The sequence below is a fragment of the Duganella sp. 1411 genome, from assembly GCF_017833525.1.
In the GTDB taxonomy this organism is placed as follows: domain Bacteria; phylum Pseudomonadota; class Gammaproteobacteria; order Burkholderiales; family Burkholderiaceae_D; genus Rugamonas.
The window spans coordinates 114,816-171,475 of the sequence record NZ_JAFICD010000006.1; the positions used below are offsets into that span (position 1 = coordinate 114,816).

Consider the following 56,660-nt stretch of genomic DNA (forward strand, 5'->3'; position numbering starts at 1 on the left):
GCGACCTGAAACCCAAGCCGCTGGAAGATGATGTACCATTCGAGCTCACACTCTGTAACTTCTAAAGAAACATCATGGCCACCGTAGTTAACTGTCCTACCTGCTCCGCCAAAGTGGAGTGGAGGGAAGAGAATAAGTATCGCCCGTTCTGTTCGGAACGCTGCAAGCAGATCGACCTTGGCGCCTGGGCCGAGGAAAAATACGCCATCCCCGCCGCGCCGCCCAAAGATCCGCTCGAGGAAGAATAAACTCCGGGGTCAGGTCCACCATTTCTACACGGGCTTAACCGTAACTCCAGGGTCAGGTCCACCAATTCTACACAGGCTTAACCGTCGCCGTGCTCCGGGCGGACGGTTCCCCCCTTCCACGGTCGAGGTCGTGTAGAAATGGTGGACCTGACCCCGGAGTATTAGGCGTGCTCGGCGCGGACGACGTCCAGCCATTCGAGCAGCGGTATCGTGGCCGGTAGCAGCGGTTCGACGCCGACCGTGCCCTGCCACGCGAACGCCTGGCCTTCGAGGCTTTGCGGCTCGCCTTCCCAATCCCTGCTGATGTAGAAGTGCAGCCGCACGTGCGCGTGCGGATACACGTATTCGACGCCGCACCATTCCTCGGCGCTGTTGATCGTCAGCCCCAGTTCCTCGACAAACTCGCGCTTGAGCGCTTGCAGGATCGTTTCGCCGGGATCGACTTTGCCGCCCGGGAACTCCCAGTAGCCGTCGTAGGGCTTGCCGGCCGGACGCTGGCCCAGCAACACGTCGCCGTTCGGCTTCATCAGAATGCCCACCGCGACATCGACCGGCTTGACCTTCGCTTCGGCCCCGCTCATGCCTGGCCACCCTGCGGCAGCTTGCCGGCGTAGTCCTTGGCGAACTGCCAGGCCACGCGCCCCGAGCGCGAGCCGCGCTGCAACGCCCAGCGCAAGGCGTCGCCGCGCGCCGCTTCGATCTGCGCCTCGGTGCAGCCCAGCGACGACAGCCAGTGGCCGACGATGGCCAGGTAGTCGTCCTGCTTGAACGGGTAGAACGACAGCCACAGGCCGAAGCGCTCCGACAGCGAGATCTTTTCCTCCACCGTTTCGCCGGGATGCAGGTCGCCATCCTCGTCGTGCGTGTAGCTGGTGTTGTCCGACATCCGCTCCGGCATCAGGTGGCGCCGGTTGGAGGTGGCGTAGATCAGCACATTGTCCGATTGCGCCGAGATGCTGCCGTCAAGCGCCACCTTCAGCGCCTTGTAGCCGCTCTCCCCCTCTTCGAACGACAAATCGTCGCAGAAGATGATGAAGCGCTCCGGCCGCCCGGCGACGATGTCGACGATGTCGGGCAGCTCGGCCAGATCGGCCTTGTCGACTTCGATCAGGCGCAGGCCGTCCTTGCCGAACTGGTTCAGGCAGGCCTTGATCAGCGACGATTTGCCGGTGCCGCGCGCGCCCGTCAGCAGCACGTTGTTGGCCGGACGGCCCTGCACGAACTGGCGCGTGTTCTGCTCGATCTGCTCTTTCTGCGGGCCGATATGCTGCAAGTCGTCCAGCGCGATCGGCGACACGTGCGCCACCGCCTGCAGGTAGCTGGCGCCGCCGCCGCTGCGTTTGCGCCAGCGGAAGGCGAAGCCCAGCTTCCAATCGGGTTCGCGCGGCGCCTGCGGCAGCACCGCCTCCACGCGCGCGAGCAGGGCTTCGGCGCGCACCAGGAATTGTTCGAGGGGCGTCGCCATCTCAGGAACGGTAATCGGCGTTGATGCTCACGTAGTCGTGCGACAGGTCGCAGGTGTAGACGGTGGCCGCCGCCGCGCCGCGCGCCAGCTTGACGCGCACCGTGATCTCGCTTTGCTGCATCACGCGCTGGCCGTCCTCCTCCTTGTAGTCCGGATTGCGGCCGCCGTTCTTGGCGACCCAGACGTCGTCCAGGTACAGATTGAGTTTGCTGACGTCGAGGTCCACACCGGCGTAGCCGATCGCGCACAGGATGCGGCCCAGGTTCGGATCGGAGGCGAAGAACGCCGTCTTGACCAGCGGCGAGTGGCCGATCGAGTAGGCGATCTTGCGGCACTCCTCGACGCTCTCGCCCTCTTCCACCGTGATGGTGATGAATTTGGTGGCGCCCTCGCCGTCACGCACGATGGCTTGCGCCAGGAACAGCGACAGCTCGGTGACGGCGGCCGCCAGTTCGGCGTATTCCGGCGAGTCGACCGAGTTCACTTCCAGCGTGCCGGCGCCGGTGGCGATCAGCATGAAGGAGTCGTTGGTCGAGGTGTCGCCGTCGATGGTGATGCAGTTGAAGCTCTTGTCGGCGACTTGCTTGACCAAGACGTCGAGCACCGGTTGCGCGACCTTGGCGTCGAACGCCAGGTAGCCCAGCATGGTGGCCATGTTCGGCTTGATCATGCCGGCGCCCTTGCTGATGCCGCTCATGGTGACCGTGTGGCCGCCGATGGTGACCGTGCGCGAGCCGGCCTTCGGCTGGGTGTCGGTGGTCATGATGGCTTCGGCCGCGTTGTACCAGTTGTCCGCCTTCAGGCCGGCGACCGCCTGCGGCAGGCCGGCGATCACTTTGGCGGACGGCAGCGGTTCGAGGATCACGCCGGTCGAAAACGGCAGGATCTGCGACGCCTCGCAGCCCAGTTGCGCGGCCAGCGCGGCGCAGGTCTGGTTGGCCAGCGACAGACCCAGTTCGCCGGTGCCGGCGTTGGCGTTGCCGGTGTTGATCAGCAGCGCGGCGATCGGCTTGCCGCTCTCGCGGGCGGCGGCCAGGTGGGCCTTGGCGATCTGCACCGGCGCGGCGCAGAAGCGGTTGAGCGTGAACACGCCCGCCACGGTGGCCGTCGGCGCGACCTTCAACACCAGCACGTCCTTGCGGTTCGGCTTTTTGATGCCGGCTTCGGCAAAACCGATTTCGACGCCGGCGACAGGCTTCAGGGCGGAGGCAAGGGGCAGAGGGGAATTGACGGCCATATGAGTGATCTCGTGGGTAGGAAGAGGGAGCCGCTATTGTAATACCTGACAGGCAAAACGGCGCAAGCCATTGCGCCGCCGGCGCGCAACGGCGGCCACGTCCGTTAGCAACTATTGGTTACTTTCCTCCGCACCCTGCGGTAGACGTGGCGAAATTGATAAATATGCTTTAAGAATATCTAACGTTGTCGTACAACCCTATGAATTCATGGGGTTTTTGCACAAAAACCACATCTTTTTAGCACGGTCGTCTATTTTTTTAATTTCGATTTCATGCATTTGAGAAATTAGTTTAACGTGTGCAACAAATGCCCCAACCCCGCATTGTCATGCACAAACCAAGCTAAAAATCGACCACAACCAAGGATGTTAAATACATGAGAAAGCAACTGTTAGTAGCGGCCATGCTGTCCGCCTTCAGCGCCATCGCCGCCCAGGCCGGCACGCTCGACGACGGCAACCTGAGCATCAGCGGCTTCGGCACGCTGGGCGTCGCCAAGAGCAACACCGACGACGCGCAATTCGCCCGCTACAACCAGGCCGAAGGCATCGGCGACAAGGCCCGCATCGGCCTCGATACCAACCTCGGTCTGCAAGCGACGTACAAGATGAACGACTGGCTGTCCGGCACGGTGCAGGTGCTGACCCGCAAGACCACCAGCGACAGCTACTCCACCGACCTGACCTGGGGCTTTTTGAAAGCGCGCGTCAGCGACGAGGTTAGCGTGCGCGTGGGCCGCATCGTCATGCCGATCTTCCTGATCTCCGACTACCAGAACGTCGGCTACGCCAACACGATGATGCGCCCGCCCATCGAGATGTACGGCCAGGAGCCGATGGAGAACGCCGACGGCGCCGACGTCAACTACCAGCGCGCCTTCGGCGACTTCAACTTCACCGGCCAGGCCTTCGTCGGCCGCAGCCGCGGCAAACTGTTCGTGCCGACCGGCGCCGGCTCGGTGGCCAACTACCGCGCCCCGGCCGCCGGCGTCAGCCTGAGTGGCGAATACGGCCCGTTCACGGTGCGCGTCGGCCACGCCCGCGCCGACTTGAAGATCAAGGACCTGGCGCCGATCAACAGCCTGGGCGCCACCTTGCGCCAGGTCGGCTTCGCGCAGCTCGCCAGCGACATCAATCTGACCGACGGCAAAAAGATCGCCTTCACCTCGCTCGGCGCGATCATGGACTGGAACAACATCCTGGTGCAAACCGAATACGCCCAGCGCCGCGCCAAGGACCCGGTCTACATCCCCGACACCAATGCCTGGTACTTCATGACCGGCTACCGCATCGGCAAAGTCCTGCCGTACTACTCGCACGCCGTGACCAAGGACGCCGGCAGCTCGGTGACCCTGCCCGCCAACTTCCCGCGCACCGGCGTGCTGTCGGCGACGGTGCGCAACACGCTGGTATCGGCCGAGCAGAGCGCCGACTTGATCGGCGTGCGCTGGGACTTCGCCAAGTCGCTCGCGCTCAAGGTGCAGGTGGACCGCGTCAAGCCCAAGACCAAATCGGGCATGCTGATCTTCGCCCCGGCGGCCGGCTATCGCAACAGCGTCACCGTCGTTGGCGCCTCGCTCGACTTCGTATTCTGATTCAGGAAAACCGCACATGAAAAAAGTATCTGCTTCACTGGTGCTGGCCGCCCTGGCCTGCGCCACGCTCGCCACGCCGGCGGCCGCCGAAACGGTCGTCATCGTCAGCCAGAAAAATCCGGCCACGCGCATGTTCTCGGAACAGGCGTCGCAATTCTTCCTCGGTAAATCGGCGTTGTTTACGCCGGTCGACCAGGCCGAGGGCTCGGCCATCCGCGCCGACTTCTATCGCAAGGTCGCCGACAAGGACGCGGCGCAAGTCAAGGCGTTGTGGTCCAAGCTGGTGTTTACCGGTAAGGCGACGCCGCCGAAGGAGTATGCTGGCAACGCGGAGGTGAAAAAAGCGGTGGCCGCAGATCCGAAGGCCATCGGTTACATCGACAAATCGGCGGTGGACGACACCGTCAAGGTGATTTTGACGCTGCCTTAAACCCCAGCCCCGCGGCGCCGGGCTCCCTCCGGCGCCGTCCCACGGAGTGATTATGGTGACTCTCTCGCTGCGCGCCAAATTCCTGCTGCTAAGCGCCATGATCCAGGTGCTGGTGGTCGGCCTGCTGATCTGGAACAGCATCCGCCTGATGAACCACGCGGTGAACACCAACGCCGAGCGGGTCGCGCAGGAATACGCCGTCACGCTCAATCTCTCGCTCGGCCCCTATGCCACGCGCGGCCGCCTGTCGGAGCTGGACGGCTATCTGGCCGAGATGCTCAAGGATCCCGACGATAGCCTGATCCGCTATCTGCTGGTGCTCGACGAAAACGAACAACCGATCATCGAAGTGGGCAAGCGCGACGCGCCGCTGCCGGCCGTCCTCAAACAAGGCGGCGGCACCGGCTTCAAGGGCGTCCGCACCATCATCAGCGGCGCCACGCTGCACGCGCGCGCCCCGCTGCTGCTGCGCGATAACCGCGTCGGCAGCATCAACTTCGGCCTCACCACGGAAGATCTCAAACACGCGCGCGACAAGGTCATGCTGCAGGGCGGCGTGATCTCGCTGGCCGGGCTGGCGGTCGGACTGCTGCTGTTCTACGCCTTCACCCACGGTATCGGCCGCCGGCTGCAGGCCTTGATGGGACAGTCCGCGCAAATGGAACTGGGCGATTACAGCAAGGCGCTGGCGGTCGACGGCGACGACGAAATCGCCGCCTTCGCGCGCGCGCTCAACGCCATGAGCGGCGCGCTGCGCGAACGGATCGCGCAGCTGGAGCATTCGGAGCTGCGCTTGTCCGAGGCCAAGCGGGACCTGAAGGACCTCAACGTCTCGCTGGAAAGCCGCGTGCGCGAACGCTCGGCCGCGCTGGAACGCGCCAACGCCGATCTGAGCGCCGCGTTGCAAACCTTGCAGCGCACCCAGGTCGAGCTGCTGGCGTCGGAGAAAATGGCCTCGCTTGGATCGCTGGTGGCGGGCATCGCGCACGAACTCAATACGCCGATCGGCAACAGCCTGCTGGCATCGACCTCGCTGCGCGACCGCGTCGAGGATTTCGAGCGCCACGTCGGCGCCGGCGCGCTGCGCCGCTCGGAATTGATCGTGCATCTGGAGGAGGTGCGCACGGCCAGCGAGTTGATTTCGAACTCGCTGCACAAGGCGGCGGAGCTGATCTCGTCGTTCAAGCAGATTGCCGTCGACCAGACCAACGACCAGCGGCGCGAGTTCGACCTGCAGGAGGCGGTGCGCGACACCATTGCCACGTACACGCCGCGCCTGCGCCGCGCCGGCTGCGAAGTCGTGCTGGAGATCCAGGAAGGGCTGCGCTTCGATTCCTATCCGGGCGGGCTGTATCAAGTCCTCAACAACCTGATGAACAATGCGCTCAACCACGCCTTCGAGGCCGGCGCGGGCGGCGTCATCACCGTGCACGCCGAGGCGGCGGCCGACGGCATGGTGGCGCTGACCTTCAGCGACAACGGCGCCGGCATGACCGACGAAGTGCTGCGCCGGGTGTTCGATCCGTTCTTCACCACGCGCATGGGCCAGGGCGGCACGGGGCTCGGCATGCACATCGTCTACAACACCGTCAGCGCGGTGCTGGGCGGGCGCATCAGCGTCTCGTCGGCGCCGGGCGCGGGGACGTCGGTGCGCATGCTGCTGCCGCGTGCCGCGCCGCAGCGCGACGCCGGCCGGTAACGCCAGAATCAATCTGAAACACGCGCTAACCCGGGGTCAGGTCCACCATTTCTACACGAACGGGACCGTATAGGCCGATGCCCCCGCCGTACAGCAGGGCCCGTGTAGAAATGGTGGACCTGACCCCGGAATGAAAAACCGGAGCGCTGGGCTCCGGTTTCTATTTTTACGCCAGCTTGCCGTGGCAGGCTTTGTACTTCTTGCCGCTGCCGCATGGGCACGGGTCGTTGCGGCCAACCTTGAGGCCCAGCTCCATCAGCTGCTCGCCGCTCAGGCCACGCAGCTCCGGCGGCAACCCGCCCAGGTTCGACGCCGCCTGTGGCGCCAGCAGTTCTTCCGGCGCCGCGTTCGGGTTGAAGTCGGCGTGCTGGTAGCTGACGTTTTCCACGTGCGATTGCTGCATCGCCGCTTCGGCCGCGTCGATCTCTTCGCGCGACTGGATGCGTACCGTCATGATCAACTTGACCACTTCGTTCTTGATCATGTCGAGCATCTGGCCAAACAGTTCGAACGCCTCGCGCTTGTATTCCTGCTTCGGATTCTTTTGCGCGTAGCCGCGCAGGTGGATACCCTGGCGCAGGTGGTCCAGCGCGGCCAGGTGCTCGCGCCAGTGGCTGTCGACGCTTTGCAGCATGACGTTGCGCTCGAAGCCGCCGAACGATTCCTTGCCGACGATATCGATCTTGGCCTGGTACACCGCGTCGGCCGCGGCCAGCACGCGCTCGAGGATGTCGTCGTCGTTGAGGTTCTGCTCGGACTCCAGCATTTTGCTCAGCGGCAGGTCGATATGCCATTCCGCCGCCAGCGCCGCTTCCAGGCCCTTGATGTTCCACTGTTCCTCGACCGATTCGGCCGGCACGTATTCGCGTACCAGGTCGGTGAAGGCGCCGTGGCGCAGCGATTCGATCAGTTCCGAGATGTCGGTCGTTTCCAGCAGCTCGTTACGCTGCTGGTAGATCACCTTGCGCTGGTCGTTGGCGACGTCGTCGTACTCAAGCAGCTGTTTGCGAATGTCGAAGTTGCGCGCCTCGACCTTGCGCTGCGCCGATTCGATCGAGCGCGAAACGATGCCCGCTTCGATTGGTTCGCCTTCCGGCATCTTCAGGCGGTCCATGATGGCGCGCACGCGGTCGCCCGCGAAGATGCGCAGCAGCTGGTCGTCGAGCGACAGGAAGAAGCGCGACATGCCCGGATCGCCCTGGCGCGCGGCGCGGCCACGCAGCTGGTTGTCGACGCGGCGCGATTCGTGGCGCTCGGTGCCGACGATATGCAAACCGCCGGCGGCGACCACTTGCTCGTGCAAGGCCTGCCAGCCGTCGCGCAGCGCCTTGGCTTGCGCCGCCTTGTCGGCGTCGCTGAGCTCCGGATTGGCTTCGATAAACTGGATCTGCTTTTCGACGTTGCCGCCCAAGACGATGTCGGTACCGCGGCCGGCCATGTTGGTGGCGATGGTGATCGCCTTCGGGCTACCCGCCTGGGCGATGATTTCCGCCTCGCGGGCATGCTGCTTGGCGTTCAGGACGTTGTGCGGCAGGCCGCCCTTGGTCAGGATGCCCGACAGCAGTTCCGAGTTTTCGATCGAGGTGGTACCGACCAGCACCGGTTGGCCGCGGTCGTAGCATTCGCGGATTTCCAGCATCATGGCGTTGTACTTCTCGGCCGCCGATTTGTAGACCTGGTCCTGGCGGTCCTTGCGCTGCGAAGGACGGTTCGGCGGAATGACGACCGTTTCGAGGCCGTAGATTTCTTGGAACTCGTACGCCTCGGTGTCGGCGGTGCCGGTCATGCCGGCCAGCTTGGCGTACATGCGGAAGTAGTTCTGGAACGTGATCGAGGCCAAGGTCTGGTTCTCGTTCTGGATCTTGACGCCCTCTTTCGCCTCGACCGCCTGGTGCAGGCCGTCGGACCAGCGGCGCCCCGTCATCAGGCGGCCGGTGAATTCGTCGACGATGACCACTTCGTTGTTCTGCACCACGTAGTGCTGGTCCTTGAAGTACAGCGCGTGCGCGCGCAGCGCCGCGTACAGGTGGTGCACCAAGGTGATGTTGGCCGAGTCGTACAGCGAGGCGCCTTCCGGCAGCAGACCCATTCTGGTCAGGATCGCTTCGGCCTTTTCGTGGCCCGCTTCGGTCAGCAGCACCGTGTGGGCTTTTTCGTCCTTCACGTAGTCGCCGGGGACTTCGACCTTGCCCTTGCCGTCGGGCGTCTCTTCGCCGATCTGCTGCGTGAGCAGCTTCGGCAGCTCGTTGATCTTGTGGTACAGGTCCGTGTGGTTCTCGGCCTGGCCGGAGATGATCAGCGGGGTGCGGGCTTCGTCGATCAGGATCGAGTCGACTTCATCGACGATGCCGAAGTTGAGCGCGCGCTGGACGCGGTCGCCCGCCTCGAACACCATGTTGTCGCGCAGGTAGTCGAAGCCGAATTCGTTGTTGGTGCCGTAGGTGATGTCCGACGCGTACGCCGCCTGCTTGGTGGCGTGCTCCATCTGCGACAGGTTGATGCCGGTCGTCAGGCCGAGCCAGGCGTACAGCTTGCCCATGGTCTCGGCGTCGCGCTGGGCCAGGTAGTCGTTGACGGTGACGATGTGCACGCCCTTGCCCGACAGCGCGTTCAGGTAGGCCGGCAGGGTCGCGGTCAAGGTCTTGCCCTCGCCCGTGCCCATCTCGGCGATCTTACCGAAGTGCAGAACCATACCGCCCAGCAATTGCACGTCGAAGTGGCGCATCTTGAAGACGCGCTTGCTCGCCTCGCGGCAGACGGCAAAGGCCTCGGGCAACAGCGCGTCGAGCGTCTCGCCGTTGGCGATGCGCGCCTTGAAGGCGGGCGTCTTCGCTTGCAGCTCGGCATCCGACAGTTTTTCCATCGCGGGCTCGAGCGCATTGATCTCGCGTACCGTTTTTTGGTATTGCTTGAGCAGTCGCTGGTTGCGGCTGCCGAAAATCTGGGTCAGTAATGACATGCTTGAATTCTTGAAAAAACGCCGTTAAAAAAAGCTCTGTAGGTGGAAAACGCCTTACCGCACGGAGTTCGACTATGGCAAAAGACGGTGATTTTATCATGCGTCCGTCCCAAGGTTGGGTTATTGGCCTATATAACAATAGCCCAGACGTGAACAATGTCACAAAATCAATCTATTTTACCCGCTGGCCGGGTGGCGGGCACGACGGGCGGATGACGGCGAGCGGGCGCTGTGATATGTTTCGCCGCATGCGATTTAATTCCTCCAACGTCTCGATCAACCGCCGCACGCCTGTCGGGGCGACCGACTTCCTGCGCCGCGACGACAAGCTGGCGGCCATGCTGCCGGCCATCGAGCGCATGGCGGCGCTGCAAAAAGATTGTGCGACGGCCCTGCCGGCGATGTTCAAGTATTGCGAGATCCTGGCCTTCGAGGGCGGCCAGCTGGTGTTGTCGTTGCCGAACGCCGCGCTCGCGGCAAAGCTCAAGCAGCAAATCCCGAAGCTGCAGGAAACCTTGGCGCGGCGCGGCTGGCAGGTGCAGGGCGTCAAGCTCAAGGTGCAGATGAGCAAGCCGGCCGAGATCAAGGAGCAGATGCGGGCGCTGTCGCTGCCGGAGGCGGCCGTGACGGCCTTCGACCAGTTGGGCGAGACCCTGGAGGACACGCCGCAGAACGCCACCTTGATCGCGGCGTTGAAAGCGATGGTGGCCCGGCGCCGCCCGGCTTAAACCCGCACCGCGCGCGCCCTGGGGTCGTACGGGGGCGCCGAGTCCCCGTACGGGGTACGCCCCCGTCGTTGCCGGGTTCGATTAAGTTAGCGCCCACTCGCGCGCCATCTGGCGCAGATACGACGGCGGCGCCGCCTCATTGGTCTCGAACGAGACGATCTCATACGCGTCCGGATGCTTGAGCAGCTCCAGCAGCAGCTGGTTGTTCAGCGCATGGCCGGACTTGTGCGCCTCGTAGCTGGCCAGCAGCGGATGGCCGACCAGATACAAATCGCCGATGGCATCCAAAATCTTGTGCCGCACGAACTCGTCGTCATAGCGCAGCCCGTCCGAATTCAGTATCCGGTACTCGTCCATCACGATGGCGTTCTCGAGCGAGCCGCCGCGCGCCAGGCCTATGCCGCGCAGCATCTCCACGTCCTGCATGAAGCCGAACGTGCGGGCGCGCGCCACGTCGTGCACATACGAAACGTCGCCGAAGTCGACGTTGGCGCGCTGCTGCGTGCCGTCGACGGCGGGATGGTTGAACTCGATGAAAAAGTCCAGCTTGAAGCCGTTGTGCGGGGTCAGGCGCGCCCATTTTTCCTTGTCGCCCTTGCCTTCGCGCACCTCGACCGGCTTCAGCACGCGGATGAATTTCTTCGCGGCGGGCTGCTCGAGCACGCCCGCCTGCTGCAGCAGGAACACGAACGACGACGCCGAACCGTCCATGATCGGGATTTCCTCGGCGCTGACCTCGATGTACAGGTTGTCGATGCCTAGGCCGGCGCAGGCCGACATCAGGTGCTCGACGGTCGACACGCGGGCGCCGTCCTTGACCAGCACCGACGCCATGCGGGTGTCGCCGACGGCCATGGCGCTGGCCGGAAATTCGACCATGGGCGACAGGTCGACGCGGCGGAAGACGATGCCGGTATCGGGCTCGGCCGGGCGCAGGGTCAGTTCGACCTTGGTGCCGGAATGCAGGCCCACACCCGTGGTGCGGACCAGTTCTTTGATGGTGCGTTGTTTTAACATGGGACTGATTATAGCGAAGTTGAGATCGCCGCGCTGCGCCCCGCGTTTCCCTCAATCAAGGATGCTCGGCCTCGGCGTGCACCGCCTCGCGCCGCACCAGGTAGACGCCGCTGGCGATGATGATGCCGGCGCCGAGCAGCGTGTAGCCGTCGGGCAGCGCCTGCCACAGCAGCCAGTCGATCGCCACACCCCAGGCCAGCGCCGAGTATTCGAACGGCGCCACCACCGACGCCCTGCCGGTGCTGAAGGCCTTGGTGATGGCCAGTTGGCCGAAAAACCCCGACAACGCCAGCGCCAGCAGCACCCAGCCGTCCTCGGCGCGCACCGGCACCCAGCGCTGGTACGACAAGGCCACGGCGCCGGCCGCCATCATCGTCAGCAGCCAGAACATCATCGACTCGGTGCTGTCGGTGCGCGCCAGCACGCGGGCGGCGATGGCCGACATCGCGTAGCAGGCGGCCGCGGCCAGAATGGCCAGCCCGCCCAGGGTCAGAAAGCCGGTGCCCTCGGGGCGCAGCACCACCAGCACGCCGACCAGGCCGACGACGATGGCCACCCACTGGCCCGGGCCGACCTTTTCCTTCAGCACAAACACCGACAGCGCCGTGATCAGCGACGGCGCGATGAAGAAGATCGAATACGCCTCGGCCAGCGAGAGCGACTTCAAGCCGAAGGCGAAGGTGGTCAGCATGGCGACGCCGAGCACGGCGCGGAAAATCTGCATCGACCACCGCACCTCGAAGATGCCGCGGAAAGCGCCGCGATAAATGATGTAGCCGCACAGCAGCGGCAGCGAGCTCAACGCCCGCAAGGCCGTCACCTGCATGGCCGGATAGTGGGCGGACAGCAGCTTCATGGCCGTGTCCATGAACGAGAACATCATCACGGCGATCAGCATCGCGTAGATGCTGTGCAGGTTTTCCTTGCGGGAGATGGGAGTGGGAACAGAAGACAGAAGAAGCTCCTTGCTACAGGCCGGACGCGGGCCGCTGGGAACGTCATCATGGCGACGTCCGGAGCCAGGATCGCGGGCGGCGCCAGAGGGTCCCGGGCGGCGCGATCGATGCTGATTATAGCAAGTTGATAATTTCCTTGCAGCCGCTAAGCGGCTTCAGCCGGCCGTGACGATTGGTGAATTTTCAAACCGAACAAAATGTTATCCTGAGCTCAAATGATTTCGCATATCAAACACCTCGCCGCGGCTTGTTTGGCCGCCGCCGCGCTAACCTACCTTTCGCTGCTGGTGCCAGGACGCGTCATCGCGGTGTGCGCCAATTTGGGGGCGCCGGAGTATTGTCCGGTGCTCGCCTATGGTTTTCCACTTCCGTTCATCGCCGATAGCCAGGGGATTTCGCCTGTTGGATCGGTGGCGAGGGACCCGCTATCGCTCTTGATCGGCGAAGACGACGTGCTTTGGGCACGGCTCGCAATATCGGCCTTGTTTTGGTTCCTGGTTGTCCTGCTAAGCAAGGCCACGTGGCGATACCGGCGAGGCCAACGCAAACCAAGATTTTTCTAGCCGGGCTGTCGAATTTAGGCGCGCTCGTTCGTCGTCACCATGAATTACCCTTCATTCATCCACTTTTCGACATGGAGACGTCATGAACAAACAGATCATCTTTAGCCTCGCGGTCAAGGACCTCGACCAGTCCAAGGCCTTTTTTTCCGCCCTGGGCTTCGGCTTCAATCCGGAATACAGCAACGAAAAATCGGCCTTCATGGTCATCGTGGACGGCAGCGTCTACGCCATGCTCATGACGGAGCCGTTCTTCCAGTCCTTCATCGACAAGCCACTGGCGCAGGCCAGGGAAGCCAATGAGGTCGTCATCGGCCTGAGTTGCGAGAGCCGGGACGAAGTGGACAGCCTGATCGCCAAAGCCGTCGCCGCCGGCGGCCGCACCCCGCATCCGCCCGAGGACCACGGCTTCATGTACGACCAGGGCTTCGAGGATCTCGACGGCCACCTGTGGAATCTGGTCTGGATGGCGCCCCCGGCCTGAACCGGTCGATCGGACAGTCCCCGTCCTCCCCGGATTTTTCCGAAAAAATGCTGGCGCCCGCGCCTACGCCCACGCGGCGTGCGGGGTGACAGGCGGCGCGCCTCATCCATCATAAGCTGGCCTGACTCAGGGAGCGCGATGATGGCCATCGAAACGATCGACGAAGCATTCCAACCCACCGCCAAAGCCACGCCGGAGGGCTACGTCCACGCCGACGACCCGACGCACGCGCACCCGCACGAACATCCCCACGGCTGGCGCCGCTGGCTGTACGCCACCAACCACAAGGACATCGGCACGCTGTATTTATGGTTCGCGCTGGCGATGCTGATGGCCGGCGGCCTGCTGGCCATGCTGATCCGCGTCGAACTGTTCCAGCCGGGCCTGCAGTTCTTCGAGCCCGAGTTCTACAACCAGATGGTCACCATGCACGGGCTGGTGATGATCTTCGGCGCCATCATGCCGGCCTTCGTCGGCTTCGCCAACTGGATGATCCCGCTGCAGATCGGCGCCTCCGACATGGCGTTCGCGCGCATGAACAACTTCTCGTTCTGGCTGCTGCCGCCGGCCGCGCTGCTGTTGACGGCGTCGTTCTTCAGCGCCGGCGGCGCCGCGGCCACCGGCTGGACCCTGTACCCGCCGCTGTCGGTGCAGATGGGCGTCGGCATGGACCTGGCCATCTTCGCCATCCACCTGATGGGGGTGTCGTCGATCATGGGCGCGCTCAACATCATCACCACCATCCTCAACCTGCGCGCCAAGGGCATGACCCTGATGCGCATGCCGATGTTCTGCTGGACCTGGCTGATCACCGCCTACCTGCTGCTGGCCGTCATGCCGGTGCTGGCCGCCGCCGTCACCATGATCCTGACCGACCGCCACTTCGGCACCACCTTCTTCAACGCCGCCGGTGCCGGCGACCCGGTGATGTACCAGCACATCTTCTGGTTCTTCGGCCACCCGGAGGTCTACATCCTGATCCTGCCGGCGTTCGGCATCATCTCCGAGGTCATCCCGGCGTTCTCGCGCAAGCAGCTGTTCGGCTACGCGTCGATGGTGTACGCGGCCGGCGCCATCGCCATCATCTCCTTCATCGTCTGGGCGCACCACATGTTCACCACCGGCATGCCGGTCACCGGCCAATTGTTCTTCATGTACGCCACCATGCTGGTGGCCGTGCCCACCGGCGTCAAGGTGTTCAACTGGATCGCCACGATGTGGCGCGGCGCCATGACGTTCGAGGCGCCGATGCAGTTCGCCGTCGGCTTTTTGTGGGTATTTACGATCGGCGGCTTCTCCGGGCTGATCCTCGCGGTCGCGCCGATCGACGTTCAGGTGCAGGACACGTATTACGTCGTCGCCCACTTCCATTACGTGCTGGTGGCCGGCTCGCTGTTCGGGCTGTTCGCCGGCTACTACTACTGGGTGCCGAAGTGGACCGGCCACATGTTCGATCAATGGCGGGCCGGCTTCCACTTCTGGAACTCGCTCGTCTGGGTCAACGTCACCTTCTTCCCGATGCACTTCCTCGGGCTGGCCGGCATGCCGCGCCGCTACGCCGACTACTCGACCCAGTTCACCGACTTCAACCAGGTGGCGACGGTGGGCGCCTTGCTGTTCGGGCTGACGCAGGTATACTTCCTGTTCGCCATCGTGCTGCCGACCATCCGCGGCGGCAAGCCTGCCCCGGCCAAGCCGTGGGAGGGCGCCGACGGCCTGGAATGGACGGTGCCCAGTCCGGCGCCGTTCCACACCTTCGAAAAGCCGCCGGTGGTGGTGTGAACGGGAGCGAGCGATGCCGCGCGATGTGCCCTCGGAACGACGCAGTTGGCTGTTGCAACGCCGCGCCGTGCTGCGCCGGCCGCAGTTGCTGCTGCTGTTCGCCACCTTGTGCGGCCCGACCGTGGGGATCAGCATGGTGTTCCTCTACTTCGGCTACTGGCACATGCTGGCGTACGCGCTGCTGGAGATGGCCGCGCTGGGCGCCTGCCTGTCGCACTACGCCCGGCACCTGGACGACTACGACCGCATCGACATTTCGGAGAGCGCGATCGTGGTCGAACAGCGCCGGGGTCGCCGGCGCAACCGTCTCCAGCTCGACCTTTGGACGACGCGCTTGCTGCCGCCGGCAGGCGATGGCGCGCCGATCCGCCTTAACGACCGCCACGATCATACGGTGGTACTGGGGGGCTTCCTCGGCGCCGCCGAACGCCGCCACCTTGCCGCCGAGCTAGGCCAATGTTTGCGCAGCGGACCAAGCTAAACACTATTATTGCCGATAATCAATATTCGACCTTTCCCGCGATGACATGATGAGGACACCCACCCTCTTCGCGGAGCCTCTCATGTCGACCTGCCAGCAATGCGGTATCGGAAATTCACCAACCCGTGCGAACTGCACAACTTGCGGCGCCGCCATTCCCAAAGCGGTGGCGGGCGAAGAGGCCGAACTGTCGGCGTTGTGGCGCATCCGGTTCGACCTGGTCGAAAAAGCGGGCGGCCCCACGCTGCCACCGCTCAAGAAATTGCGGCTGGGCGAGTGCTTCCGACTGGTATGCAATTTTTGGGCTCTGCTATTCGGACCGTTTTATTATCTGGCCAAAGGGATGTGGCGCAAGGCGCTCATCGCGGCGTTCATCGGTCTGCCATTGATGCTCTTAATCAACGTGATAGCACCGCACGGCGAACTGGAGCAGCTGAAGTTCGCCATCAACATGACGATCAACGTTTGGTTCGCCGTCCACGCCAACGTGAACTACTATAAAAAAGTCGTGTTGGGCGACAATGGCTGGTGGTGAGCAACTCCAGGGTCAGGTCCCAACTCCGGGGTCAAGTCTAACATTGCTACACGACCTCGACGCTATGGCCGCCGACGGCTCATCCATGGCGGATTACGCCTTCGGCTAATCCGCCCTACGTGATTCCGTGGTTTTTAAATTCCGTGGTTTTTAAATTCCGCAGTTTTTTAATTCCGCGGTTTTTTAATTCCGTGGTTTTTCGGTTCCGGGGGGCATTCCGTGGTTCCGGAGGCGGTGGTTCGGCGCCACTATGCCGGCAGCAGCATCACCAGCTTCAGGTCGTGCCGTTTGGCCAGATGCAAGGTGACCTGATTGAAGCGGAGCTCCCCGCCCGACGGCGGCTGGAAACGCCGCAGCCCGCCCTCCCTGCCGACCACATCCTGCAGACGCCACAGCTCGCGGAACTCGGCACTGTCGCGCGCCACGTCGGCGATCAGTTGTTGCACGGCCGGATGGTCGGCGTGCTTGCCGATGTCGGCGCGGAACTCGGCCACCAGCCGCCGCGCGCGCTCCGGCCAGTCGACGATCAACCCGCGCGCCGCCGCCGACTGGAACATGAAGCGCAGCAGATTCGGCCCCGGCCCGTCCAGCCAGCCGGCGAACAACGCCGCCGCCGCGCCGTTCCACGCCAGCGCGTCCCAGCGCAGGTCGAGGATGTACGCCGGCGCGCCCACCGCCGCGACGATCGCGTCGAGCGAGTCGTCGGCCTGCGCCTGATCGGCGTCGCCCTGCGGATCGAGCCGCTCGGCCAGACTGAACAAATACACCCGCTCGGCCGCGCTCAGCCGCAACACTTCGGCCAGCCGCGCCAGCATCTTGCCCGACGCCGACACCGGCCGGCCCTGCTCCAGCCACGTCAGCCATGTCGGGCTGACCTCGCACAGCTGCGCCAGCTCTTCGCGCCGCAGCCCCGGCGTGCGCCGCCGTCCGCCGCCCGCCAGCCCGACGCTGGCCGGCGTGGTGCGCTCCCGATGGGCGCGGATGAAATCGCCTAATTTGTTCTGCATGGTGGTTTTTATACCAGGATAAGTAGTTGTCTTGTTACAGGATATAAACCCGCCTATTCTGCCCTGACCCGCCCACTTCAGGAGAAATAAAATGCAACAGCACGCCGTCGTCGCCCAGCAGTTCGGCCCCACCGCCAGCGCCTACCTGACCAGCACCGTCCACGCCCAGGGCGCCGATCTGGCCAGTCTGCGCGAGCTGGCCGCCGGCCTCGGCACGCCGCTGGTGCTCGACCTGGGCTGCGGCGCCGGCCACGCCAGCTTCGCCGTCGCGCCGGTGGCCAGGTCGGTGACCGCGTTCGACCTGTCGGCCGAGATGCTGGCCGTGGTGAGCGGCGCGGCGCGCGAGCGCGGCCTGCACAACATCACCACCGAACAAGGCAACGTCGCCAGCCTGCCGTTCGCCGATGCCTCGTTCTGCATGGTCGTCACGCGCTTCTCGGCGCACCACTGGCTCGACGTGCCTGCCGCGCTGCGCGAGGTCCGGCGCGTGCTCAAGCCCAACGGCCTGCTGGTCGTCATCGACATCACCGCGCCGGAAGCGCCGCTGCACGACACCACCTTGCAGGCGGTCGAACTGCTGCGCGACGGCTCGCACGTGCGCGACTACCGCCCGTCGGAATGGACCGCGATGCTGCAGGCGGCCGGCTTCCAGCCGGAGCGCGCCGGCGACTGGAAGCTGCAAATGGTGTTCGACGAATGGACCGCGCGCATGCGCACGCCGGCCGAGCGGGTGGCCGCGATCCGCAGCCTGTTCGCCAGCGCGCCGCAAGAAACGCGCGACTACTTCGACGTGCGGCCAGACGACTCGTTCACGATCGACTCGACGCTGTTCACCGCCACGCGCAATTTAGGCGAGATTTACTAGGCCCACCCGTCCCGCTTACCCCGTGTGCTTTTAGCGATACGCCGGCGCCGCCGCTTAGGGGACGGACCCGGTGGGGTCCGTCCCCGGCCGGCCGTGCGGGTTAAAAAAAAGGCGCCGTCGCCGGCGCCTTCTCACTGCGTCACAGCTAGCCGGCTTACGCCTGGCCCAGCAGCGTCTCGGCGTTCGACACTTCGAACTTGCCGCCCTGCTCCACGTTCAGCTGCTTGACGACGCCGTCTTCGACCAGCATCGAGTAGCGCTGCGAGCGCGTGCCCATGCCGTGCTTGCTGAAGTCGGCGTCCAGGCCCAGTGCCTTGCTGTAAGCGGCGTTGCCGTCAGCCATCATGCGGACGGTGCCGGTGGCCTTCTGGTCGCGGCCCCACGCGCCCATGACGAACGCGTCGTTGACCGAGATGCACCAGATTTCATCGACGCCCTTGGCCTTCAGGTCGGCGGCGTGCTTGACGTAGCCCGGCACGTGCTGCGCCGAGCAGGTCGGGGTGTAGGCGCCCGGCAGGCCGAAGATCGCGATCTTCTTGCCCTTGACCAGGTCCTGCACGTTGAACGTGTTCGGGCCCAGCGAGCAGCCTTCGGTTTCGGTTTCGATGAATTCGGACAGGGTGCCTTCCGGCAGGGTATCGCCAATCTTGATGGTCATAGTGGACTCCTTTTGTTGGGTAGTGAACGTGAAAAAGCCGCGGCAAGCGCGGCTCTTCCCGGCATAGAAGTCACAGTATGCCTGAAGCCCGGCGTTCCTGCACAACCGTGCCGGAACGCCCAAGCGTCGTCAGGACGGACTTAGTCCGCCTGCTTGCGCAGGAAGGCCGGAATGTCGTAGGTCTCCATGCCGTTCTTCTCCATCGCGCGCACCTGCTCGGAGGCCGACTCGCGACGCCATACCGCCGGCGCCTTCATGCCGTCGAAGGCCGGAGCGCCACCGCCGCCCATGCCGCTGGTCGCACCCATCGACACGCCGGCCGACGCCGCGCCGCCCAGCGCGCCCGAAGGCATCATCGGGCTGTTGTGGGTACCGGTGCGCAGCAACTGCTGCGGCACCAGCTGCACGTGCTTCTTGTTCTTGCCCAGGCCCGTGGCGACGACGGTGACGCGGATCTCGTCGCCCATCGTGTCGTCGTAGGCGATGCCCTGGGCGATCGAGGCGTCCGGCGCGGCGAAGGCGCGCACCGCCGCCATCACTTCCTTGATCTCCTTACCCTTCAGGCCACGGCTGGCGGTCACGTTGACCAGCACACCTCGCGCGCCCGACAGGTCGACGCCGTCCAGCAGCGGCGAGGCCACCGCCTGTTCGGCCGCGATGCGCGCGCGGTCGATGCCGGACGCGGTCGCGGTGCCCATCATGGCCTTGCCCTGCTCGCCCATGATGGTCTTGACGTCGTTGAAGTCGACGTTGATGTGGCCCGGCACGTTGATGATCTCGGCGATACCGGCGACGGCGTTGTTGAGCACATCGTCGGCGTGCTGCAGCCATTCGATCAGCGATTCGTCCTCGTAGATCTCTTCGAGCTTCTCGTTCAGGATCACGATCAGCGAATCGACGTGCTGCGACAGCTGCTCCAGGCCTTCGTCGGCGATGTCCATGCACTTCTGGCCTTCGTGCGAGAACGGCTTCGACACCACGGCCACGGTCAGCGCGCCGAGCGACTTGGCCACTTCGGCCACGATCGGCGCGGCGCCGGTGCCGGTGCCGCCGCCCATGCCGGCGGCGATGAACACCATGTGAGCGCCGCGCAGCGCGTCCTCGATGCGCGAACGCGAGTCCTCGGCCAGCTTGCGGCCGACGTCCGGCTTCATACCCGCACCCAGGCCGGTCTCGCCGATCTGGATGACGTTGTGCGCGCGCGAGGTCGACAGCGCCTGCGCGTCGGTGTTGGCGGCGATGAACTCCACGCCGGACATGCCTTTAACGATCATGTGTTGAACTGCGTTGCCACCTGCTCCGCCGACTCCGACGACCTTGATGACGGTACCCAAAGCTGCGTTATCGACCATATCAAACTCCATGATGTGCTCCCTATCAGAATGCGGTTTTCAAGCGCCAGTCCTCATATTGGTAGAAGAACTGGGGATTGAAAACTGCGGTTTCAATTTAAAAAAAATTTAGTGAAAAAACCACCCGTTTTTGCTTCGTCTTTTACTCGTACCGCTTTAGAAATTACCGAGGAACCATTCCTTCATGCGCTGCCATACCGCCTTCACCGACCCATCCTGGCGCGTGACGATATGCCCGCGCAGGTACTGCTTTTTCGCTTCCAACAACAGGCCAAGCACGGTCGCGTAGCGCGGGCTGCGCACCACGTCGGCCAGCTGGCCGCGGTAGTCCGGCGTGCCAAGGCGCGCCGGCTTGAGGAAGATGTCCTCCGCCATCTCGACCATGCCCGGCATGATCGCCGTGCCGCCGGTCAGCACGATGCCCGACGAGAGCACGCCCTCGTAGCCGGACTCGCGCACCACCTGGTGCACCATCGCGAACAGCTCCTCAACGCGCGGCTCGATCACCGCCGCCAGCGCCTGGCGCGACAGGTTGCGCGGACCGCGATCGCCCAAGCCCGGCACCTCCAGGCTCTCGCCCGGATCGGCCAGCACCTGCTTGGCCACGCCGTAGCGGATCTTGATCTCTTCGGCTTCCGAGGTCGGCGTGCGCAGCGCCATCGCGATGTCGTTGGTGATCTGGTCGCCGGCGATCGGGATCACGGCGGTGTGGCGGATCGCGCCGTCGGAGAACACCGCCACGTCGGTGGTGCCGCCGCCGATGTCGATCAACACCACGCCCAGTTCCTTTTCGTCGGGCGTGAGCACGGCGTCGGCCGATGCCATCGGCTGCAAAATCAGGTCGGACACTTCCAGCCCGCAGCGGCGCACGCACTTGACGATGTTCTGCACCGCCGACACGGCGCCGGTGACGATATGGACCTTCACCTCCAGACGGATGCCGCTCATGCCGATCGGTTCGCGCACATCCTCCTGGCTGTCGACGATGAACTCCTGCGGCACCGTGTGCAGCAGCTGTTGATCCGTCGGGATGTTAACCGCCTTTGCCGTTTCGATGACGCGCGCCACGTCGGTCGCCGTCACTTCCTTTTCCTTGATCGCCACCATGCCGCTCGAATTGAAGCTGCGGATATGGCTGCCCGCGATGCCCGCGTAGACATTGCGGATCTTGCAGTCGGCCATCAGCTCCGCTTCTTCCAGCGCGCGCTGGATCGATTCGACGGTCGCTTCGATGTTGACCACCACGCCCTTCTTCAGGCCTTTCGATTCGTGCTGACCCAGCCCGATCACCTCGTGGCGTCCATCGCCCATCACCTCGGCCACCACGGCCACCACTTTCGAGGTGCCGATGTCGAGACCGACGATCAGGTTTTTAGCGTCTTTTGTCATGTCTGTTGCTACCTAGTGTTGGGGTTTAACGCTTATCGTTTTTTTTGCTGCCGGTTTTGGCTTCACGCCCTCTTTCGGAATCTTCAATCCCGTCGCGCTCAGGGCCAAGCCGTTCTGGTACCGCATATCTATCGTCTCTATATCGGACAGGTGCTCCACCAGTTGCGGATAAATCCCCGTCAGCCGGTCCACCCTTTCCTTCAACGTGGTGCTGGTCTGCTCGCGCCCCAGCGCCACGCTCATGCCGTTGTTGAGCCGTACCGTCCACGCGTAGCGGCTCGACAGCGACAACGCCTCCGGCACCAGCTTGAGCGGCGCGAACCAGCCACGCAGCTCGTCGTACCGCGACAGCACTTCCTTCTCGCTGCCTTCCGGTCCGTCGAACGCCGGCAGGTCGTGATCCTCTTCCGCCTCGGCCAGGTTGGCGGTGAACACGTCGCCCTTGGTCGACAGCAGCCGTCCGTCCTCGCCCCACGTGCCCAGCGCCTCATGCTCCTCCAGCGCCACGATCAACTGATCGGGCCACTCGCGGCGCACCGTTGCGCGGCGTACCCAGGGCACCGATTCGAACGCCTGGCGCACCGCGTCCAGGTTGGTCGTGAAGAAGTTGCCCTTGATGCGGCCCAGCGCGTTGTTGCGCAAGGTCAGATGGTTCACGTGCTGTAACTCGTCATGCCCGATGCTCTCGATACGAATGGTGCGCAGGTTGAACGCCGGGCGCTGCGCCACCCACCACACGCCGGCGGCGATGCATGCCAACAGCACCAGGGCGAAAATGCCGTTGGCGGTTGCATTCAAGGCTTTAGCGTCTTGCCACATCTGCTGCTTATCCCTTCATCTTCAAACAGGCCGTGCGCAGGATTTCCACGCACAGGTCTTCATAGCTGATGCCCGTCGCGCGCGCCGCCATCGGCACCAGCGAGTGGCCGGTCATGCCGGGCGAGGTGTTCACCTCTAGCAGGAAGGGCTTCTGATCGCGCTCGCGCAGCAGCACGTCGACCCGTCCCCAGCCCTGGCAACCGAGCGCGCGGTACGCCGCCACGGCGATGCGCTGCATCTCGGCGCTCAGCGCGTCCGGCAGCACCGCCGGACAAACGTATTTGACGTCGTCGGTGAAGTACTTGTTCTGATAGTCGTAGTTACCGGCCGGCGCGATGATCTCGACGATCGGCAGCGCGCGCGCGTCGGCGCCGCCACCCAGCATCGCGACCGTGAACTCGCGGCCGGTGACGAATTCCTCCGCCAGCACCGAGTGGTCCAGCGCGGCGGCGATATCGTAGGCGGCCTTGAATTCCTCGGTCGCGTTGACCTTGGTGATGCCGATGGTCGAGCCCTCGTGCGGCGGCTTGACGATCAGCGGCAGGCCCAGATCGGCGGCGACCTTGGCCAGGTCCGAGTTCGCGTCCAGCACCGCATAGTTGGGCGTCGGCAGGCCGGCGGCCAGCCACACGATCTTGGTGGTGATCTTGTCCATGCCGACCGAGCTGGCCATCACGCCGCTGCCGGTGTAGGGAATGCCCAGCAGTTCCAGCGCGCCCTGCAGGCTGCCGTCCTCGCCGTAGCGGCCGTGCAGCGCGATGAACACGCGGTCGAATTTTTCCGCCGCCAGTTCGGCCAGCGAACGTTCGGCGGTATCGAAAGGATGGGCGTCCACGCCCTTGCTGCGCAGCGCCGCCAGCACGCCGGTGCCGGACATGAGGGAGACTTCGCGCTCGGCGGAACGGCCGCCGAGCAGCACGCCGACCTTGCCGAAAGCTTTTACATCAACAGGAGTAAGCTGGTTCACGATCAGACCTTTGGATAATTAGTCAGTTTGGCCGGGACGCCGCTGATCGAGCCTGCGCCCATGGTGATGACGACGTCGCCGTCGCGCACCACACCCATGATGGTTTCCGGCATATCGCCGATTGCTTCCACAAAAATCGGTTCCGTCTTGCCGCGCGCGCGCAGGGCGTGCGCCAGCGCGCGGCCGTCGGCCGCCACGATGGGCGCCTCGCCGGCGGCGTAGACTTCGGCCAGCACCAGCACGTCCGGCGTGCCGAGCACCTTGACGAAGTCCTCGAACAGGTCGCGCGTGCGACTGAAGCGGTGCGGCTGGAACGCCAGCACCAGGCGGCGGCCGGGATAGGCGGCGCGCGCGGCGGCGGTGGTCACTTCCATCTCCAGCGGATGGTGGCCGAAATCGTCCACCAGCGTGAAGCTTCCGCCGCCCGGGATCGCGACCTCGCCGTATTTGGTGAAGCGGCGGCCGACGCCGGCGAAACCGGCCAGGCCGGCCTGGGTGGCGCTGTCCTCGATGCCGATCTCGCGGGCGATGGCGATCGCCGAGCAGGCGTTCTGCACGTTGTGCATGCCGGGCTGGTTCAGCACCACGTCCAGGTCCGGATAGCCTTCCTGGATGACGGTGAAGTGCATCTCCACGCCGACCGCGCGCGCGTTCACGGCGCGCACTTCGGCGTCCTCGTGGAAGCCGTAGGTGGTCACCGGCTTGGTCACGTGGGGAATGATCGAGCGCACATTGGCGTCGTCGATGCACAGCATGGCGCGGCCGTAGAACGGCAGGCGGTGCGTGAAGTGCACGAAAGCCTGCTTGAGCTTTTCGAAATCGTGCTCGTAGGTTTCCATGTGGTCGGCGTCGATGTTGGTGATCACCTCGATCATCGGCGTCAGGTTCAGGAACGAGGCGTCCGATTCGTCGGCTTCCGCCACCAGATACTCGCCGCTGCCCAGTTTGGCGTTGGCGCCGGCGGCCGTCAGGCGGCCGCCGATGACGAAGGTCGGGTCCAGGCCGCCCTGCGCCAGCACCGACGCCACCAGGCTGGTGGTGGTGGTCTTACCGTGCGTGCCGGCGATGGCGATGCCGCGCTTCAGGCGCATCAACTCGCCCAGCATCACCGCGCGCGGCACGATGGGGATCTTGCGGCTGCGCGCGGCGACGATTTCAGGATTATCCTGTTGTACAGCGGTCGAGGTCACGACGGCGTCGGCGTCGCCGATGTTTTCGGTCGCGTGGCCCTGGAACACTTTCGCGCCCATGTCCGCCAGGCGCTGGGTGACAGCGTTGCTGCCCAGGTCCGAGCCGGAGACGGTGTAGCCGAGCGTGAGCAGCACTTCGGCGATGCCGCTCATGCCGCTGCCGCCGATGCCGACGAAGTGTATGTTCTGTACTTTATGCTTCACTGCTTAACCTTTAACCTTTGCCAGTTTTTCCAATACCTGCGCGATCGATTCGTTCGCATCGCGTTTTCCCACCTTGTGCGCCGCCGTCGCCATCGTCAGGCAGGCGGTACGCGTCAGCGTTTCGAGCAGCGTCGCCACACTGCGCGCGCTCATTTCCGTCTGCGGCATATGGATCGCCGCGTTTTGCTTGGCCATCCACTGCGCGTTGTCGCGCTGATGGCTGGTGGTCGACGCCACCAGCGGCACCAGCACGCTGGCCACGCCGGCGGCGGTCAGCTCCGACACGGTGATGGCGCCGGCGCGGCAGATCACCACGTCGGCCGCGCTGTAGGCGGCGGCCATGTCGTCGATGAAGTCGACCACGTTGGCGTGCACGCCGGCCTGCGCGTACGACGCGCGCAACGCGTCGATATTCTTCTTGCCCGACTGGTGCGTCACCAGCGGACGCTGTTCGGCCGGGATCAGCGCCAGCGCCGCCGGCAGGTTGTCGTTGAGCGCCTTCGCGCCCAGGCTGCCGCCGACAACCAGTATCCGCAGCGGACCTTCGCGGCCGGCGAAACGCTGCGCCGGCAAGGCCATGTCCAGGATCTCCTTGCGCACCGGATTGCCGGTGACGACGGCCTTGCCGGCGGCCTTGCCGAAATCGGCCGGGAAGCCGAAGCACACTTGGTCCGCGAACGGCACCAGCGTCTTGTTCGACAACAGCAGCGCCGCATCGGCGTTGACCAGCGCCAGCGGCACGCCGCCCATGCGCGCCATCAGGCCGCCCGGCACCGTCACGTAACCGCCCATGCCCAGCACCACGTCCGGCTTGCGCTTGCCGATGTAGCCGCGGCAGGCGATGAAGGCCTTGACCATCTTCAGCGCGCCGCCGAGCGAGTGCTTCAAGCCCTTGCCGCGCATGCCGGTGAAGTCGATGCTGTCCATCGCGATGCCGTGCTTGGGCACCAAGTCCTGTTCCATGCCGGCGGAGGTGCCCAGCCAGGTCACGTCCCAGCCGCGCGCGCGCATCGTCTGCGCGATCGCCAGGCCGGGGAAAATGTGACCGCCGGTGCCGGCCGCCATGATCATCAATCGTTTCATAATCTACCGCCACGCATCAGGACCCGGTTCTCGTAGTCGATCCGGAGCAGGATCGCGAGTCCGACGCAGTTAATCACCACACCCGTGCCGCCATAGCTCATCAGCGGCAAGGTCAGGCCCTTGGTCGGCAGCAGGCCAAGGTTCACACCCATGTTAATAAACGTCTGCACGCCGATCCAGATGCCGATGCCCTTGGCCGTCAGGCCGGCGAAGGTCTGGTCGATGGCGATGGCCTGGCGGCCGATATCGAAGGCGCGCTTGATAATCCAGTAGAACAGCGCGATCACCACCAGCACGCCGACCAGGCCCAGTTCCTCGCCGATCACCGCCAGCAGGAAGTCGGTGTGCGCCTCCGGCAGGTAGTGCAGCTTCTCGACGCTGCCGCCCAGGCCCACGCCGAAGATTTCGCCACGGCCGAACGCGATCAGCGAATGGGTCAGCTGGTAAGCCTTGTTCAGGGCGTTGTCCTCTTCCCACGGATTGAGGTAGGCGAAGTAGCGCTCGCGCCGGAACTTCGACAGCGCGATAATCGAACCGAAGATCACCACCAGCACCGCGCCGATGCCGCCGAACCAGATGGCGTTGATCCCGCCCAGGAACAGGATGCCCATGGCGATGCAGACGATCACGCCGAACGCGCCCAGATCCGGCTCCAGCAGCAGCAACAGGCCGACAAAGCCGACCGCCGCCGCCATCGGCATGAAGCCCTTGGTCAGCTTGTGCATGTACTGCTGCTTGCGCACCGTGTAGTCGGCCGCGTACAGCACCGCCACCACTTTCATCAGCTCCGACGGCTGGACGTTGAACACCTTCAGCGACAGCCAGCGGCGGCCGCCGTTGACGACCACGCCCAGGCCGGGAATGAGCACCATCACCAGCAGCACCAGGGTGCCGATGAACAGATACGGCGCCGCCTTCTGCAAGTCGGAGACGCGCGTGCGGAAGACGAACAGGCCGACCACCAGCGACACGGCGATGAACATCGCCTGGCGCTGCAGGAAGTAGGTGTTCTGCCAGCGGATGTAGTTGGCGAACTTGGGCGAATCGGGCAGCGAGATCGACGCCGAATACACCATCACCATCCCCAGTAGCATCAGCAACAAGGTGACCCAGACCAGCGGCTGGTCGTACTCCATCATCTTCGATTGCCGCGCGCGGCTGTCTATCGACGGTACCGTCGATTTCGCGCCAAAACGGAACGGCAGCTGGAGCGGCATCAGATCTCCTGTCCGTTGTCGAGGGCGATATCGCGCACGGTGTCGATAAACACCTGCGCGCGATGCGCGTAGTTCTTGAACATGTCCATGCTGGCGCAGGCCGGCGACAGCAGCACGGCGTCGCCGCCCTTGGCCAGCTCGCTGGCGCGCTTGACGGCCGCCGGCAGATCGGTGCCGCAGTCCACCAGCTCCACGCCGGACGGCTCCAGCGCGGCGCGCAGCAGCGGCGCGTCGCGGCCGATCAGCAGCACGGCGCGCGCGTAACGCGACACCGGCTCGGCCAGCGGCGCGAAGTCCTGGCCCTTGCCGTCCCCGCCCATGATGACCAGCAGGCGCTGCTCGGCGCCGGTGAAGGCCTTGCCCAAGCCGTTCAACGCGGCCACGGTGGCGCCGACGTTGGTGCCTTTGCTGTCGTCGTAGTATTCGATGTCGTTGATCGCGCCGACCAGTTCCACGCGATGCGGCTGGCCGCGATATTCGCGCAGGCCGTGCAGCAGCGGCGCCAATGGCAGATCGATGGCGCGGCACAGCGCCAGCGCGGCCAGCGCGTTGGCGGCGTTGTGCACGCCGCGAATCTGCAGCGCGTCGGCCGGCATCAGGTTCTTGACCATGCATTCGACCGGCGGCGGCGGCGGATCGTTCTTCTTGCGTTTTTTCGGCTCGGCTTCTTCTTCCGACGGAATCGCGGTCGCCAGCCACAACACGCCGCGCTCGTTATTCAGGCCGAAATCGTCGCGCAAGGTCGGCGCGTCGGTGCCGAAGGTAACGTTCTGGCCGGTGGCGCTGGCCATGCGCATGACGGTGGCGTCGTCGCGATTGAGCACGCGCACGGTGTCCGCCGCGAAGACGCGGTGCTTGGCGGCGGCGTAGGACGGCATGTCGCCGTGCCAGTCCAGATGGTCCTGGGTCACATTCAGCACCGTCGCCGCATCCGGCTCCAGCGTGAAGGTGGTCTGCAGCTGGAAGCTGGACAGCTCAAGCACCCACACCTCCGGCAAGACGTCTTCGTCCAGCACATGGCGCAGCACGTCCAGCGCCGCCGGGCTGATATTGCCGGCCACGCGCACGCTCTTGCCCGCGCGCTCGCACAGCTGTCCGACCAGCGTCGTGACGGTGGTCTTGCCGTTGGTGCCGGTGATGGCGATGATCTTCGGCGTGTAGGCGCGTTCCTTCTCCAGCGATTCCAGCGCTTGCGCGAACAGCTCGATCTCGCCCCAGACGGGAATACCGGCGGCGCTGGCGGCCGGCCCGATCTCGGCCAGCTCGCGGTAAGGCGCCAGACCCGGGCTGACGGCGGCGAAATCGACGCCATCGAGCAGCGCGGCGCCGAAAGGACCGGCGATGAATTCCACATCGGCGATCGCTTCCTTCAGCGCCGGCAAACGCTCCGGCGACTCACGGGTATCGGCAACGCGCACGCGCGCGCCGCTGCGGGCGAGCCACAGCGCCATCGCCAGGCCCGATTCCCCGAGCCCCAATACCAGTGCGTTTTTGCCTTCGTAAATCATCAGCGCAGTTTCAAAGTAGAGAGTCCAACCAGCACCAGCATCATCGTGATAATCCAGAAGCGCACGACGACCTGGGTCTCTTTCCAGCCTTTTTGTTCGAAGTGGTGGTGCAAGGGCGCCATCAGGAACACGCGGCGGCCGACGCCGAAGCGCTTCTTGGTGTACTTGAACCAGCCCACCTGCATGATCACCGACACCGTCTCGGCGACGAAAATACCGCCCATGATGAACAACACGATCTCCTGGCGCACGATGACGGCGATGGTGCCCAGCGCGCCGCCCAGCGCCAGCGCGCCGACGTCGCCCATGAACACTTGCGCCGGGTGCGTGTTAAACCACAGGAAGGCCAAGCCCGCGCCGGCCAATGCGCCGCAGAAGATAATCAGTTCGCCCGCGCCAGGGATGTGCGGAATGAACAGGTACTTCGAATACGTCGCGCTGCCGGTCAGGTACGCGAACAAGCCGAGCGCCGAACCGACCATAATCGTCGGCATGATCGCCAGGCCGTCCAGGCCATCGGTGAAGTTAACGGCGTTGCTGGTGCCGACGATGACACAATATGTCAACGCGATGAAACCCCACACGCCCAGCGGGTAGCTGATGGTCTTGAAGAACGGGACGATCAAGTCGGCCTTGGGCGGCAAATCCATCGAAAAGCCCGACTGCACCCACGCGAAGAACAGTTCGAACACCTTGCCGGCGTTGGGCGCCGACACCGAGAATGCCAGGTACAGCGCGGCGGCCAGGCCGACCAGCGACTGCCAGAAGTACTTTTCCGCCGAACGCATGCCTTCCGGGTCCTGGCGCACCACCTTGCGGTAGTCGTCGACCCAGCCGACGGCGCCGAAGCCCAGCGTGACGACCAGCACCGGCCAGATCAAACGGTTCGACAGGTCGCACCACAGCAGCGTCGACACGCCGATGGCGATCAGGATCAACACGCCGCCCATGGTCGGCGTGCCGTGTTTTTTCAGGTGCGTCTGCGGACCGTCGGTGCGCACGGCCTGGCCGTACTTCATGGCGGTCAGCATGCGGATAACGGCCGGACCGGCGCACAGGCCGATCAGCAACGCGGTGGCGGCGGCGAACACCGCGCGAAAGGTGATGAAGTTAAAGACCCGCAGGGGGCCGATCTCGTCCTGGAAAAACTGTGCGAGCCAGAGCAGCATGATTAGTGACTTTCCTTGTTAGCTTGTTGCGATCCAATCAAATGCTGCACGACCCGTTCCATTTTCATGAAGCGGGAGCCCTTGATTAATACGGTTGCATTCGGTGCGACGGCTGCCTCCACGGCAGCCAGCAAGTCGCCGAACTGTTCGAAATGGCGAATGGCGTCCCCCTTCATGTGGGATGCCAGTTCGCCGACGGTCAGCACCTGTTCGATGCCTTTACTGTGCGCGTAAGCGCCGATTTCTTCGTGAAACTCGCGGCCCTGCGTGCCCACTTCGCCCATGTCGCCCAGCACCAGCACGCGCGGCGCGGCGGCCCTGGACAGCACGTCGATCGCCGCGCGCACCGAATCCGGATTGGCGTTGTAGGTGTCGTCGATGACGACGGCGCCGTTGGCCGCGGCCTTCTTTTGCAGCCGGCCGCTGACGGGCGCGAAGGTGTCGAGTCCCAGCTTGATCTTTTCCAGCGCGATGCCGGCGGCGTAGGTGCACGCCACGGCGGCCAGCGCGTTGCGCACATTGTGCTCGCCCGCCGCCTGCAGGTTGACGAAAAACTGCTCCGGCGCGGCGTCGTCCGAGGAGCGGATAGTGACGAACATCTCGCTGCCGAAGTCGCCGGCGCGGAAGGTGCAACTGACCTCGGCGTCCTTGGTCAGGCCGAAGCGGATCATGCGGCGGCCGGCCGACAGCTCTTCCCAGATCGGCGTGAACTCGTCGCCATGCGGGAATACGGCCACGCCATCGGCGGGCAGGCCGGCCAGCACGGCGCCGTTCTCGCGCGCGACCGCTTCCACCGTGTGCATGAACTCCTGGTGTTCGCGCTGGGCGTTGTTGACCATGGCGATGGTCGGCTCGGCGATGGCGACCAGGCGGCCGATCTCTCCCGGATGGTTCATGCCCATCTCGATGACGGCCGACTCCTGCTTCGCCTCCATGCGGAACAAGGTCAGCGGCACGCCGATTTCGTTATTCAGATTGCCGCGCGTAGCCAGCCGGCCCTCTTCGCCATGGGCGGCGGCCAGGATCGCCGCGATCATTTCTTTGACCGTGGTTTTGCCGTTGCTGCCGGTGACGCCGATGACGGGCATGGCAAACTGCCGGCGCCAGTGGTTGGCGATCCGCCCCAGCGCGGCCAGGGTGTCCGGTACGACGATCGCCGCGATCTTGGTCGACTCGGACCAGCCCTCCGGCAGCTCCTCGACCACGACGGCGGCGACGCCCTTCTCCGCGACCTGCGCGAGGAAGTCGTGGGCGTCGAAAACTTCGCCGCGCAAGGCGACGAACAAAGAACCTGCGAATACATTGCGGCTGTCGGTCGACACGCCGGAAAATACAACTTCACCCGATTCGGCGGAGGCATTCACCAGCCGCGCGCCCGGGAGGGAAGGCAGAATCTGTGCGAGTGCTGCACGCATCAATTCGTCCTCATCATGGTTAAACGTGCCGACAACGCCAGCTGCGCGTGGTCGACATCCGAAAATGGCAGTTTCTTGCCTTTGATTTCCTGGTACGGCTCATGGCCTTTGCCGGCCAGCAGAATGACATCCGGCTTGGCGGCGTGCTTGATCGCCGACAGGATGGCGGCGGCGCGGTCGTCCAGCGTCTGCACCGTCGATGCCGGATTGTTGCGGTCCATACCGGCGACGATCTGCTCGATGATCGAGTGCGGATCCTCGCTGCGCGGATTGTCACTGGTGACCAGCACATGGTCGGCCATCTGCGCGATCTTGCCCATCTGCGGGCGCTTGCCCGGATCGCGGTCGCCGCCGCAGCCGAACACGCACCACAGCTGGCCACCACGGTCGGTGGCCACGGCACGCAGCGCCGCCAGGGTTTTTTCCAGCGCGTCCGGCGTGTGCGCGTAATCGATGACGATCATCGGCGCGTCCTGGCCGCCGACCTGCTGCATGCGGCCCGGCGCCGGCCGCAGCGCCTCGAGCGCCTCGATGGCGGCGCGCAGGCCCAGGCCCTTGGCCAGCATCGCGCCCATCACGCCGAGCGCGTTGCTGATGTTGAAGTGGCCAACCAGCTTGGTCTTGATCAGCGCCACGCCCAATGCCGACTCCAGATGGAACTCGGTGCCGGCGCTGCGGGTGCTGCGGAACTGGCTGGCGCGCAGCATCAGCACGCCGTCGATGTCCGGCTGCGCGGCTTTGTCGCGCAAGGTATAGCCGATCAACGGAATGGCGCCAGCCAACGGCGCCTTCGATTTCAAATGCGCGATCAGGCGCAAGCCCATCGGATCGTCCAGGTTGACCACGGCCGTCTTCAGGCCCGGCCAGTCGAACAGCTTGACCTTGGCCGCCTCGTACGCGGCCATGTCGCCGTGGTAGTCCAGATGGTCGCGCGTCAGGTTGGTGAACAGCGCGACGTCGAAGTGCATGCCCGCCAGGCGGTCCTGCGCCAGGCCGATCGACGATGCCTCGATCGCCAGCGAGGCCGCGCCCTGCTCGCGCAGGCCGGCCAGGGTGCGCGCCAGCAGCACCGCGTCCGGCGTCGTATAGCCGGTGACGTCGTATTCGACCTCGCCGCGCGCGCGGAACACGCCCACGCCCAAGGTGCCGATGACGGCGGCCGGCTCGGCGCCGCGCGACAAGGCCTGGCCCAGCCACACCGCGCTGGAGGTCTTGCCGTTGGTGCCGGTCACGGCGACGGTGAACATCGCCGCATCCGGCTGCTGGTAGAACGCGTGCGCGATCAGGCCGGCCTGCTGCTTAAGATTGTCGACGGCGATGTACGGCACGCTCCAGCTGTCGTTCCAGGTGAAGCCGGCGGGGTCCAGCACGATCAGCGCGGCGCCCTGCTCGATGGCGCCGTCGATGAAGGCGCGGCCGTCGGCGCCGTTGGTGGCATCCGCCGCGAAAGCAAAAAACACATCGCCCAGCTTGATGCGGCGCGAATCGGACGCCAGCTGCGCGTTCGGCGCCAGCTTGCGGATCGCCGCTGCAATGGCTTGGAAATCCGCCATCGGGTCGAAGTTAGAAGTCGTCACATGTTCTCCTGTGCTGCTGACTCAGGAATGATGATATGGGTCAGGTCCGAATCCGGCGCGATGTTCTTCGCGCGCAGGGCCTGGGCGGCCAGCGCCGAGAACACCGGGCCGGCAACGTCGCCGCCGACGTGCACCGGACCACCCGGTTCGTCGATCATGACGGCGATAATGAAGCGCGGGTCCGACATCGGCGCCATGCCGACGAAGTTACCGATGTATTTGGTGTGCGAATAGCGGCCGCCGACGACCTTTTGCGCGGTGCCGGTCTTGCCGCCCACGCGGTAGCCGGGCACCTGCGCCTTGACGGCCGAACCGCCCGGCTGCGTGACCATCTCCAGCATCTCGCGCATCTCGGCCGCCGTCTTGGCGCTGACCACCGGCGTGCCGTGCGGCGCCTCGTGCACCTTCTGGAACGACAGCGGAATGATGTCGCCGTTGCGCGCGTAGACCGTGTAGGCGCGCGCCAGCTGGATCAGCGACACCGAGATGCCCTGGCCGAAGCTCATGTTGGCCTGCTCGATCGGGCGCCACGATTTATACGGACGCACGCGGCCGGCCACGGCGCCGGGGAAGCCCCACTTGGGCTGCTGGCCGAAACCGAGCTTGGTGAACATCTCCCACATGTCCTGCGCCGGCATGCCCAGCGCGATCTTGGAGGTGCCGATGTTGGACGACTTCTGGATGATGCCCTGCACGTCGATCATATAGTGCGGGTGGGTGTCGTGGATGACGCGGTCGGCGATCACCATCGAGCCGTTGCCGGTGTCGAACATGGTGTGCGGCTTGATGCGGCCCTCGTCGAGCGCCAGGCCCACGGTGAACGGCTTGAGCGACGAACCGGGTTCGAAGGTGTCGGTCATCACGCGGTTGCGCAGCTGCTCGCCGGTCAGCTTGGAGCGGTCGTTCGGATTGTAGGTGGGCCAGTTGGCCAGCGCCAGCACCTCGCCGGTGTGCACGTCCAGCACCACGGCGGCGCCGGCCTTGGCGTGGAATTTCTCCACCGCGTCCTTGACCTGCGTGAAGGCGATGTACTGGATCTTGCTGTCGATCGACAGGGTCAGGTCCTTGCCGTCGTGCGGCTCGCGGATCGATTCGATATCCTCGACGATGTGGCCCAGGCGGTCCTTGATCACGCGGCGGCTGCCCGGCTGGCCGACCAGCGTTTTCTGCTGCGCCAGTTCCATCGATTCCTGGCCCACGTCCTCGACGTTGGTGAAACCGACGACGTGGGTCGTCACTTCGCCCTGCGGGTAGAAGCGCTTGTATTCCTTGCGGGTCTGCACGCCCTCGATGCCCAGCTTGAGGATCTGGTCGGCGACGTCCTGCTCGACCTGGCGCTTCAGATAGACGAAGCCGCGGTCGGAGTCGAGTTTTTTCTGCAGCTCGGCGTTGCTCATGTCGAGCAGTTTGGCCAGCTGTTTCAGTTTATCGGCGGGCGCGTTCTGGACGTCGTCCGGGATCGCCCAAATGGCCTTGACGGGCACCGACGACGCCAGCACCTGGCCGTCGCGGTCGGTGATCTTGCCGCGCGTGGCCGGCAGGTCCAGCGTGCGGGCGTAGCGGATCTCGCCCTGCTTTTGCAGGAACTGGGTCGACACGCCCTGCAGCCACACGGCGCGCCCGGCCAGCGCGGCGAAGGCGAAGAACAACACGAACAGCACCACGCGCGAACGCCATACCGGCAGGCGCACCGCCAGCACGGGGTTCTTCGAAAACGGCACGCCCTTGGAGCGTGCCACGCGCGAGGTGCTCGCATTGCTGCCGCGGCTCATTTCGATCCCTCCGGCGTCAGGTACTGCGTGCGCGCCGCCGTCAGCGGCGTCATGCCCAGGTCGCGGCGCGCGATCTCCTCGATGCGCGCGTGCTTGCCCAAGGTCGACTGGTCCAGCTGCAGCTGCGCCCATTCGATGTCGAGCTGGCGCGCCTGCGACTGCGTGCGTTCCAGTTCGATGAACAGGTGGCGCGCCTGGTATTGCGCGTTGACCAGCGACAGGCCGCAGCCGACCAGCAGCGCCGTCAGCACCAGGTTGATCTTGCCGCTCATGCCGCCCCCTCTGGAATCGGGAGGCGCCGCGCCACCCGCATCACCGCCGAGCGGGAACGGGGGTTGGCGTCGATTTCAGCGTCGGACGGCTTCATCTTGGCCAGCAGCTTGAGCTCCGGCTGCGGCAAATCGGCCGCGCGGATCGGCAGGCGCCGGTCCGGCTGTTCGACATTGGCCTTGGACGCGAAGAAGCGCTTGACCATGCGGTCCTCCAGCGAATGGAAGCTGATGATCGCGATGATGCCGCCCGGCGCCAGGCTGGCGTAGGCCTGGTTCAAACCGACTTCGAGGTCTTCAAGCTCCTTATTGATGAAAATCCGGATAGCTTGAAATGTGCGGGTGGCCGGGTCCTTGCCCTTCTCCCGAGTCTTGACCGCGCCTGCCACGATACCGGCAAGCTGTCGTGTGGTTGAAATTGGTTCGACTGCCCTGCGAGCAACAATCGCCTTTGCAATCTGAAAAGCAAACCGTTCTTCCCCATATTCCTTGATCACCTTTTCCAGTGTCTGTTCGGTTTCCGTGGCAAGCCACGCCGCCGCCGACATGCCGCGCGTGGTATCCATGCGCATGTCGAGCGGGCCATCGTTGCGGAAGCTGAAGCCGCGCGCGGCGTCGTCCACCTGCGGCGACGAGATGCCCAGGTCGAGCAAAATGCCGTCGACCTTGCCCACGCCGCGCTCGGCCAGCGCCGCCGTCATCGTGGCGAAGCTGTCGTGGACGATGGTGAAGCGCGGGTCGTCGATTTGTTCGGCGGTGGCGATGGCCTGCGGGTCCTTGTCGAAGGAGATCAGGCGCGCGTTGGCGCCCAGCTTGGACAGGATCAGGCGCGAATGGCCGCCGCGGCCGAAGGTGCCGTCGACGTAGACGCCGTTTGCGCGGGCGCCGTCGAGCGTCAGCGCCAGGGCGTCTACCGCTTCGTCCAGCAGCACCGTGCGATGCTGAAATTCAGGCACCGTTGTGGATGTCATCACGGGACCTTAGAAAGAGAAATTGGCGAGTACATCGGGGGTGCCGGCTTCAATCGCCTGCTGCTCTTTTTCCGCCTGTTTGGCGGCATCCCAGATTTCGAAGTGGGAGCCCATGCCCATCATCATCACCTCGCGTTCGAGGCCGACGGCGGCCCGCAGTTCCGGCGAAATGAGGATGCGGCCGGCCGTGTCCATTTCGACGTCGGTGGCGTAACCGAGGAAGATCCGTTGCCACGCGCGGGCCTGCATCGGCCACTGGGCAATCTGTTGACGGTGCTGTTCCCACACCGGGCGGGGGAACAGCATGACGCAGCCATCGGGGTGGCGGGTCAGGGTGAGGCGGCCTTCGCATTGGATCGAAAGCGCGTCACGATGCTTGGCGGGGATGGACATCCTGCCTTTTGCATCGAGATTGATTGCGGACGCGCCTTGAAACACGGGATTACCTTTTGACCTCAGTATGGTTAGCGGAGCATGAGCGGCGCCTTTCCGGTTTTCATCTCCCCCGCCGCTAAGTCAGAGGAAATTTCCCACAAAAAGACACTTTTTCACACAGATGCCCACTTTAGAGGATGGAAGAATAGCGGTCAAGCGCTTTCAGGCAAACGAAACAGCGATTTTAGTAATGAAATTAAGGACTTAGCGCAATTCCTTGAAGCCAGCTAGAAATAAAATAACTCGACAAATTAAGTACTTATGAAAGACTGTGAATGTGCTACCTCACTTGCACACATGTGTATGCGTGCACTAAAGCGGTGAAAATGAGCAGGCAAAATAATTGAAATATTTACATATAGTTGCAAAGCGCCAACATTGAAGTGCCAAATTGACAACTAGCCAACAGGCGGACAAATGGCGTCGAAAATGGGGTGGTTTAGTCGGGGAATGGTCGAATGGCGCGCCAGCAGCGCGATGACGGGGAATGTGCAACCTTTTAATAACTACAACTTCAAATTTGCTAGTGAGCAATGACGCCCGGGGCGATGCCTTTTCGACAATCGAGTTGTCTATACAAATGTTGCAGTGCGGTACCGCACCAAAAGCGTCATTATACGCCTGCGGGCGGGTCCAATTCCAGCATGAATTGAAGTAAAAACGGTCAACTTCGATGACAGAATAATAATTTATGTTGCCCAGGCTTTAGACCGGCCCACCGCCCGTGCCCAGCCGTCCATCAGCGCGCCGCGCTGGTCGGCGCCCATCGCCGGATCGAAGCGCCGCTCGCAGGTCCACTGCGCGGCGACCTCCTCGCGGGTCTGCCAGAAGCCCACCGCCAGCCCGGCCAGATAGGCCGCGCCCAGCGCCGTGGTCTCGGTCACGTGCGGGCGCAGCACCGGCACGCCCAGCAGATCGGCCTGGAACTGCATCAGCAGGTCGTTGCGGGCAGCGCCGCCGTCGGCCCGCACCTCGGTCAGCGGAATGTCGCGGCTCGACGCCGCCACGTCCTTCTGCATGGCCGCCATCAGCTCCGCGCTCTGGTAGGCGATCGCCTCGAGCGCGGCGCGGGCGATGTGGGCGCGGTTGCTGCCCCGGCTCAGCCCTACCAGCGCGCCGCGCGCGTACGGGTCCCAGTGCGGCGCGCCCAGGCCGACGAAGGCCGGCACCATGTACACGCCGCCGCTGTCGGGCACACTGGCGGCCAGCGGCTCGACGTCGCACGACTTTTCGATGATGCCCAGGCCATCGCGCAGCCACTGCACGGTGGCGCCGCCCATGAACACGCTGCCCTCCATCAGGTACTCGGTGGCGCCGTCGACGCGCCAGCCGACGGTGGTCAGCAGGCGGTTGTGCGACACCACCGGGTGCTCGCCCAGGTGCATCAGCATGAAGCATCCGGTGCCATAGGTGTTCTTGACCATGCCCGGCGTCAGGCAGGCCTGGCCGAAGGTGGCGGCCTGCTGGTCGCCGGCGATGCCGGCCACCGCGATCGGCGCGCCGAACAGCGCGGCCTTGGTCAGGCCGACCTCCTCGCTCGACGACACCACCTGCGGCAGCATCTGCTCGGGGATGTCGAACAGCTGCAGCAAATCCTGGTCCCAGCGCAGCAGGTGGATATTGAACAGCAAGGTGCGCGAGGCGTTGCTGACGTCCGTCACGTGGCGCCCGGTCAGCTTGTAAATCAGCCAGCTGTCGACGGTGCCGAACGCCAGCGCGCCCTGGCGCGCCCGCTCGCGCGCGCCGGGCACGTGGTCGAGCAGCCATTTGAGCTTGGTGGCGGAGAAGTAGGAATCGAGTTCGAGGCCGGTGATGTCGGCGATCAGTTTGGCCTTGCCGTCGGCGCGCAGCGCGTCGCAGGTGTCGGCGGTGCGGCGGTCCTGCCAGACGATGGCCGGCGCGATCGGCTCGCCCGTCTTGCGGTCCCACACCACGGTGGTCTCGCGCTGGTTGGCGATGCCGATGGCGTGGATCTGGCGGCTATCGACATGATTGTCCTGCAAGACTTTGCGGGCCACGGCCAGCTGGCTGTTCCAGATGTCGTTCGGGTCGTGCTCGACCCAGCCGGGCTGCGGGAAGTGCTGCGGATATTCGGCCGCCGCGCTGCCGCAAATGCGGCCCTGGCGGTCGAACAGGATGGCGCGCGAACTGGTGGTGCCTTGGTCCAAGGCCAGTATGTAGGTTTTCATCGGCACGTCCCCGGGTCGACGCGGTATGCGCGTCGGTCCCGCGGCAGCCGCGAATGTGTATGGATTAGATACGTTATATAAGTTGAAGCAAGCCGATAGGCCGGATTTTGTTACGGCGCGGGCGAACCCGCGCTATGACAGCCATTCCTCTAGGCGCTGGATTACTCCAGCGCTCAAGCTTCCTACCCGCACGCTCCGCGAGCAGCATCATCGCGTGCCTATTTGGAATTGCACCAGGTGGAGGTTACCGCGTTTCACCGTAACTTAATACGCTCGTCTCTGTGGCCCTATTCCTCGCCTTATACCTTGGGCTTGCGCTTGCGGCTTTCGGCGGACGGCCGTTAACCGTCACCCCGCTCTATGGAGTCCGGACCTTCCTCCCGCCAGGCATTACGCGCTGGCCAGCGGCTGTCTGGCTTGCTTCAGGCGGTATTGTAACAGCTAGCGCCAGGCCGATATCGGAATTCCGATATTTGGTGTCGCCATTAGAAAAGCCGGGCGCCGCGCCCGGCCGTAGAATGACGCGTACCCTATCCCCTTGAGGCCAGACTATGACGCACCCAACCCGCACCGGCGGCCAGATCCTGGTCGACGCCCTGAAGATCCACGGCGTCGACACCGCTTTCGGCGTACCCGGCGAAAGCTACCTGGACGTGCTCGACGCGCTGCACGACTCCGACATCCGCTTCATCATCAACCGCCAGGAGGGCGGCGCCGCCTTCATGGCCGACGCCTACGGCAAGATGACGGGCAAGCCGGGCATCTGCTTCGTCACCCGCGGCCCCGGCGCGACCAACGCCTCGATCGGCGTGCACACCGCCTACCAGGACTCGACGCCGATGATCCTGTTCATCGGCCAGGTCGGCAACGACTTCATCGACCGCGAAGCCTTCCAGGAGATCGACTACCGCCGCATGTACGGCCAGATGGCCAAGTGGGTGGCGCAGATCGACCGCGCCGAGCGCATTCCCGAATACCTGGCGCGCGCCTTCCAGGTCGCCACCAGCGGCCGGCCCGGCCCGGTGGTGCTGGCGCTGCCCGAGGACATGCTGATCGATACGGCCGAGGTCGCTGACACGCGCCGCTACCAGGCGGTGCAAGCGTCGCCGTCGGCGGCGCAGATCGACGTGCTGCGCGCCATGCTGGCCAGCGCCAAAAAGCCGCTGGTCCTGCTGGGCGGCGGCGGCTGGAACGCGCAGGCGTGCGCCGACCTGCAGCGCTTCGCCGAGGCCAACGAGCTGCCGGTCGGCTGCGCCTTCCGCTTCCAGGATTTGCTCGACAACGCCCACCCGAACTACATCGGCGACGTCGGCATCGGCATCAATCCCAAGCTGGCCGCGCGCGTGCGCGAGGCCGACGTCATCCTGGCCATCGGCCCGCGCCTGGGCGAGATGACCACCGGCGGCTACGCGCTGATCGCCGCGCCGGTGCCGGCGCAGCGGCTGATCCACGTGCACGCGGACGCCGAGGAACTGGGCAGCGTCTATCAGGCGGAATTGATGATCAACAGCGGCATGCCGCAGATCGCGGCCATGCTGGCGGCGATGGCGCCGGTCGACGCCGGCGCGTGGCGCGCCTCGGTGGCCGAGGCCAAGGCCGAGCTGGCGGCGTGGCAGCTGCAGCCGGCGATTTTCCAGGACGGCCAGGCGCCGCTGGACCTGTGGCAAGTGGTGCAGCAGATCGACAAGATCGCCCCGCACGACACCATCATCACCAACGGCGCCGGCAACTACGCCACGTGGGCGCACCGCTTCCACAGCTACGGCGGCATGCGCACGCAGCTGGCGCCGACCAGCGGCGCGATGGGCTACAGCGTGCCGGCCGGCGTCGCCGCCAAGATCATCGACCCGAAACGCACGGTGATCACCTTCGCCGGCGACGGCGAATACATGATGAACGGCCAGGAGCTGGCGACGGCGGTGCAGTACCAGGCGGGGGTGGTCATCATCGTCTTCAACAACGGCATGTTCGGCACCATCCGCATGCACCAGGAGCGCGACTATCCGGGCCGCGTATCGGGGACGGAGCTGCACAATCCGGATTTCGCCGCGCTGGCGGTGGCGTACGGCGCGCACGGCGAGGTGGTCGACAAGACGGAGCAATTCGGCCCGGCGCTCGAGCGCGCGCTGGCGCACGCCAACCGGCACAATCTGCCGGCGCTGATCGAGTTGCGCTACGACGGCAACCTGATCACGCCCGGCGCCACGCTCGAGACGATCCGCAAGAACGCCGAGGCGGCGAAAAAAACCTAGCCGGCGACGTTCCCACCCCGTATGCGGTTGGCGATACGCGCGCCGCGCCGCTTAGGGGTCGTACCCCCGGTTCCGGATAGGGGCTTCGCCCCGCCGGCCCATTGGCCCGGCCCCCGCTTGGGGGCACGGGTTATCGGATCGCCAAACCAATCAGGACGCCGCCTCGGACGCCGGCGCCTCGACTTCCTTCTCCTTGTTCTTCTTCGTCTCCGGGCACGCGCGGCAGGTGCCGGCCTTGCGCCCGAAATCGGTCACCAGCGGCAGCCGCATCGGCACCGCCTCGTCGCCGCAATAGCCGCCGTCGAGCACCAGCGTCTTGCCGCCGTCGGCGATCTTGCCGCTGATGGTGCGCTCCTCCTCGTCGGGCGGACGCACGGTGAAATACATCTGCCGTCCGCGCGGATCGATATTGACGTCGCTGGCCACCACGGGCCAGCTCAAGCCGCCCGCCGTGTACTCATACAGCACCGTGTCGACCTCCGCGAAGCGCTGCAGCGTGATGCGCTGGCCGCCGAATTCGCCGCTGTCGGCGTGGATGCACAAATCGGAAAACACCACCATGCCGTAACGCGGCAGGCCGCCCGTGGCCGCCGGCTTGCGCGCCGCCTTGGGCGCGGCCAGCACGGCGCACGAAGCGAGCAGCATGGCGCCGAAGGCGGCGCGTCGTTTCATCATCATGGTCGTCATCAATTAAAACGCTTTCAGAAAAGAACAACGGCTGCACCAGGCAGCCGTTGTTGATACTAACTCTGAATGAACAGATTAGAAGCTGTGTTTCACGCCAACGTTGAAGGCCTTGTCGCCCGTACCGGCTTCGGTGTTGTTACCAACGGTGTAGCCAGCGCCGTTTTTGTTTTTGATCTTAGCGTAAGCCAGGTAAGCGCTGGTGCGCTTCGACAGGTTGTACGAGTAGCCAACGCCCCACTGATCAGCGTCACGGTTCGCGAACTCTTTGTCGTTCTTTTTGATGTACGAAGCCATCACGGTGCCGTTGCCGACTGGCGCGGACACGCCGATCAGCGCGTCGGTGCTGTCTTGCGAAGCGACTGGAGCGACAACGTAGCCGAACGAGTTAGCGGTGTTGTTCAAAGGCGCGCTGTTCAGGCCCTTGTCTTTGCCGTAGGCTGCGAACACTTTAACGACTTTGAAGTCGTAGTTGGCGGCGATCAGCGCGTTGTGGCCGATGTTGTTGGTCTTGACGGTGCCGGTGTCGTTGTTACGGTTGTTGTAAGCAGCGGACACGTTCAGGCCCCAGTTGCTGTAGCCGATCGATGCACCCAGCTGACGCTGTGCGCTCGAATCGCCAGCGGTTTCGCCCAGGCTGTACGAAGCAGCGCCCGAGAAACCGTACAGCGATGGGGTCTTGTAGACCACGGCGTTGTCGTTGCGGGTCATCGCGCCGGCAACCGGGAACAGGTTTTTAGCGGTGCCAGCGTAGCCCATTGCGAACGGGTCAGCCACGTCGCGCAGGGTTTCGTAGTAAGGCGTGTACTGACGACCGATGGTCAGGGTACCGGCTTGCTTCGAGCTCAGACCGACGTAAGCTTCGCGGTTGAACAGGCGGTTGTTGGTGTTGTCCAGCGAACCGTCGTCGATGCGCACGCCGGCTTCCAGCTTGAAGATGGCGCTCAAACCGCTGCCCAGGTCTTCAGTGCCTTTGAAACCGATACGGGAAGCCGAAGCGACGCCGCTCTGTACTTTGGTGACGTTACCAGCAGCACCGCCGCGCTCGGAGGTCAGGCCGGCATCGACGATACCGTACATAACGACGTTCGATTGCGCCATAGCTACGTTGCTCAGGGCGCCCAGGATGGCGATGGAGATCAGGGATTTTTTCATTACATGTTTCCTTCAGTTGTGTTGCTGTAAAAAGGCATAGCTAGTAGTGCGGCTAAATACGGTGCTTATCGGCGTCACCAGCAGGCGCCGTATGTGCGTGAGGGCAAACTCCCCAGCTGCCACTGTGCGGTCCCATCAGGCGGAACGCGCTCACTTAGTTGCGGCCGATTTAATCGACGCTCGCAATGTCCGCGGTGCGCAAAGGCACCGGAGGCGGCACTATACTGATGCTTATCGACTCCAGCAAGGGTCAAAAACGTTCATGCTGCAACGCGTCGATCCTTGTCAGATTTTTAAAACATCCGTATTTTACCGCATCGCAATATTTCATGCCGAGCAAGCGAACTAGCCCAGATTTCCGCACGATGAACTTCATGCAGCGACCCGTTTTGCGAGCCGCCCTAGTGACAAATGCAAGATCAATGCATGCGTACTACATCGTTGTCGGACCAAGTAAAAATAGCCACTTTGCTATTTCTGGCGCTATTTTATACTGAAGCCCCGGGAAGGACCTCCCCACTCAATGGTAATAAGCTAACAACCCGCGACAATGTTTGGAGTTGAAATACAGCAAAATAGCCATCAAACCAACTTTGATCATAGTGTTACACCACTAAACCAGTGGTAAATTCTGTCCACGGAGCAACTATTGCGGTGCATCAGCAATTTGTAAGAAATTGCTACCTGTTGCGCACACACCACATATTTCGCACCAATCCGACACATTGTTGCCCCAAAGCAGTGAGAGTACGGCCCCGCCGGCGCCCGGCCCGCATGAGCCGCACTCATATCAGGCACGCCGGCGCGCCGGCTCCGGCAGGCGCGCGGCCGGCACCTCGCGGCTGGCCGACGGCACCACGCGCATCGGCGCCCGCTGCGCCGGCGCCGCATCGAGCCGGAACACGGCCACCAGGCCGGCCAACGCGCCGGCCTGTTCCTGCATGCTGTGCGAGGCGGCCGTGGCCTGCTCCACCAGCGCCGCGTTTTGCTGGGTGACGGCGTCCATCTCGGCGATGGCCGCGTTGACCTGCTCGATGCCGGCCCGCTGCTCCTGGCCGGCCGAGGTGATCTCGCCCATGATATCGGTCACGCGGCGCACGCTGACGACCACCTCCTCCATCGTCGCGCCGGCCTGCTCGACCAGCCTGCTGCCCGCCTCGACCTGGTCGACCGAATCGCTGATCAATTCCTTGATCTCCTTGGCCGCCGCCGCCGAGCGCTGGGCCAGGTTGCGCACCTCGGAGGCCACCACGGCGAAGCCGCGCCCTTGCTCGCCGGCGCGCGCCGCCTCGACGGCCGCGTTCAGCGCCAGGATGTTGGTCTGGAAGGCGATGCCGTCGATCACGCCGATGATGTCGACGATCTTGCGCGACGACTGGTTGATGGAACCCATCGTGTCGACCACCCGCGACACCACGGCGCCGCCCTGTTGCGCCACCGCCGACGCGCTCAGCGCCAGCGCGTTGGCTTCGCTGGCGCTGGCCGCGTTCTGCTGCACCGTGCTGGTCAGCTCCTCCATCGAGGCGGCGGTCTCCTCCAGCGAGCTGGCCTGCTGCTCGGTGCGGGCCGACAGGTCGACATTGCCGGCGGCGATCTGGCCGGACGCGGTGGCGATGGTGTCGGTGCCGGCGCGCACCCGGCCGACGATGTCGGCCAGGCTGTCGCGCATCGACTTCATCGCGAACAGCAGGCTGTCGCGGTCGTTCGGGCGGGTGAGCACCTCGACCGCCAGCTGGCCGGCGGCGATCTGGCCGGCGATCTGGACCGCGTAGTCGGGCTCGCCACCGAGGCGCTTGACCAGCCAGTTGGTGATCGTGGCCGCGCCCAGCGCGCCGAGCACGACGCTGCCGGCCAGCAGGCCGATGATCCACAGGCGCGCCGACGCGTAGGTGGCGTCGCCGTGCCGGGCGGCGTCGATGCCGCCGTCGCCGTACAGCTGGACGAGCTTGTCGATCTGGCCGCGCAACGACACGATCAGCTTGTTCGACTCGCCGCGGATCAGCGCCTTGGCGGCGGCGTCGTCGCCGGCGCGCACGGCCGCGCGGATCTTGCCGTCTTCCACCATGTAGCGCTCCCACATCGACAGGAAGCCGTCATACAGTTGTTTTTCCTCCGCCGTGGCGATCAGCTTGACGTAATCGGCCTGCATCCTGCCCAGGTCGACCAGGTCGTTGGCGATCACCTTGTCGTACTTGTCCATGTCCTTGGGGTCGCTGGAGATGATGTACTGGAACTCGCGGGTGCGCACGCGCGCCACCTGCGCCTTGAGGTCCTGCACCACGCGCATCGCCGGCATCCAGCGCGACGACAGCGCCGCCGCGGTGGCGTTGACTTGCGCCAGCTGGGCGATCGAGAACATGCCGACCACGGCGGTCAGCAGCAGCACGGCGGCGAACGCCATGCCCAGCTTGGTGGCCAGTTTGAGGTCTTGTAGCCATTTCATGATTTGATTCCTTAAAAGAGGTCGTCCGGGGGCGGGTGTCGGCGCAGCGGCGACACGGCCCACCGGCATTAACAAGAAGCTAACTATGCTGTAATTTCCACAAGGCAATATCGTACTTCATTGCAACATTTCCTGCTTGGAATGAAAGACCGGGCGGCCCGGCCAGGCCGCCGGTGCGGCCGAGGCCGCATGTTTCCTGGGAAAACCGCGCAAATGCCCGCCAAAACGGCCGCCAAACAATCCCTCAGGTATTGCCAAGACAACCAACATTCGCACGGCGAATACGTAGTTTCCACATGGACATATTTGTTATATCAAGGCACGGCTAAAGATTATTTAGTATGAACGATTGCTTAATATTTCATCAAAAACATCTTCTTTCATAGGAGAACTGGTCAGTGCTGTTATGAAAACTATCATCTTGCAAGGAAACAATTCCAAAAGTTAAGATCCGGGCCCATATTTCCGATCGGAAATTCATTCAAGGAGCCACCGGATGCCCGCCATGCACGCACAACCCCGCAACATCATCGTCGTCCCGCGCGATTTCGCCTGGGCGCAGGACTTGACATCGATCGTCGACATCGTCGCGCGCCATTTCAGCGATTTCAACGGCAACGGTTTTTATCCGCATCCGGACGAGGTGCGGCTGCAGCGCGAACTGCGCGCCGTGCCGGCGCTGGGCCGGCTCGGCGCCCTGCTCGGCCGCGTGAAGGCGCGCGGCGTGGCCATCTCCAACCTCGGCCTGGGCGCGCTCGGCGAAGCCCAACGCAACGCCGTGCTGTACGCGATCGCGCTATGCCGCGGCTTCCCGACGTCGACCGACCAGCGCACCCGGCGGGTGGCCTGGGACGTGCGCGCCCGCGCCGGCAGCGAGCGGCAGTCGCGCTTTGCGACCTTCTCCGAGCGCGTCGGCGGCGCCGACATGCATACCGACTCTTCGTTTTATCCGATGCCTGAGGAGCAGTTTCTTTTGTACGTGGTGGCGGCCGCCCGCTGCAACGGCGGCGAATCGCTGCTGATCGACGTCGAGGACGTCCACGCCGAATTGCTGCGCAGCCGCGAGGGCCGCGCCGCCTACGCGCTGCTGAGCAAGACGGCGCTGCCGTTCCGCGTGCCGTCGGTGTACGCGGCCAACGAGGAGCAGCTCGAATACCACATGGCGACGGTGTTCCACCGGCCGGCCGCGCTCGACGGCGCGCTGGCCATGCGCTGGCGCTACGACGCCATCGTCAAAGGCCTGGCCGCGCGGCCCGAGCTCGACAACGGCGCGCTGCGCGCCGCGGTCGAACTGGTCAACGACATCGTCGAGCGGCGCGCGCCGCGCTTCCATCGGCAGTTGCCGGACGATACACTGTTGTGGGCGGACAACCAGCGCACCCTGCACGGCCGCGCCCCGTACAGCGATCCGGAGCGTCATTTGATCCGCATCCGCATTTCCAACACGCCCAACGCGGACCGTATCGGCCCGTCCGGCATTTCGGCAGATTAAGCATGCTCGCAGCCATCCTTCCCGTCTTCCTGATCATTTTGCTGGGCGTGGCGATCCGCCGCTACGCCTGGCTGCCGGAGGCCTTCTTCCCGTCGATTGAAAAGTTCTCGTACAACATCTGCTTCCCGGCGCTGCTGTTCGCCGGCACCGCCCGCCTGAGCTTCCGCTCGGCCGAGGTCGGCGACCTGGCGCTGGCCACCCTGCTGCCGACGGCGCTGATCGTCGTCGCCGCGGTGCTGGCGCTGCTGGCGGCGCGCGCCCTGCCCGACGCGGCGCGCTCGTCGGTGGTGCAGGGCGCGATGCGGCCCAACACCTACTTCGGCATCGCCGTCTCGAGCTTGTTTTTCGCCCCGCCGACGGCCGCGCTGGTGATGCTGTCATTGGCGCTGTGCCTGCCGGTGGTGAACGTCATCGCGGTCGTCGCGCTGTCGTGGTGGAGCGGCGTGCCGACCGATTTCGCCAGGATCGCCAGGGCGCTGGCGGGCAACCCCATCATCCTGTCGACGCTGGCCGGCGTGGCGTTCAGCTTATCGGGCCTGCCGATGCCGGCGCCGTTGATGAACACGCTCGACATCCTCGGCCGCGCGGCCTTGTGCCTGGGGCTGGTCTGCGTCGGCAGCGGGCTGGTGTTTTCGTTGCGGGGGTTGCGTCCGCTGGCGCTCGGGTTCACGTCGCTGCTCAAGCTGATCGCCATGCCGCTGATCGCGGCCAAGGTGTGTTTGATGTTTGCCGTTTCGGCGCCGGTGGCGCTGGCGGCCTGCTTCTACTGCGCGCTGCCGACCGCGCCCAACGCCTACATCATGGCCAGGCAGATGGGCGGCGACACCCGGCTGATGGCGTCGCTGATCACGCTGCAAACGCTGCTGGCGGCGCTGACGGTGCCGCTGAGCCGCCATTTCCTGCAATGGCTGGCATAGGACATTCCCGTCGCAAAACTGTGCGCTGCCGCCCTGCGCATCAAGGTATGATCCAACAGAAACTTGCGGCGTCGATCGGGAGCGCTGGCGCCTGGCGCCGTCGCGGCGGGCCCACACCGGCGCAGGTCACGCGGCGCGGGCCGGAAACCGGGCGGGTTTATGACCAAAAGTTACGTCCAAGGCAGGACCATGGCCTTCGGACGGCTTGCACGGACGGCCCCGTCGGAACGTCCCGTGGCCACCCCGGACCAGGCGCACGACGTGGCACAGAGCAGAAATTCCGCTGCGCGCAACAGCCAGGGTCATTATTTTCCAAGGTTACAAAATATTTTGTCCCGGACAATTCAGGGGCAAAGGCGATAATCAGTTAATTAGTTCTCAATGTCAACTGCATGTCGTGGACAAGGTGTTTAGTACTGCTTGGCCGTACCGAAATCAACTTTGGACGTGGAAACTTTTGGGCCCAAAACGAAGGTAAAATGCAGGTCGCGCCGGATCAGAACCGCTTCCAGCGCAGCGCACCCCGACCCTGTGCCAACACTCGCGACTGTCAAAAACGGCAGCCGCTTAAGATTCTCTAATGACAACTACAGTTTCCTCTAAACCAGTTCCAAGCACGATCAGCGACGTCGAGCGAGACACCGGCGTTGCCAAGGAGACCCTGCGGGTATGGGAGCGTCGCTATGACTTCCCGCAGCCGCTGCGCGACCCCAACGGCGAGCGCGTCTACCCGATCGAACAGGTGCAAAAGCTGCGTCTGGTCAAGCGGCTGATCGACCTCGGCTTCCGCCCCGGCAAGGTGATCCAGTTCAGCGCGGAGGAATTGCAGACGCTGAGCGGCCAGGCCACCGGCGGCCTGGGCGGCCCGTCGCTGCCGCCGCCCGAGCTGCAACGCTATCTCGACTTGTGCAAAACCCATCAAATGGAAGCGCTGCGCCGCCAGTTGTCGCAGGCGCTGTTGATGATGGGGTTGAAGAGCTTCGTCATCGACCTGGTGGCGCCGCTGACCACCCTGGTCGGCGACGCCTGGGCCAGCGGCCAGCTGGCCACGTTCGAAGAACACTTATATACGGAGTCGCTGACGGTGGTGATGCGCAGCGCCATCTTCGCCATGCCGCAGGCCGCCGCCAGCAACCTGGGCGCGCCGCGCATCATGCTGACCACCTTGCCGCAGGAGCGCCACGGCCTGGGCCTGCTGATGGCCGAGGCCATGTGCGTGGCCGAAGGGGCGCATTGCATCTCGCTGGGCGTGCAAACGCCGCTGCTCGACATCGTCGAGGCGGCGCGCGTGCAGCGGGTCGACATCATCGCGCTGTCGTTCTCGGTGGCGATGAATCCGCGCCAGGCGCTCGACGGCCTGGCCGAGCTGCACACCCGCCTCAACGGCAGCGTCGAATTGTGGGCCGGCGGCGGCAACGCCGCGCTCAAACGGCGCCGTCCGCCCTATGTGCGGGTGTTCGCGCTGGCCGACATCAGCGCCGCCATCGCCGAATGGCGCCTGCGCAACGCCAACGTCGCCGCGGGCTGAAAAAGTTGTCATTCCGGTAGCAGCCCACGGCTGCCCGGCCGCGCTCTGGTAAAATAGCCGCATTTTCCCCGTGTCCGGCGCTGCCGGGCATCAGCTTGAAGCGCCCCCAACCACATATCCATGTTTAGTTTCTTCAAGAAAAAACCTGTCGCCCCCGAGGCGCCAGAGGTCCAGATCCCCGCGCCGGCGCCCGCCGCCGCCGTCACCACTGCCACCGCCGACGCGCCCGTTCCCGCGCCGCTGATGCCGATCGAGGAGCCGGCGCAGAAGCAATCGTGGATGACGCGCCTGAAGGCCGGCCTGTCCAAAACCTCGAACAACCTGTCGCTGCTGTTTGTCGGCGCCAAGATCGACGAGGACCTGTACGACGAGCTCGAGGCGGCGCTGCTGATGTCCGATGCCGGCGTCGACGCCACCGGATACCTGCTCGACGCGCTGCGGCAAAAGGTCAAGGACGAGAAGTTGCTCGACGCCGCCGCCGTCAAGGCCGCGCTCAAGCAGCTGATGATCGAACTGCTGACTCCGCTCCAGCGCCCGTTCGAGCTGGGCCGCCATCAACCGATGGTGATGATGATCGCCGGCGTCAACGGCGCCGGCAAGACCACCACCATCGGCAAGCTCGCCAAGCACATGCAGTCGAACGGCCAGTCGGTGCTGCTGGCCGCCGGCGACACCTTCCGCGCCGCCGCCCGCGAGCAATTGATGGTCTGGGGCCAGCGCAACAACATCACCGTCATCTCGCAGGCCTCCGGCGACCCGGCGGCCGTGTCGTTTGACGCCGTGCAGTCCGGCAAGGCGCGCGGGCTGGACGTGGTGATGATCGACACGGCCGGCCGCCTGCCGACCCAGCTGCACCTGATGGAGGAGTTGAAGAAGGTCCAGCGCGTCATCGGCAAGGGCATGGAGGGCGCACCGCACGAAACGCTGCTGGTTATCGACGGCAATACCGGGCAAAATGCGCTGGCGCAGGTCAAAGCCTTCGACGACGCCCTCAAGCTGACCGGCCTGGTGATCACCAAACTGGACGGCACCGCCAAGGGCGGCGTGCTGGCGGCGATCGCCCGCGTGCGTCCGGTGCCCGTGTATTTCATCGGCATCGGCGAAAAAATTGAAGACCTGCAGCCCTTCGTGGCTGCCGAATTTGTCGACGCTTTGCTCCCATAATTGCTCGGATAACACTACCTACATGATCGAATTCCGGAACGTCTCGAAACAATACTCCCCCGACGCGATGGCGCTGCGCGACATCTCGCTGACGGTGGAAAAAGGCGAACTGGTGTTCCTGGCCGGCCCCTCGGGCGCCGGCAAATCCACGCTGTTGAAGATGATCGCCGCCATCGAACGCCCCAGCGCCGGCCACGTCATCGTCAACGGCCAGGACATCGCCCGCATCAAGCCGGCCGCCGTGCCATTTCTGCGCCGCAACCTCGGCCTGATCTTCCAGCAACAACGCCTGCTCAACGACCGCACCATCCTCGCCAACGTCATGTTGCCGCTGCTGGTGACGGGCGCCTCGCACCACCATGCCGAGCAGCGCGCCCGCGCCGCGCTCGACAAGGTTGGCCTGGCCGACCGCGCCAGCGCGCATCCGCTGGCCCTGTCCGGCGGCGAGCAGCAGCGCGTGTCGATCGCGCGCGCCATCGTCAACCGGCCGCAGGTGATCCTGGCCGACGAGCCGACCGCCAACCTCGACCGCGCCAGCGCCAACAAGGTGCTCGACGCGCTCAAGGCCTTCCACTCGGTCGGCGTGACCTGCGTCATCTCCAGCCACGACGAGCAAATGCTCGACGCGGCCGCGCGCGTCATCCACCTCAACCAGGGTCGGCTGGAGGTGGCGGCATGACGCACTGGTTCCGCCAACACCGCTACGCGCTGGCCGCCGCGCTGGGCCATCTGCGCCGCGCGCCCGGCAGTTTCCTGTTCAACATCATCGTCGTGGCGATCGCGCTGGCGCTGCCGTTCACCGGCGTCACCCTGCTCGACAACGTGCGGCCCATGTCCGAGCAGCTGTCGGTCGATCCGGAAATCAGCGTGTTCCTCAAGCAGGACACGCCGCGCGAGCAGGCCGAGGGGCTGGCCGTGCAACTGCGCCAGACCTTGCCGGACAAACAGGCCAAGATCATTTTCACGTCGCGCGAAAAAGCGCTCGACAGCATGAAGGAAAAAAGCGGCCTGGCCGACGTGCTGACCACCCTGGGCGAAAATCCCCTGCCCGACAGCTATGTGCTCAAGCTCGACGCCTTCCGCCTGGCCCAGTCCGGTGGCGACGTCGACCAATTGGCCGAACAGATCCGCGCCCTGCCCGGCGTCGACACGGTGCAGGTCGATTCGGCCTGGGTCAAGCGGCTGGCCGCGCTGCTCAACATCCTGCACCTGGGGCTGCTGTTGCTGGCGGTCACCCTCGGCACCGTGGTGGTGGCCGTCATCTTCAACACCATCCGCCTGCAGGTCATGACGCAGCGCGAGGAAATCCTCGTGTCCAAGCTGATCGGCGCGACCGACAGCTTCATCCACCGCCCCTTCTATTACACGGGCGCCCTGCTGGGCCTGTGCGCCGGCGGACTGGCGCTGGGCGTGGTATCGCTGGCGCTGCGCCCGCTGAACACCGCGATCGCCGAATTCGCCCGCCTGTACGCGTCCGAATTCCAGCTGACGCCGCTGCAGCCGCTGGCGATGGCCGGCCTGCTGGCGCTGTCGGCCGGCTTAGGGCTGATCGCCGCCGTGCTGTCGGTGCAGCGCCACCTGTCCCGCCTGAATTAATTCCCTCCGCCTTTCCGTGCGCTCCCGCACGGAAACGGCCGCCGCACCGGCCTACGATCACACCATCCCACGTTTTCCTTATTAAGTCAGGCCTAAGCTCCATCGTGCATGCTTGATTTATCAAAAGCCATTATTCGTACAAAGCCGATAGTGTTTTTACTATGAGGCCCATAAAAATAAGGTGATTGGCACTCAACCCAGGAGAGTGCTAATATATGAAAACTGCAGAGTTAACAACACTCTGAAGAATTGGCAATAAGGCAATATTTTCCGTCCTGTGGCCCTTCAAGGCACATTGAGACTTAGCAATCTTCGAGCGAAGGAATGAAAATGACTATGATGTCCGCACCTGCCGCGTTGGTCCCCACCAACAAGGGCGCTTTAGGACTCGGGTTCACTGGCAACCTGGGGAACCTGGACGCCTATATTTCCGCCGTCAATCGCCTGCCGATGCTGACGCACGACGATGAAGTCTCGCTGGCCAAGCGCCTCAAGGAAAACAACGACCTGGGCGCCGCGCAGGAGCTGGTGCTGTCGCACCTGCGCCTGGTGGTGTCGATCGCGCGCGGCTATCTGGGCTACGGCCTGCCGCACGCCGACCTGATCCAGGAAGGCAACATCGGCCTGATGAAAGCCGTCAAGCGCTTCGACCCGGACCAGGGCGTGCGCCTGGTGTCGTACGCGATGCACTGGATCAAGGCCGAGATGCACGAGTACATCCTGAAAAACTGGCGTCTGGTCAAAGTGGCGACGACGAAGGCGCAGCGCAAGCTGTTCTTCAACCTGCGCAGCCACAAGACCGGCCTGGACGCGATGACCCCGGCGCAGATCGACAACCTGGCCAAGATCCTCGACGTCAAACGCGAGGAAGTGATCGAGATGGAAACCCGTCTGAGCGGCCGCGACATCGCGCTGGAATCGCCCAACGACGACGAGGACGACAAGTTCGCGCCGATCGCCTACCTGTCGTCCGAGCAGAGCGAGCCGACCCGCGTGCTAGAAGCGGAACAGGTCACGCGCCTGCAATCGGAAGGTTTGGAGCAGGCGCTGGGCAAGCTGGACGCGCGTTCGCGCCGCATCGTCGAAGCGCGCTGGCTGGCCAACGATGACGGCTCCGGCGCCACCTTGCACACGCTGGCCGACGAGTTCGGCGTATCGGCCGAGCGCATCCGCCAGATCGAATCGGCCGCGCTGAAGAAAATGAAAGGCTCGCTGGCCGCCTACGTGTAAAACCACGTGGCAGTCTGAGCAAAAAAATGCCGCCCGGTGTGCAAGCCGCGCGGCATTTTTACTTGGAACGACCATCCACCACGGACCGACCGAGCCAGGGAACCACGTAGGGCGGATTAGGCGGCACGCCGTAATCCGCCAAGCGCCGCCATCGGCCTACGCCGCCAGCCCCTTGACGAGCAACTCCGCCACCAACTGATTCATCTCAACGCCGCGCTCCGTGGCCTGCGCGTTCAAGCGCGCCACCAGCTCGCCATTCAACTTCACCGCGAACGGCACCAACCCGGCCGCCTGGTCGCGCCGGCGCTGCTCGCGCTTGTCGACCACCTCGGCCACTTTGCCGAAGGTCGCCGCCCCCGGCCCGGCCATTTTTCCCATCAGTTTTTTGGCATCGCTCTTCGCCAGGTCGGTCTTTTTCATGTCTTTAATCCTAAAATAATTCAGAGCAGGCATTCTACGCCGCTAGCGGTTCGTGCGCCGCCAAAATGATACTTTTGCTAAGCTAACCGCCACTTTGCAATCAAGAGGTCGCACATGAAGAAGACAATATTGCGGCAGCTGATCGTCCTGCCCCTGCTCACCGCCGTCATGGCCATGCTGTACGCCTGCGGCGCCGCCTCCGGCATCAGCCGCGCCACGGACGGCGCCACCGCCAACAAACCGTTCAGCGCCACCTACGTGCTGCAGCAAGGCGCCAGCGCCGTCATCGCCCCGGCCGCCGCGCCGGGCATCGCCGGCGGCGCCACCGCGCCCACCGTCAAGCTCGAGCGCGTCAACGACAGCCGCTGCCGCGTCGGCGCGGTGTGCGTCTGGGCCGGCTACATCAGCTACAGCTTCACGCTCACCAAACCGGACGGCACCACCAGCAACTTCGTGCTGTCGGACAGCATGCCCGACGGCAAGACCAGCGTGACCCAGGACGGCCTGACCTTCACCCTGGCCGGCGTCGAGCCGCAGGCTGTGCCGGCCAAAAATGAACCGGCGCCGGATTATCGGGTAAGCTTGAGGGTTAGTAATTCTCGCCCCTCCGACCCGACACCGCGCCCCTCATGACACCACACTCCCGTCCCGTCCGCACCGTCCTCGTTTCCTCCATTATTGTCACGCTGGTCCTGCCGTCCGCGGCCTGGGCCAAAACCCCGGTCGCCACCGGCACCGGCGGCGCCGTCGCGACGATCAGCGAGCCGGCCTCGAAAGCCGCGCTGGCCATCCTCAACCAGGGCGGCAACGCCATCGACGCCGCCGTCGCGGCCGCCGCCACCTTGGGCGTGACCGATCCGTTCAGCTGCGGCATCGGCGGCGGCGGCTTCATGGTGATCTACCTGGCCAAGGACAAACGCGTCATCACCATCGACCACCGCGAAACGGCGCCGGCCAGCTTCACGCCGACCGTGTTCCAAGAAAACGGCGCGCCCATGACGTTCGAGACGGTGCGCGACAGCGGCATGTCGGTCGGCGTGCCGGGCACGGTGCGCGGCTGGCACGAAGCGCTGGACCGCTACGGCTCGATGTCGTTCAAGCAGGTGCTGGCGCCGGCCATCGCCGTGGCCAGCAACGGCTTCGTGGTCAACGATAATTTCTCGCACCTGGTGAGCAAGAACAAAAACAAGTTCGGCATGTTCCCCGCCACCGCTGCGCTGTACCTGAAAAACGGCGACGCGGTGGCCGCCGGCAGCACCTTGCGCAATCCCGACCTGGCCAAGGCCTATCGCGAGCTGTCGGCCGGCGGCGTCAAGGCCTTCTACTCGGGCAAAATGGCGCGCGCGGTGGTCGACGCGGTCAACCACCCCGCCACCGCGCCGGGCGTGCGGGTGCGCGGCGGCGACATGTCCCTGGCCGATCTGGCCAACTACGAAGCGCGGCTGCGTCAACCGGTGCACAGCACCTATCGCGGCTACGACATCTACGGCATGCCGCTGCCCGGTTCGGGCGGCATCGCCATCGCCGAAGCGCTCAACATCCTCGAAGGCTACGACCTCAAGGCGATGCCGCGCGCGCAGGCCGAGCACCTGTACCTGGAAGCCAGCCGCCTGGCCTTCGCCGACCGCAACGCCTATCTGGCCGACCCGGAATACGTCGACGCGCCGGTCGCCGGCTTGCTGAGCAAGGACTACGCGGCGCAGCGCCGCCAGCGGATCGACGTGGCGCAGGCGCGCAGGCCGGCGGCGGCGGGCGATCCGTACGCCTTCCAGGCCGACCAGAGCGTGCCGCTGCGGCCCGCCAGCGCCGCCACCAGGATGCTGATCGAGGGCGCGCATACGACCCATCTGACGGTGTCGGACAAAGACGGCAATATCGTCGCCTACACGTACACGATCGAGGACTGGGGCGGCAGCGGCATCGTGGTGCCGGGCTACGGCTTCCTGCTGAATAACGAGATGACCGATTTCGACTTCTCCGGTCCGCGTCCGAACGTGCCGGAGGCGGGCAAGCGGCCGCGCAGCAGCATGTCGCCGACGTTGGCGTTCAGGGACGGCAAGCCGGCGTTCTCGATCGGCAGTCCGGGCGGCGCGACCATCATCACCACCGTGCTGCAAACGATCGTCAACCATGTCGACCTCGGCATGACGATGCCCGACGCGCTGAACGCGCCGCGCATGTCCGAGCGCAACGGCGACGCCACCGATGTCGAGCCCGGCTTCGCGGGTGGCGCGCAGGCGGCGGCGCTGGAAAAGAACGGCCAACGCTGGGGCGACGCGCCGGAGGAGATCGGCGCCGCCAACGCGCTGGTGTTCAATCCGGACGGCACGGTCACCGCCGTCAGCGAAGCGCGCCGCCACGGCGCCGGCAGCGCGCTGGTGCAGAAAAGCGCGCATTAACACGGAACCACGCAACGCGTAAGCCTCCAACTAAGCCGCGATTAAGTTTTTAACCACAAGATGACGTCACCCCCACCCCACACAAACCGGAGACGTGATGAACAAATGGCTGCGCGCAAATAAAGGCTTTCTGATGTTCCTGATGCTGTTCGGGATCTTCCGCACCGCCGTCGCGGACTGGAACCCGATCCCGTCGGCCTCGATGCACCCCAACCTGCTCGAGGGCGACGTCGTCTTCGTCAACCGCCTCGCCTACAACGTCAAGGTGCCGCTGACCGACATCGTGCTCGGCGCCACCGGCGAACCGCGGCGCGGCGACATCGTCACCTTCTCCTCGCCCAAGGACGGCACGCGGCTGATCAAGCGCGTCATCGCCCTGCCCGGCGACCGCGTCGAGATGCGCAACGAGCGGCTGGTCATCAACGGCCAGCCGGCCGACTACGCGCCGATCGGCCAGGCCACCGAAACCATCTCCGGCATCGGCGCCATCGACGCCGTGCGGCTGGGCGAATCGCTGGGCCGCGACAGCCGCGACCACGCGATCCAGCTGCTGCCGCAAGTGACGGCGCGCCGCGATTTCGCCCCCGTCACCGTGCCGGCCGGCCAGTACATGATGTTGGGCGACAACCGCGACAACAGCGAGGACTCGCGCTACATCGGCCTGGTGCCGCGCGCGCTGCTGATCGGCCGCGCCGAGCGCGTGCTGGCCTCGGCCGACATCAAGGGCAACTGGCTGCCGCGCACCGAACGCTTCGGCATGAGCCTGTACCAAGCGCCTTAGGCCGTCGACACCGGCGGGCTATCTGCGGCGTCGCCGCCGATGTTATGATGGATATCAATTCCTCAACATCGGCGGCCCGGCGTGGCCGTAAAAAACCATGATCGACTTCCAGGGCCTGTCCAAGACCTACGGCGGCTTCGACGCCGTCAAACCGCTGTCGATGACGGTCCGCCGTGGCGAGGTATTCGGCTTCCTCGGCCCCAACGGCGCCGGCAAGACCACCACCATCCGCATGATGATGGGCATCCTGGTGCCGAGCGAGGGCAAGGTGCTCATCGACGGCCTCGATTGCCAGGCCGAGGCCACCGAAGTCAAACGGCGCGTCGGCTACCTGCCCGACACGCCGATCTTCTACGACTACCTGCGC

At 64.7% G+C, this 56,660-nt stretch carries 52 protein-coding genes and 1 other RNA gene (2 of these 53 cut by a window edge); 24 read left to right on the forward strand and 29 right to left on the reverse strand.

Annotation, left to right across the window (positions count from 1 at the left end; genetic code table 11):
- Together zapD and yacG are read left to right on the forward strand one after the other, a co-directional pair.
- Nucleotides 1-65 carry the end of a cell division protein ZapD gene (gene zapD / locus JOD97_RS25430; RefSeq protein WP_209724793.1) on the forward strand. Its footprint begins 691 nt before the window's first position, so only the last 65 of its 756 coding nucleotides appear in the window; its start codon lies off the left edge, out of view; its stop codon occupies nt 63-65.
- 9 nt (nt 66-74) lie between these two features.
- Complete coding sequence (yacG, locus tag JOD97_RS25435; protein ID WP_209724795.1) at nt 75-248, forward strand: DNA gyrase inhibitor YacG; 174 nt, start codon at nt 75-77, stop codon at nt 246-248.
- 161 nt (nt 249-409) lie between these two features.
- Here yacG and mutT read toward each other — a convergent pair whose 3' ends face one another.
- Genes mutT through argJ form a run of 3 tightly spaced genes read right to left on the reverse strand, consistent with a single transcriptional unit; the run spans nt 410 to nt 2,950 of the window.
- The gene (gene mutT, locus JOD97_RS25440) at nt 410-829 is read right to left on the reverse strand and encodes an 8-oxo-dGTP diphosphatase MutT (protein WP_209724798.1); all 420 of its coding nucleotides are present in this window, start codon (nt 827-829) and stop codon (nt 410-412) included.
- Nucleotides 826-1,713, reverse strand: a complete 888-nt coding sequence (locus JOD97_RS25445) for an ATP-binding protein (RefSeq protein WP_209724800.1) — start codon at nt 1,711-1,713, stop codon at nt 826-828. Before JOD97_RS25445 ends, mutT begins: the two co-directional genes overlap by 4 nt.
- A gap of 1 nt (nt 1,714) precedes the next feature.
- Nucleotides 1,715-2,950: a bifunctional glutamate N-acetyltransferase/amino-acid acetyltransferase ArgJ gene (gene argJ, locus JOD97_RS25450; protein ID WP_209724802.1), complete on the reverse strand. Its 1,236-nt coding sequence runs from the start codon at nt 2,948-2,950 to the stop codon at nt 1,715-1,717.
- A 377-nt stretch (nt 2,951-3,327) separates the two neighbouring features.
- On the opposite strand from argJ, the gene JOD97_RS25455 reads away from it, so the two are divergent.
- From JOD97_RS25455 to JOD97_RS25465, 3 genes are read left to right on the forward strand one after another with little or no spacing between them, the layout of a single operon-like run.
- A complete protein-coding gene (locus JOD97_RS25455) occupies nt 3,328-4,545 on the forward strand; it encodes a porin (protein ID WP_209724804.1) in 1,218 nt (405 codons plus the stop codon).
- A 16-nt stretch (nt 4,546-4,561) separates the two neighbouring features.
- Nucleotides 4,562-4,975 carry a hypothetical protein gene (locus JOD97_RS25460; RefSeq protein ID WP_209724806.1) on the forward strand — a complete coding sequence of 138 codons (414 nt, stop codon included), beginning with the start codon at nt 4,562-4,564 and terminating at the stop codon, nt 4,973-4,975.
- Between the two features lie 52 nt (nt 4,976-5,027).
- Nucleotides 5,028-6,674, forward strand: a complete 1,647-nt coding sequence (locus tag JOD97_RS25465) for a sensor histidine kinase (protein ID WP_229264720.1) — start codon at nt 5,028-5,030, stop codon at nt 6,672-6,674.
- 166 nt (nt 6,675-6,840) lie between these two features.
- Here the strand turns inward: JOD97_RS25465 and secA are convergent, their stop codons facing one another.
- On the reverse strand, nt 6,841-9,633 hold the full coding sequence (gene secA, locus JOD97_RS25470; RefSeq protein ID WP_209724807.1) for a preprotein translocase subunit SecA: 2,793 nt from the start codon (nt 9,631-9,633) through the stop codon (nt 6,841-6,843).
- Between the two features lie 248 nt (nt 9,634-9,881).
- Here secA and JOD97_RS25475 point away from each other — a divergent pair, with 248 nt between their 5' ends.
- Nucleotides 9,882-10,361 carry a DciA family protein gene (locus JOD97_RS25475; protein WP_229264722.1) on the forward strand — a complete coding sequence of 160 codons (480 nt, stop codon included), beginning with the start codon at nt 9,882-9,884 and terminating at the stop codon, nt 10,359-10,361.
- An 81-nt stretch (nt 10,362-10,442) separates the two neighbouring features.
- Here JOD97_RS25475 and lpxC read toward each other — a convergent pair whose 3' ends face one another.
- Entirely contained in the window at nt 10,443-11,378 is a 936-nt protein-coding gene (lpxC, locus tag JOD97_RS25480) for a UDP-3-O-acyl-N-acetylglucosamine deacetylase (RefSeq protein ID WP_209724811.1), read from the reverse strand.
- Nucleotides 11,379-11,433: 55 nt separating this feature from the next.
- A complete protein-coding gene (locus tag JOD97_RS25485) occupies nt 11,434-12,276 on the reverse strand; it encodes a DMT family transporter (RefSeq protein ID WP_209724813.1) in 843 nt (280 codons plus the stop codon).
- A gap of 273 nt (nt 12,277-12,549) precedes the next feature.
- Between JOD97_RS25485 and JOD97_RS25490 the strand changes: the two genes are divergently transcribed.
- From JOD97_RS25490 to JOD97_RS25510, 5 genes are all read left to right on the forward strand, one after another.
- Complete coding sequence (locus tag JOD97_RS25490) at nt 12,550-12,897, forward strand: hypothetical protein (protein WP_209724815.1); 348 nt, start codon at nt 12,550-12,552, stop codon at nt 12,895-12,897.
- A gap of 82 nt (nt 12,898-12,979) precedes the next feature.
- Complete coding sequence (locus tag JOD97_RS25495; RefSeq protein WP_209724817.1) at nt 12,980-13,378, forward strand: VOC family protein; 399 nt, start codon at nt 12,980-12,982, stop codon at nt 13,376-13,378.
- A 138-nt stretch (nt 13,379-13,516) separates the two neighbouring features.
- Complete coding sequence (gene ctaD, locus JOD97_RS25500; protein ID WP_373999937.1) at nt 13,517-15,160, forward strand: cytochrome c oxidase subunit I; 1,644 nt, start codon at nt 13,517-13,519, stop codon at nt 15,158-15,160.
- 52 nt (nt 15,161-15,212) lie between these two features.
- Nucleotides 15,213-15,641, forward strand: coding sequence for a DUF2244 domain-containing protein (locus tag JOD97_RS25505; protein WP_229264723.1), 429 nt, complete (start codon nt 15,213-15,215; stop codon nt 15,639-15,641).
- An 82-nt stretch (nt 15,642-15,723) separates the two neighbouring features.
- Nucleotides 15,724-16,176, forward strand: a complete 453-nt coding sequence (locus tag JOD97_RS25510) for a DUF2628 domain-containing protein (protein ID WP_209724821.1) — start codon at nt 15,724-15,726, stop codon at nt 16,174-16,176.
- Between the two features lie 248 nt (nt 16,177-16,424).
- Here the strand turns inward: JOD97_RS25510 and JOD97_RS25515 are convergent, their stop codons facing one another.
- On the reverse strand, nt 16,425-17,183 hold the full coding sequence (locus JOD97_RS25515) for a helix-turn-helix transcriptional regulator (RefSeq protein ID WP_209724823.1): 759 nt from the start codon (nt 17,181-17,183) through the stop codon (nt 16,425-16,427).
- A gap of 91 nt (nt 17,184-17,274) precedes the next feature.
- Between JOD97_RS25515 and JOD97_RS25520 the strand changes: the two genes are divergently transcribed.
- Nucleotides 17,275-18,048, forward strand: a complete 774-nt coding sequence (locus tag JOD97_RS25520; RefSeq protein WP_209724826.1) for a class I SAM-dependent methyltransferase — start codon at nt 17,275-17,277, stop codon at nt 18,046-18,048.
- 154 nt (nt 18,049-18,202) lie between these two features.
- Here the strand turns inward: JOD97_RS25520 and JOD97_RS25525 are convergent, their stop codons facing one another.
- From JOD97_RS25525 to rnpB, 18 genes are all read right to left on the reverse strand, one after another.
- Nucleotides 18,203-18,706 carry a peroxiredoxin gene (locus JOD97_RS25525; protein ID WP_209724828.1) on the reverse strand — a complete coding sequence of 168 codons (504 nt, stop codon included), beginning with the start codon at nt 18,704-18,706 and terminating at the stop codon, nt 18,203-18,205.
- Between the two features lie 140 nt (nt 18,707-18,846).
- Complete coding sequence (gene ftsZ, locus JOD97_RS25530; protein ID WP_209724830.1) at nt 18,847-20,070, reverse strand: cell division protein FtsZ; 1,224 nt, start codon at nt 20,068-20,070, stop codon at nt 18,847-18,849.
- 144 nt (nt 20,071-20,214) lie between these two features.
- Entirely contained in the window at nt 20,215-21,447 is a 1,233-nt protein-coding gene (gene ftsA, locus JOD97_RS25535) for a cell division protein FtsA (RefSeq protein ID WP_209724832.1), read from the reverse strand.
- A 12-nt stretch (nt 21,448-21,459) separates the two neighbouring features.
- Nucleotides 21,460-22,266: a cell division protein FtsQ/DivIB gene (locus JOD97_RS25540; RefSeq protein WP_209724834.1), complete on the reverse strand. Its 807-nt coding sequence runs from the start codon at nt 22,264-22,266 to the stop codon at nt 21,460-21,462.
- A 7-nt stretch (nt 22,267-22,273) separates the two neighbouring features.
- Nucleotides 22,274-23,233, reverse strand: a complete 960-nt coding sequence (locus JOD97_RS25545) for a D-alanine--D-alanine ligase (RefSeq protein WP_209724836.1) — start codon at nt 23,231-23,233, stop codon at nt 22,274-22,276.
- A gap of 2 nt (nt 23,234-23,235) precedes the next feature.
- A complete protein-coding gene (gene murC / locus JOD97_RS25550; protein WP_209724838.1) occupies nt 23,236-24,627 on the reverse strand; it encodes a UDP-N-acetylmuramate--L-alanine ligase in 1,392 nt (463 codons plus the stop codon).
- A gap of 3 nt (nt 24,628-24,630) precedes the next feature.
- Nucleotides 24,631-25,710 (reverse strand): undecaprenyldiphospho-muramoylpentapeptide beta-N-acetylglucosaminyltransferase, encoded by a 1,080-nt coding sequence (gene murG, locus JOD97_RS25555; protein ID WP_229264724.1) that lies wholly within the window; start codon nt 25,708-25,710, stop codon nt 24,631-24,633.
- Nucleotides 25,707-26,927: a putative lipid II flippase FtsW gene (gene ftsW / locus JOD97_RS25560; protein ID WP_209724840.1), complete on the reverse strand. Its 1,221-nt coding sequence runs from the start codon at nt 26,925-26,927 to the stop codon at nt 25,707-25,709. Before ftsW ends, murG begins: the two co-directional genes overlap by 4 nt.
- Complete coding sequence (gene murD, locus JOD97_RS25565; protein ID WP_209724842.1) at nt 26,927-28,435, reverse strand: UDP-N-acetylmuramoyl-L-alanine--D-glutamate ligase; 1,509 nt, start codon at nt 28,433-28,435, stop codon at nt 26,927-26,929. The genes ftsW and murD overlap by 1 nt, the downstream gene beginning before the upstream one ends.
- Complete coding sequence (gene mraY, locus JOD97_RS25570; protein WP_209724844.1) at nt 28,435-29,604, reverse strand: phospho-N-acetylmuramoyl-pentapeptide-transferase; 1,170 nt, start codon at nt 29,602-29,604, stop codon at nt 28,435-28,437. Before mraY ends, murD begins: the two co-directional genes overlap by 1 nt.
- 2 nt (nt 29,605-29,606) lie before the next feature.
- On the reverse strand, nt 29,607-31,019 hold the full coding sequence (gene murF / locus JOD97_RS25575) for a UDP-N-acetylmuramoyl-tripeptide--D-alanyl-D-alanine ligase (protein WP_209724846.1): 1,413 nt from the start codon (nt 31,017-31,019) through the stop codon (nt 29,607-29,609).
- Nucleotides 31,019-32,572, reverse strand: a complete 1,554-nt coding sequence (locus JOD97_RS25580; RefSeq protein ID WP_209725368.1) for a UDP-N-acetylmuramoyl-L-alanyl-D-glutamate--2,6-diaminopimelate ligase — start codon at nt 32,570-32,572, stop codon at nt 31,019-31,021. Before JOD97_RS25580 ends, murF begins: the two co-directional genes overlap by 1 nt.
- A 20-nt stretch (nt 32,573-32,592) precedes the next feature.
- Nucleotides 32,593-34,368, reverse strand: a complete 1,776-nt coding sequence (locus JOD97_RS25585) for a penicillin-binding protein 2 (protein WP_209724848.1) — start codon at nt 34,366-34,368, stop codon at nt 32,593-32,595.
- On the reverse strand, nt 34,365-34,640 hold the full coding sequence (gene ftsL, locus JOD97_RS25590; RefSeq protein WP_209724850.1) for a cell division protein FtsL: 276 nt from the start codon (nt 34,638-34,640) through the stop codon (nt 34,365-34,367). The genes JOD97_RS25585 and ftsL overlap by 4 nt, the downstream gene beginning before the upstream one ends.
- On the reverse strand, nt 34,637-35,608 hold the full coding sequence (rsmH, locus tag JOD97_RS25595; RefSeq protein WP_209724852.1) for a 16S rRNA (cytosine(1402)-N(4))-methyltransferase RsmH: 972 nt from the start codon (nt 35,606-35,608) through the stop codon (nt 34,637-34,639). The genes ftsL and rsmH overlap by 4 nt, the downstream gene beginning before the upstream one ends.
- 9 nt (nt 35,609-35,617) lie before the next feature.
- The gene (gene mraZ / locus JOD97_RS25600) at nt 35,618-36,046 is read right to left on the reverse strand and encodes a division/cell wall cluster transcriptional repressor MraZ (protein WP_090316576.1); all 429 of its coding nucleotides are present in this window, start codon (nt 36,044-36,046) and stop codon (nt 35,618-35,620) included.
- 686 nt (nt 36,047-36,732) lie between these two features.
- Nucleotides 36,733-38,232, reverse strand: coding sequence for a glycerol kinase GlpK (gene glpK / locus JOD97_RS25605; protein WP_209724854.1), 1,500 nt, complete (start codon nt 38,230-38,232; stop codon nt 36,733-36,735).
- A gap of 80 nt (nt 38,233-38,312) precedes the next feature.
- An RNA gene (gene rnpB, locus JOD97_RS25610) (RNase P RNA component class A) lies at nt 38,313-38,656 on the reverse strand.
- A gap of 127 nt (nt 38,657-38,783) precedes the next feature.
- On the opposite strand from rnpB, the gene JOD97_RS25615 reads away from it, so the two are divergent.
- The gene (locus JOD97_RS25615) at nt 38,784-40,484 is read left to right on the forward strand and encodes a thiamine pyrophosphate-binding protein (protein WP_209724856.1); all 1,701 of its coding nucleotides are present in this window, start codon (nt 38,784-38,786) and stop codon (nt 40,482-40,484) included.
- 150 nt (nt 40,485-40,634) lie between these two features.
- On the opposite strand, the gene JOD97_RS25620 is transcribed toward JOD97_RS25615, so the two are convergent.
- From JOD97_RS25620 to JOD97_RS25630, 3 genes are all read right to left on the reverse strand, one after another.
- The gene (locus JOD97_RS25620) at nt 40,635-41,162 is read right to left on the reverse strand and encodes a hypothetical protein (protein WP_209724858.1); all 528 of its coding nucleotides are present in this window, start codon (nt 41,160-41,162) and stop codon (nt 40,635-40,637) included.
- Nucleotides 41,163-41,246: 84 nt separating this feature from the next.
- On the reverse strand, nt 41,247-42,323 hold the full coding sequence (locus JOD97_RS25625; RefSeq protein ID WP_209724860.1) for a porin: 1,077 nt from the start codon (nt 42,321-42,323) through the stop codon (nt 41,247-41,249).
- Between the two features lie 790 nt (nt 42,324-43,113).
- The gene (locus tag JOD97_RS25630) at nt 43,114-44,766 is read right to left on the reverse strand and encodes a methyl-accepting chemotaxis protein (protein ID WP_209724862.1); all 1,653 of its coding nucleotides are present in this window, start codon (nt 44,764-44,766) and stop codon (nt 43,114-43,116) included.
- Nucleotides 44,767-45,271: 505 nt separating this feature from the next.
- On the opposite strand from JOD97_RS25630, the gene JOD97_RS25635 reads away from it, so the two are divergent.
- The 7 genes from JOD97_RS25635 to rpoH all read left to right on the forward strand — a co-directional run bounded on the left by JOD97_RS25635 (nt 45,272) and on the right by rpoH (nt 52,693).
- Nucleotides 45,272-46,258: a TauD/TfdA family dioxygenase gene (locus tag JOD97_RS25635; RefSeq protein ID WP_209724864.1), complete on the forward strand. Its 987-nt coding sequence runs from the start codon at nt 45,272-45,274 to the stop codon at nt 46,256-46,258.
- 2 nt (nt 46,259-46,260) lie between these two features.
- Nucleotides 46,261-47,175, forward strand: coding sequence for an AEC family transporter (locus JOD97_RS25640; RefSeq protein WP_209724866.1), 915 nt, complete (start codon nt 46,261-46,263; stop codon nt 47,173-47,175).
- A gap of 580 nt (nt 47,176-47,755) precedes the next feature.
- Nucleotides 47,756-48,703 (forward strand): MerR family transcriptional regulator, encoded by a 948-nt coding sequence (locus tag JOD97_RS25645; RefSeq protein WP_209724868.1) that lies wholly within the window; start codon nt 47,756-47,758, stop codon nt 48,701-48,703.
- A 120-nt stretch (nt 48,704-48,823) separates the two neighbouring features.
- Nucleotides 48,824-49,867 (forward strand): signal recognition particle-docking protein FtsY, encoded by a 1,044-nt coding sequence (ftsY, locus tag JOD97_RS25650; RefSeq protein WP_209724869.1) that lies wholly within the window; start codon nt 48,824-48,826, stop codon nt 49,865-49,867.
- Nucleotides 49,868-49,889: 22 nt separating this feature from the next.
- Nucleotides 49,890-50,546: a cell division ATP-binding protein FtsE gene (gene ftsE / locus JOD97_RS25655; protein ID WP_209724871.1), complete on the forward strand. Its 657-nt coding sequence runs from the start codon at nt 49,890-49,892 to the stop codon at nt 50,544-50,546.
- Complete coding sequence (ftsX, locus tag JOD97_RS25660) at nt 50,543-51,463, forward strand: permease-like cell division protein FtsX (protein ID WP_209724873.1); 921 nt, start codon at nt 50,543-50,545, stop codon at nt 51,461-51,463. Before ftsE ends, ftsX begins: the two co-directional genes overlap by 4 nt.
- A 336-nt stretch (nt 51,464-51,799) precedes the next feature.
- On the forward strand, nt 51,800-52,693 hold the full coding sequence (gene rpoH / locus JOD97_RS25665; protein ID WP_209725370.1) for an RNA polymerase sigma factor RpoH: 894 nt from the start codon (nt 51,800-51,802) through the stop codon (nt 52,691-52,693).
- Nucleotides 52,694-52,849: 156 nt separating this feature from the next.
- On the opposite strand, the gene JOD97_RS25670 is transcribed toward rpoH, so the two are convergent.
- Nucleotides 52,850-53,113, reverse strand: coding sequence for a hypothetical protein (locus tag JOD97_RS25670; RefSeq protein WP_209724875.1), 264 nt, complete (start codon nt 53,111-53,113; stop codon nt 52,850-52,852).
- A gap of 114 nt (nt 53,114-53,227) precedes the next feature.
- Here JOD97_RS25670 and JOD97_RS25675 point away from each other — a divergent pair, with 114 nt between their 5' ends.
- The 4 genes from JOD97_RS25675 to JOD97_RS25690 form a co-directional block, all read left to right on the forward strand.
- Nucleotides 53,228-53,746, forward strand: a complete 519-nt coding sequence (locus tag JOD97_RS25675; protein ID WP_209724878.1) for a hypothetical protein — start codon at nt 53,228-53,230, stop codon at nt 53,744-53,746.
- Nucleotides 53,743-55,512, forward strand: coding sequence for a gamma-glutamyltransferase (ggt, locus tag JOD97_RS25680; RefSeq protein WP_209724880.1), 1,770 nt, complete (start codon nt 53,743-53,745; stop codon nt 55,510-55,512). The genes JOD97_RS25675 and ggt overlap by 4 nt, the downstream gene beginning before the upstream one ends.
- Before the next feature lie 97 nt (nt 55,513-55,609).
- The gene (gene lepB, locus JOD97_RS25685; protein ID WP_209724881.1) at nt 55,610-56,293 is read left to right on the forward strand and encodes a signal peptidase I; all 684 of its coding nucleotides are present in this window, start codon (nt 55,610-55,612) and stop codon (nt 56,291-56,293) included.
- Nucleotides 56,294-56,390: 97 nt separating this feature from the next.
- On the forward strand, nt 56,391-56,660 hold the 5' portion of the coding sequence (locus JOD97_RS25690; RefSeq protein WP_209724883.1) for an ABC transporter ATP-binding protein. It continues 471 nt past the right edge of the window; 270 of the gene's 741 nt are visible here — the first part of the coding sequence; its start codon is at nt 56,391-56,393; its stop codon lies off the right edge, out of view.

Bases quoted from the DNA above. Each gene is read 5' to 3' on its own strand.
- JOD97_RS25495 (WP_209724817.1), top strand. From the start codon at position 12,980: ATGAACAAACAGATCATCTTTAGCCTCGCGGTCAAGGACCTCGACCAG.
- glpK (WP_209724854.1), bottom strand. From the start codon at position 38,232: ATGAAAACCTACATACTGGCCTTGGACCAAGGCACCACCAGTTCGCGC.
- ftsX (WP_209724873.1), top strand. From the start codon at position 50,543: ATGACGCACTGGTTCCGCCAACACCGCTACGCGCTGGCCGCCGCGCTG.
- JOD97_RS25540 (WP_209724834.1), bottom strand. From the start codon at position 22,266: ATGTGGCAAGACGCTAAAGCCTTGAATGCAACCGCCAACGGCATTTTC.
- JOD97_RS25615 (WP_209724856.1), top strand. From the start codon at position 38,784: ATGACGCACCCAACCCGCACCGGCGGCCAGATCCTGGTCGACGCCCTG.
- ftsA (WP_209724832.1), bottom strand. From the start codon at position 21,447: ATGACAAAAGACGCTAAAAACCTGATCGTCGGTCTCGACATCGGCACC.
- ftsW (WP_209724840.1), bottom strand. From the start codon at position 26,927: ATGCCGCTCCAGCTGCCGTTCCGTTTTGGCGCGAAATCGACGGTACCG.
- yacG (WP_209724795.1), top strand. From the start codon at position 75: ATGGCCACCGTAGTTAACTGTCCTACCTGCTCCGCCAAAGTGGAGTGG.
- ftsL (WP_209724850.1), bottom strand. From the start codon at position 34,640: ATGAGCGGCAAGATCAACCTGGTGCTGACGGCGCTGCTGGTCGGCTGC.
- JOD97_RS25635 (WP_209724864.1), top strand. From the start codon at position 45,272: ATGCACGCACAACCCCGCAACATCATCGTCGTCCCGCGCGATTTCGCC.
- murG (WP_229264724.1), bottom strand. From the start codon at position 25,710: ATGAAACGATTGATGATCATGGCGGCCGGCACCGGCGGTCACATTTTC.
- JOD97_RS25585 (WP_209724848.1), bottom strand. From the start codon at position 34,368: ATGAGCCGCGGCAGCAATGCGAGCACCTCGCGCGTGGCACGCTCCAAG.
- lpxC (WP_209724811.1), bottom strand. From the start codon at position 11,378: ATGTTAAAACAACGCACCATCAAAGAACTGGTCCGCACCACGGGTGTG.
- JOD97_RS25485 (WP_209724813.1), bottom strand. From the start codon at position 12,276: ATGCTGATCGCCGTGATGATGTTCTCGTTCATGGACACGGCCATGAAG.
- murF (WP_209724846.1), bottom strand. From the start codon at position 31,019: ATGCGTGCAGCACTCGCACAGATTCTGCCTTCCCTCCCGGGCGCGCGG.
- mraY (WP_209724844.1), bottom strand. From the start codon at position 29,604: ATGCTGCTCTGGCTCGCACAGTTTTTCCAGGACGAGATCGGCCCCCTG.
- JOD97_RS25460 (WP_209724806.1), top strand. From the start codon at position 4,562: ATGAAAAAAGTATCTGCTTCACTGGTGCTGGCCGCCCTGGCCTGCGCC.
- ggt (WP_209724880.1), top strand. From the start codon at position 53,743: ATGACACCACACTCCCGTCCCGTCCGCACCGTCCTCGTTTCCTCCATT.
- JOD97_RS25625 (WP_209724860.1), bottom strand. From the start codon at position 42,323: ATGAAAAAATCCCTGATCTCCATCGCCATCCTGGGCGCCCTGAGCAAC.
- mutT (WP_209724798.1), bottom strand. From the start codon at position 829: ATGAGCGGGGCCGAAGCGAAGGTCAAGCCGGTCGATGTCGCGGTGGGC.
- JOD97_RS25670 (WP_209724875.1), bottom strand. From the start codon at position 53,113: ATGAAAAAGACCGACCTGGCGAAGAGCGATGCCAAAAAACTGATGGGA.
- lepB (WP_209724881.1), top strand. From the start codon at position 55,610: ATGAACAAATGGCTGCGCGCAAATAAAGGCTTTCTGATGTTCCTGATG.
- JOD97_RS25475 (WP_229264722.1), top strand. From the start codon at position 9,882: ATGCGATTTAATTCCTCCAACGTCTCGATCAACCGCCGCACGCCTGTC.
- JOD97_RS25630 (WP_209724862.1), bottom strand. From the start codon at position 44,766: ATGAAATGGCTACAAGACCTCAAACTGGCCACCAAGCTGGGCATGGCG.
- JOD97_RS25515 (WP_209724823.1), bottom strand. From the start codon at position 17,183: ATGCAGAACAAATTAGGCGATTTCATCCGCGCCCATCGGGAGCGCACC.
- ctaD (WP_373999937.1), top strand. From the start codon at position 13,517: ATGATGGCCATCGAAACGATCGACGAAGCATTCCAACCCACCGCCAAA.
- JOD97_RS25490 (WP_209724815.1), top strand. From the start codon at position 12,550: ATGATTTCGCATATCAAACACCTCGCCGCGGCTTGTTTGGCCGCCGCC.
- JOD97_RS25640 (WP_209724866.1), top strand. From the start codon at position 46,261: ATGCTCGCAGCCATCCTTCCCGTCTTCCTGATCATTTTGCTGGGCGTG.
- JOD97_RS25675 (WP_209724878.1), top strand. From the start codon at position 53,228: ATGAAGAAGACAATATTGCGGCAGCTGATCGTCCTGCCCCTGCTCACC.
- ftsY (WP_209724869.1), top strand. From the start codon at position 48,824: ATGTTTAGTTTCTTCAAGAAAAAACCTGTCGCCCCCGAGGCGCCAGAG.
- argJ (WP_209724802.1), bottom strand. From the start codon at position 2,950: ATGGCCGTCAATTCCCCTCTGCCCCTTGCCTCCGCCCTGAAGCCTGTC.
- ftsE (WP_209724871.1), top strand. From the start codon at position 49,890: ATGATCGAATTCCGGAACGTCTCGAAACAATACTCCCCCGACGCGATG.
- murD (WP_209724842.1), bottom strand. From the start codon at position 28,435: ATGATTTACGAAGGCAAAAACGCACTGGTATTGGGGCTCGGGGAATCG.
- rpoH (WP_209725370.1), top strand. From the start codon at position 51,800: ATGATGTCCGCACCTGCCGCGTTGGTCCCCACCAACAAGGGCGCTTTA.
- rsmH (WP_209724852.1), bottom strand. From the start codon at position 35,608: ATGACATCCACAACGGTGCCTGAATTTCAGCATCGCACGGTGCTGCTG.
- JOD97_RS25520 (WP_209724826.1), top strand. From the start codon at position 17,275: ATGCAACAGCACGCCGTCGTCGCCCAGCAGTTCGGCCCCACCGCCAGC.
- JOD97_RS25525 (WP_209724828.1), bottom strand. From the start codon at position 18,706: ATGACCATCAAGATTGGCGATACCCTGCCGGAAGGCACCCTGTCCGAA.
- ftsZ (WP_209724830.1), bottom strand. From the start codon at position 20,070: ATGGAGTTTGATATGGTCGATAACGCAGCTTTGGGTACCGTCATCAAG.
- JOD97_RS25510 (WP_209724821.1), top strand. From the start codon at position 15,724: ATGTCGACCTGCCAGCAATGCGGTATCGGAAATTCACCAACCCGTGCG.
- JOD97_RS25620 (WP_209724858.1), bottom strand. From the start codon at position 41,162: ATGATGATGAAACGACGCGCCGCCTTCGGCGCCATGCTGCTCGCTTCG.
- JOD97_RS25580 (WP_209725368.1), bottom strand. From the start codon at position 32,572: ATGGCGGATTTCCAAGCCATTGCAGCGGCGATCCGCAAGCTGGCGCCG.
- JOD97_RS25445 (WP_209724800.1), bottom strand. From the start codon at position 1,713: ATGGCGACGCCCCTCGAACAATTCCTGGTGCGCGCCGAAGCCCTGCTC.
- JOD97_RS25455 (WP_209724804.1), top strand. From the start codon at position 3,328: ATGAGAAAGCAACTGTTAGTAGCGGCCATGCTGTCCGCCTTCAGCGCC.
- JOD97_RS25645 (WP_209724868.1), top strand. From the start codon at position 47,756: ATGACAACTACAGTTTCCTCTAAACCAGTTCCAAGCACGATCAGCGAC.
- JOD97_RS25465 (WP_229264720.1), top strand. From the start codon at position 5,028: ATGGTGACTCTCTCGCTGCGCGCCAAATTCCTGCTGCTAAGCGCCATG.
- secA (WP_209724807.1), bottom strand. From the start codon at position 9,633: ATGTCATTACTGACCCAGATTTTCGGCAGCCGCAACCAGCGACTGCTC.